This window comes from Endozoicomonas montiporae CL-33, assembly GCF_001583435.1.
Classification (GTDB): domain Bacteria; phylum Pseudomonadota; class Gammaproteobacteria; order Pseudomonadales; family Endozoicomonadaceae; genus Endozoicomonas_A; species Endozoicomonas_A montiporae.
Window position 1 is genome coordinate 590,532 of sequence record NZ_CP013251.1, and the last position, 57,671, is coordinate 648,202.

Annotated in this window: 55 protein-coding genes and 1 pseudogene (2 of these 56 cut by a window edge); 41 read left to right on the plus strand and 15 right to left on the minus strand. The window is 47.2% G+C overall.

All coding sequences use genetic code 11. From position 1 onward, the window contains the following. Positions 1-645: the end of a metallophosphoesterase family protein gene (locus tag EZMO1_RS02605; RefSeq protein WP_034879326.1), read on the plus strand. It extends 708 nt beyond the left edge of the window; 645 of the gene's 1,353 nt are visible here — the last part of the coding sequence; the start codon falls outside the window, past its left edge; the stop codon is at positions 643-645. Between the two features lie 59 nt (positions 646-704). Here EZMO1_RS02605 and EZMO1_RS02610 read toward each other — a convergent pair whose 3' ends face one another. Further along, positions 705-1,439 carry a hypothetical protein gene (locus EZMO1_RS02610; protein ID WP_061509252.1) on the minus strand — a complete coding sequence of 245 codons (735 nt, stop codon included), beginning with the start codon at positions 1,437-1,439 and terminating at the stop codon, positions 705-707. A 373-nt stretch (positions 1,440-1,812) separates the two neighbouring features. Between EZMO1_RS02610 and rpsF the strand changes: the two genes are divergently transcribed. From rpsF to dnaB, 14 genes are all read left to right on the plus strand, one after another. Further along, entirely contained in the window at positions 1,813-2,214 is a 402-nt protein-coding gene (rpsF, locus tag EZMO1_RS02615; protein ID WP_034879324.1) for a 30S ribosomal protein S6, read from the plus strand. A gap of 47 nt (positions 2,215-2,261) precedes the next feature. Beyond that, positions 2,262-2,486: a 30S ribosomal protein S18 gene (rpsR, locus tag EZMO1_RS02620; RefSeq protein WP_034879323.1), complete on the plus strand. Its 225-nt coding sequence runs from the start codon at positions 2,262-2,264 to the stop codon at positions 2,484-2,486. A 30-nt stretch (positions 2,487-2,516) separates the two neighbouring features. Beyond that, positions 2,517-3,401 carry a YybS family protein gene (locus tag EZMO1_RS02625; protein ID WP_034879322.1) on the plus strand — a complete coding sequence of 295 codons (885 nt, stop codon included), beginning with the start codon at positions 2,517-2,519 and terminating at the stop codon, positions 3,399-3,401. A 17-nt stretch (positions 3,402-3,418) separates the two neighbouring features. Further along, positions 3,419-3,865, plus strand: coding sequence for a 50S ribosomal protein L9 (gene rplI, locus EZMO1_RS02630; RefSeq protein WP_034879321.1), 447 nt, complete (start codon positions 3,419-3,421; stop codon positions 3,863-3,865). A gap of 197 nt (positions 3,866-4,062) precedes the next feature. Next, a complete protein-coding gene (locus EZMO1_RS02635; RefSeq protein ID WP_034879320.1) occupies positions 4,063-6,054 on the plus strand; it encodes a PhoX family protein in 1,992 nt (663 codons plus the stop codon). A 459-nt stretch (positions 6,055-6,513) separates the two neighbouring features. Next, positions 6,514-7,875, plus strand: a complete 1,362-nt coding sequence (locus tag EZMO1_RS02640; RefSeq protein WP_034872820.1) for a transposase — start codon at positions 6,514-6,516, stop codon at positions 7,873-7,875. 185 nt (positions 7,876-8,060) lie between these two features. Further along, positions 8,061-8,297 carry a methyltransferase domain-containing protein gene (locus EZMO1_RS26485; protein ID WP_222842181.1) on the plus strand — a complete coding sequence of 79 codons (237 nt, stop codon included), beginning with the start codon at positions 8,061-8,063 and terminating at the stop codon, positions 8,295-8,297. A gap of 39 nt (positions 8,298-8,336) precedes the next feature. Next, a protein-coding gene (locus tag EZMO1_RS27940; protein ID WP_420809906.1) for an IS1 family transposase occupies positions 8,337-9,094 on the plus strand; the annotation gives its coding sequence in 2 pieces (ribosomal slippage) (positions 8,337-8,604 and positions 8,604-9,094; 759 coding nt in all). Between the two features lie 72 nt (positions 9,095-9,166). Further along, the gene (locus tag EZMO1_RS27945) at positions 9,167-9,415 is read left to right on the plus strand and encodes a class I SAM-dependent methyltransferase (protein ID WP_420809937.1); all 249 of its coding nucleotides are present in this window, start codon (positions 9,167-9,169) and stop codon (positions 9,413-9,415) included. A gap of 46 nt (positions 9,416-9,461) precedes the next feature. Continuing rightward, positions 9,462-10,569, plus strand: a protein-coding gene (locus EZMO1_RS02660; protein ID WP_145912435.1) for an IS3 family transposase whose coding sequence is annotated in 2 segments (ribosomal slippage) — positions 9,462-9,730 and positions 9,729-10,569 — 1,110 coding nt in all. Because the reading frame shifts where the segments join, the coding sequence is not laid out codon by codon here. A gap of 50 nt (positions 10,570-10,619) precedes the next feature. Then, positions 10,620-10,925: a hypothetical protein gene (locus tag EZMO1_RS02665; RefSeq protein WP_145912443.1), complete on the plus strand. Its 306-nt coding sequence runs from the start codon at positions 10,620-10,622 to the stop codon at positions 10,923-10,925. A 129-nt stretch (positions 10,926-11,054) separates the two neighbouring features. Then, positions 11,055-11,339, plus strand: coding sequence for a GNAT family N-acetyltransferase (locus EZMO1_RS02670; RefSeq protein ID WP_061509254.1), 285 nt, complete (start codon positions 11,055-11,057; stop codon positions 11,337-11,339). Between the two features lie 291 nt (positions 11,340-11,630). After that, positions 11,631-11,867: a GNAT family N-acetyltransferase gene (locus tag EZMO1_RS02675; protein ID WP_051790423.1), complete on the plus strand. Its 237-nt coding sequence runs from the start codon at positions 11,631-11,633 to the stop codon at positions 11,865-11,867. A gap of 181 nt (positions 11,868-12,048) precedes the next feature. Beyond that, positions 12,049-14,955 carry a replicative DNA helicase gene (gene dnaB, locus EZMO1_RS02680; protein ID WP_051790424.1) on the plus strand — a complete coding sequence of 969 codons (2,907 nt, stop codon included), beginning with the start codon at positions 12,049-12,051 and terminating at the stop codon, positions 14,953-14,955. Between the two features lie 178 nt (positions 14,956-15,133). Here dnaB and EZMO1_RS02685 read toward each other — a convergent pair whose 3' ends face one another. Continuing rightward, positions 15,134-16,720 (minus strand): hypothetical protein, encoded by a 1,587-nt coding sequence (locus EZMO1_RS02685; protein ID WP_222842182.1) that lies wholly within the window; start codon positions 16,718-16,720, stop codon positions 15,134-15,136. Between the two features lie 24 nt (positions 16,721-16,744). Further along, positions 16,745-17,755 (minus strand): hypothetical protein, encoded by a 1,011-nt coding sequence (locus EZMO1_RS02690; RefSeq protein ID WP_034878000.1) that lies wholly within the window; start codon positions 17,753-17,755, stop codon positions 16,745-16,747. 256 nt (positions 17,756-18,011) lie between these two features. Between EZMO1_RS02690 and traF the strand changes: the two genes are divergently transcribed. From traF to EZMO1_RS02710, 5 genes and pseudogenes are all read left to right on the plus strand, one after another. After that, positions 18,012-19,157, plus strand: coding sequence for a conjugal transfer protein TraF (gene traF / locus EZMO1_RS02695; protein WP_034878001.1), 1,146 nt, complete (start codon positions 18,012-18,014; stop codon positions 19,155-19,157). A 389-nt stretch (positions 19,158-19,546) separates the two neighbouring features. After that, positions 19,547-20,998, plus strand: coding sequence for a DNA-3-methyladenine glycosylase 2 family protein (locus tag EZMO1_RS02700; RefSeq protein ID WP_034878002.1), 1,452 nt, complete (start codon positions 19,547-19,549; stop codon positions 20,996-20,998). After that, positions 20,995-21,159, plus strand: a pseudogene (locus EZMO1_RS27950) (hypothetical protein); the annotation flags it as partial. The gene EZMO1_RS02700 and the pseudogene EZMO1_RS27950, both read left to right, overlap by 4 nt. Before the next feature lie 6 nt (positions 21,160-21,165). Continuing rightward, complete coding sequence (locus EZMO1_RS27515) at positions 21,166-21,474, plus strand: methylated-DNA--[protein]-cysteine S-methyltransferase (protein ID WP_236632066.1); 309 nt, start codon at positions 21,166-21,168, stop codon at positions 21,472-21,474. Positions 21,475-21,649: 175 nt separating this feature from the next. After that, on the plus strand, positions 21,650-21,856 hold the full coding sequence (locus tag EZMO1_RS02710) for a hypothetical protein (protein WP_034878004.1): 207 nt from the start codon (positions 21,650-21,652) through the stop codon (positions 21,854-21,856). Positions 21,857-21,897: 41 nt separating this feature from the next. On the opposite strand, the gene EZMO1_RS02715 is transcribed toward EZMO1_RS02710, so the two are convergent. Further along, complete coding sequence (locus tag EZMO1_RS02715) at positions 21,898-22,890, minus strand: serine/threonine protein kinase (RefSeq protein ID WP_034878720.1); 993 nt, start codon at positions 22,888-22,890, stop codon at positions 21,898-21,900. A gap of 984 nt (positions 22,891-23,874) precedes the next feature. Here EZMO1_RS02715 and EZMO1_RS02725 point away from each other — a divergent pair. Then, positions 23,875-25,506 (plus strand): trypsin-like serine protease, encoded by a 1,632-nt coding sequence (locus tag EZMO1_RS02725; protein ID WP_222842183.1) that lies wholly within the window; start codon positions 23,875-23,877, stop codon positions 25,504-25,506. Between the two features lie 144 nt (positions 25,507-25,650). Here EZMO1_RS02725 and EZMO1_RS02730 read toward each other — a convergent pair whose 3' ends face one another. Further along, positions 25,651-26,220 (minus strand): ComF family protein, encoded by a 570-nt coding sequence (locus EZMO1_RS02730; protein WP_160174098.1) that lies wholly within the window; start codon positions 26,218-26,220, stop codon positions 25,651-25,653. 273 nt (positions 26,221-26,493) lie between these two features. On the opposite strand from EZMO1_RS02730, the gene bioB reads away from it, so the two are divergent. From bioB to EZMO1_RS02760, 6 genes are all read left to right on the plus strand, one after another. Then, the gene (bioB, locus tag EZMO1_RS02735) at positions 26,494-27,561 is read left to right on the plus strand and encodes a biotin synthase BioB (protein ID WP_034878008.1); all 1,068 of its coding nucleotides are present in this window, start codon (positions 26,494-26,496) and stop codon (positions 27,559-27,561) included. A gap of 22 nt (positions 27,562-27,583) precedes the next feature. Further along, positions 27,584-28,795 carry an 8-amino-7-oxononanoate synthase gene (gene bioF, locus EZMO1_RS02740; RefSeq protein WP_420809915.1) on the plus strand — a complete coding sequence of 404 codons (1,212 nt, stop codon included), beginning with the start codon at positions 27,584-27,586 and terminating at the stop codon, positions 28,793-28,795. After that, complete coding sequence (locus tag EZMO1_RS02745; protein ID WP_034878009.1) at positions 28,792-29,538, plus strand: alpha/beta fold hydrolase; 747 nt, start codon at positions 28,792-28,794, stop codon at positions 29,536-29,538. The genes bioF and EZMO1_RS02745 overlap by 4 nt, the downstream gene beginning before the upstream one ends. Further along, on the plus strand, positions 29,523-30,344 hold the full coding sequence (gene bioC / locus EZMO1_RS02750) for a malonyl-ACP O-methyltransferase BioC (RefSeq protein ID WP_051790426.1): 822 nt from the start codon (positions 29,523-29,525) through the stop codon (positions 30,342-30,344). Before EZMO1_RS02745 ends, bioC begins: the two co-directional genes overlap by 16 nt. A gap of 42 nt (positions 30,345-30,386) precedes the next feature. Then, positions 30,387-31,070 (plus strand): dethiobiotin synthase, encoded by a 684-nt coding sequence (gene bioD, locus EZMO1_RS02755; protein WP_034878010.1) that lies wholly within the window; start codon positions 30,387-30,389, stop codon positions 31,068-31,070. 230 nt (positions 31,071-31,300) lie between these two features. Then, positions 31,301-33,091: an acyl-CoA dehydrogenase C-terminal domain-containing protein gene (locus EZMO1_RS02760; RefSeq protein ID WP_034878011.1), complete on the plus strand. Its 1,791-nt coding sequence runs from the start codon at positions 31,301-31,303 to the stop codon at positions 33,089-33,091. A gap of 70 nt (positions 33,092-33,161) precedes the next feature. On the opposite strand, the gene EZMO1_RS02765 is transcribed toward EZMO1_RS02760, so the two are convergent. After that, positions 33,162-33,422: a hypothetical protein gene (locus EZMO1_RS02765; RefSeq protein ID WP_034878012.1), complete on the minus strand. Its 261-nt coding sequence runs from the start codon at positions 33,420-33,422 to the stop codon at positions 33,162-33,164. 180 nt (positions 33,423-33,602) lie between these two features. On the opposite strand from EZMO1_RS02765, the gene EZMO1_RS02770 reads away from it, so the two are divergent. Together EZMO1_RS02770 and EZMO1_RS02775 are read left to right on the plus strand one after the other, a co-directional pair. Beyond that, a complete protein-coding gene (locus EZMO1_RS02770; protein ID WP_034878013.1) occupies positions 33,603-34,208 on the plus strand; it encodes a hypothetical protein in 606 nt (201 codons plus the stop codon). Positions 34,209-34,367: 159 nt separating this feature from the next. Beyond that, entirely contained in the window at positions 34,368-36,149 is a 1,782-nt protein-coding gene (locus EZMO1_RS02775) for an acyl-CoA dehydrogenase C-terminal domain-containing protein (RefSeq protein WP_034878014.1), read from the plus strand. 164 nt (positions 36,150-36,313) lie between these two features. On the opposite strand, the gene EZMO1_RS02780 is transcribed toward EZMO1_RS02775, so the two are convergent. From EZMO1_RS02780 to EZMO1_RS02795, 4 genes are all read right to left on the minus strand, one after another. Beyond that, entirely contained in the window at positions 36,314-39,124 is a 2,811-nt protein-coding gene (locus EZMO1_RS02780; RefSeq protein ID WP_051790427.1) for a response regulator, read from the minus strand. Between the two features lie 39 nt (positions 39,125-39,163). After that, positions 39,164-39,706: a YfiR family protein gene (locus EZMO1_RS02785; protein WP_160174099.1), complete on the minus strand. Its 543-nt coding sequence runs from the start codon at positions 39,704-39,706 to the stop codon at positions 39,164-39,166. 23 nt (positions 39,707-39,729) lie between these two features. Further along, positions 39,730-41,844 carry a TonB-dependent receptor plug domain-containing protein gene (locus EZMO1_RS02790; RefSeq protein ID WP_236632067.1) on the minus strand — a complete coding sequence of 705 codons (2,115 nt, stop codon included), beginning with the start codon at positions 41,842-41,844 and terminating at the stop codon, positions 39,730-39,732. 100 nt (positions 41,845-41,944) lie between these two features. Next, complete coding sequence (locus tag EZMO1_RS02795) at positions 41,945-43,330, minus strand: S8 family peptidase (protein ID WP_051790429.1); 1,386 nt, start codon at positions 43,328-43,330, stop codon at positions 41,945-41,947. Positions 43,331-43,520: 190 nt separating this feature from the next. Between EZMO1_RS02795 and EZMO1_RS02800 the strand changes: the two genes are divergently transcribed. The 5 genes from EZMO1_RS02800 to EZMO1_RS02820 all read left to right on the plus strand — a co-directional run bounded on the left by EZMO1_RS02800 (position 43,521) and on the right by EZMO1_RS02820 (position 48,212). Next, complete coding sequence (locus EZMO1_RS02800) at positions 43,521-44,108, plus strand: VTT domain-containing protein (RefSeq protein ID WP_082212282.1); 588 nt, start codon at positions 43,521-43,523, stop codon at positions 44,106-44,108. Further along, the gene (locus tag EZMO1_RS02805) at positions 44,095-45,246 is read left to right on the plus strand and encodes an ATP-grasp domain-containing protein (RefSeq protein WP_034878016.1); all 1,152 of its coding nucleotides are present in this window, start codon (positions 44,095-44,097) and stop codon (positions 45,244-45,246) included. The genes EZMO1_RS02800 and EZMO1_RS02805 overlap by 14 nt, the downstream gene beginning before the upstream one ends. A gap of 53 nt (positions 45,247-45,299) precedes the next feature. Then, positions 45,300-45,743 carry a YHS domain-containing (seleno)protein gene (locus EZMO1_RS02810; RefSeq protein ID WP_034878017.1) on the plus strand — a complete coding sequence of 148 codons (444 nt, stop codon included), beginning with the start codon at positions 45,300-45,302 and terminating at the stop codon, positions 45,741-45,743. Positions 45,744-45,757: 14 nt separating this feature from the next. Next, positions 45,758-46,210 (plus strand): MauE/DoxX family redox-associated membrane protein, encoded by a 453-nt coding sequence (locus EZMO1_RS02815; RefSeq protein WP_034878018.1) that lies wholly within the window; start codon positions 45,758-45,760, stop codon positions 46,208-46,210. A 205-nt stretch (positions 46,211-46,415) separates the two neighbouring features. Further along, entirely contained in the window at positions 46,416-48,212 is a 1,797-nt protein-coding gene (locus EZMO1_RS02820) for a lysophospholipid acyltransferase family protein (protein ID WP_034878019.1), read from the plus strand. 3 nt (positions 48,213-48,215) lie between these two features. On the opposite strand, the gene EZMO1_RS02825 is transcribed toward EZMO1_RS02820, so the two are convergent. Further along, complete coding sequence (locus EZMO1_RS02825; protein ID WP_034878020.1) at positions 48,216-48,731, minus strand: DinB family protein; 516 nt, start codon at positions 48,729-48,731, stop codon at positions 48,216-48,218. Positions 48,732-48,960: 229 nt separating this feature from the next. Between EZMO1_RS02825 and gcvH the strand changes: the two genes are divergently transcribed. Then, complete coding sequence (gene gcvH, locus EZMO1_RS02830; RefSeq protein ID WP_034878021.1) at positions 48,961-49,353, plus strand: glycine cleavage system protein GcvH; 393 nt, start codon at positions 48,961-48,963, stop codon at positions 49,351-49,353. Between the two features lie 102 nt (positions 49,354-49,455). After that, complete coding sequence (locus EZMO1_RS02835; protein WP_034878022.1) at positions 49,456-50,214, plus strand: HesA/MoeB/ThiF family protein; 759 nt, start codon at positions 49,456-49,458, stop codon at positions 50,212-50,214. Here EZMO1_RS02835 and EZMO1_RS02840 read toward each other — a convergent pair. Further along, complete coding sequence (locus EZMO1_RS02840) at positions 50,211-50,474, minus strand: TfoX/Sxy family protein (protein WP_034878730.1); 264 nt, start codon at positions 50,472-50,474, stop codon at positions 50,211-50,213. The two genes, EZMO1_RS02835 and EZMO1_RS02840, sit on opposite strands and share 4 nt — an antisense overlap. A 127-nt stretch (positions 50,475-50,601) precedes the next feature. After that, positions 50,602-51,180 carry a P-loop nucleotide/nucleoside kinase family protein gene (locus EZMO1_RS02845; protein ID WP_051790431.1) on the minus strand — a complete coding sequence of 193 codons (579 nt, stop codon included), beginning with the start codon at positions 51,178-51,180 and terminating at the stop codon, positions 50,602-50,604. Positions 51,181-51,278: 98 nt separating this feature from the next. On the opposite strand from EZMO1_RS02845, the gene mrcB reads away from it, so the two are divergent. Genes mrcB through EZMO1_RS02860 form a run of 3 tightly spaced genes read left to right on the plus strand, consistent with a single transcriptional unit; the run spans position 51,279 to position 54,351 of the window. Then, positions 51,279-53,633 (plus strand): penicillin-binding protein 1B, encoded by a 2,355-nt coding sequence (gene mrcB / locus EZMO1_RS02850; protein ID WP_082212283.1) that lies wholly within the window; start codon positions 51,279-51,281, stop codon positions 53,631-53,633. A gap of 3 nt (positions 53,634-53,636) precedes the next feature. Beyond that, positions 53,637-54,035, plus strand: a complete 399-nt coding sequence (locus EZMO1_RS02855; protein WP_034878023.1) for a tetratricopeptide repeat protein — start codon at positions 53,637-53,639, stop codon at positions 54,033-54,035. Positions 54,036-54,039: 4 nt separating this feature from the next. Then, positions 54,040-54,351 (plus strand): YqcC family protein, encoded by a 312-nt coding sequence (locus tag EZMO1_RS02860; protein WP_034878024.1) that lies wholly within the window; start codon positions 54,040-54,042, stop codon positions 54,349-54,351. Between the two features lie 51 nt (positions 54,352-54,402). Here the strand turns inward: EZMO1_RS02860 and EZMO1_RS02865 are convergent, their stop codons facing one another. Beyond that, positions 54,403-54,828 carry an Mpo1 family 2-hydroxy fatty acid dioxygenase gene (locus tag EZMO1_RS02865; RefSeq protein WP_034878025.1) on the minus strand — a complete coding sequence of 142 codons (426 nt, stop codon included), beginning with the start codon at positions 54,826-54,828 and terminating at the stop codon, positions 54,403-54,405. Positions 54,829-54,910: 82 nt separating this feature from the next. Continuing rightward, on the minus strand, positions 54,911-55,396 hold the full coding sequence (locus tag EZMO1_RS02870) for a DUF4124 domain-containing protein (RefSeq protein WP_034878026.1): 486 nt from the start codon (positions 55,394-55,396) through the stop codon (positions 54,911-54,913). 424 nt (positions 55,397-55,820) lie between these two features. Here EZMO1_RS02870 and EZMO1_RS02875 point away from each other — a divergent pair, with 424 nt between their 5' ends. Both EZMO1_RS02875 and ilvN read left to right on the plus strand, forming a co-directional pair. After that, positions 55,821-57,548: an acetolactate synthase 3 large subunit gene (locus EZMO1_RS02875; RefSeq protein ID WP_082212284.1), complete on the plus strand. Its 1,728-nt coding sequence runs from the start codon at positions 55,821-55,823 to the stop codon at positions 57,546-57,548. Further along, positions 57,548-57,671 carry the beginning of an acetolactate synthase small subunit gene (gene ilvN / locus EZMO1_RS02880; RefSeq protein ID WP_034878028.1) on the plus strand. It continues 368 nt past the right edge of the window, so the window shows 124 of its 492 coding nt (coding positions 1-124); it begins with the start codon at positions 57,548-57,550; its stop codon lies beyond the right edge, outside the window. The genes EZMO1_RS02875 and ilvN overlap by 1 nt, the downstream gene beginning before the upstream one ends.

Below are 57,671 nucleotides of genomic sequence, written 5' to 3' on the forward strand. Positions count from 1 at the left end.
GGCAATCACGACTATGCGAATAATGCTAATGATTGCTGGTGGGGGCGGAATCTGGAATACGTTGTGTTAGGAGCGGATGGCTGTGCTAAAAATGCTGCCCACTACATTAAAAAGATGGTCAGTTGTCAGCAGGTGAGTAACTTTCCTTCATCAAAGGTCGTTGCTTTTGATGAAAACAGTCTGGCTTATACCTGGGCTGAGGGGCAATACTACTTTATCCAGCTGAATAATTATCCTACCTACTCCTACAGTGACATAGATGTGTCTGCATCGGTGACATGGCTTGGTAACGAATTAAACCGTGCGAAAGCGGCTGGTTATCGCAACGTGTTGCTTATGCACGATTACGGAGAACATATGAGGCAGAGTAACTCGGAATTTATTTCTGCCATTGCAGGTAAAAATGTCGTGGCTATTTTTGCAGGACATGTCCACAGCAGTAACGGCTATGTTGGTAGCGTACCCGGCTATCCGCATATTCCTTTGTTTCGCAGTGGAGCCGCTGAATACAATACATTTTTACTGGCGGAATTTGGTAAGGATTTTATGACCATTGGCGTCGTCAGTAGTCTGGAGGGCAAGCCGACATTTCTTGATCCCCGTTCCAGTCGGAAAATGAAGACTATCCAGTTTTCTTCACCCTGACTGAGCAGAGGGCCAGCTGTGCGCTGGCCCATCCTTACTGATTACAAACTCTGACCTGATTAATACTGAGATGATGGAATGAAATGAGGCTTCCAAACGTCAGTGGCTTCCATATAGGGCGGTGATAAGGATGCTTTTTCATCCTTTGGCCTTGGGCTGTTTTTCTCGGCATCCAGATGCTCGAGCTCCACAACCAGTCCCTCCCAGAAGGGAACGTGATTCTCCAGGTACTCCAGTCTTTCCAGATCTTTGCCTTTGAGTTGTTCGAGGCCGCTGCGATGCCTTTTCCTGAGAGTCTCAAGTTCTTTTCTGCTTGATTTTGCCTCGCAACGAAGACGCTTCTCCGGAGATTTCAAGGTCAGGTACAGGGCGGTTTTTATACCATTATAAATGCCCCCCAGAGCAAAGCCGATCGCACCTCCAATCAGACCCCCTTTGGCTGCCCCTATGGCAGTAGAAACCCCCATGGCCAGGAGGCTGGGTGGGAAACCTATGGTCGCGACAATAGCGGTGGTAAGGCCCATGATTGCACCACCAATGGCACCCAGCTGCATGCCGGTCTTGCCCACTTTGCGTGCTCCTATCCAGGCGCTGTGACAGGCTTCTTTCAGAACGCCTTTGCCTGAAAAGGTAAAGCCCTCCAGAATCTGTTCCCTGCTGCGCCTTACGGTGTGATGCCCCAATTTGCCAGTCATACTAATGTCTTCTGGCACCTCATGATAAGCAGGTAAACCCTCATGGAGATCGACACGGGGATTCCCCGTGTTGTTTGTATCCCTGTATTGTGTGTACATATCAGCCTCCTTGTTTTTGTAGTGCTGGAAGGATTGTATGGGGCTAACTGCTTGAATGGCATAACAAAACCGTAAGTATTGATAACACAACCAAAGTACAGACTGTGTCCGGAATGCTCTAAGGATGTACTCCGGTGAAGCGCAGAAAAGCCTGATGTAGCGAATGCACGTATCTCCCGGTGACCGATCCTGCTTGCAACGATGGTCACAGTTCTCTAAAATTCCCGCTCTTTGTATGCTGGGCTTGGTGTAAAGAGTCATGCTGGCTGTCTTTTCAGTCACTCATGTTCAATACGCTTTCCCAACTCCTTGCCTTACCGCACTTTCTTTTTGAGAGGCGAGCGGAAGGCTTTCAACCCGTAAGGAGCAAATAATGCGTCATTACGAAATTGTTTTCCTGGTTCACCCAGACCAGAGCGAGCAAGTACCAGCGATGGTAGAGCGTTACACCCGCGCTATCTCCGAAAATGGCGGTCAGGTACACCGTCTGGAAGATTGGGGCCGTCGTCAGCTGGCTTACCCAATCAACAAAATCCACAAAGCTCACTATGTTCTGATGAACATTGAGTGTGGCAACGAAATCCTGAGCGAGCTGACTGACAACTTCCGTTACAACGATGCCGTTATCCGTAACATGGTTATTCGTCGTGACGAAGCGATCACTGAAGCTTCTATCATGATGCAGGCTGAAGAGAAGCGTGACCGTCGTGACGACCGTCGCGAAGAGCGTCGTGAAGACGCTGCTCCAGCTGCTGAAGAAGCTCCAGCTGCTTAAGAAGCTGCTGAATAATCATTACTCGCTTAATTTAAGGAGACGTTGTCATGGCACGTTTTTTCCGTCGCAGGAAGTTTTGCCGTTTCACCGCTGAAGGCGTGAAAGAGATCGATTACAAAGATCTGAACACCCTGAAAGCCTATATTTCTGAAACTGGTAAGATCGTACCTAGCCGTATTACCGGTACCAAGGCTCGTTACCAGCGTCAGCTGGCCACTGCTATCAAACGCGCTCGTATGGTAGCTCTGCTGCCATTCACCGATCGTCACTGATATCCGGTAATTGGAACTAAGGTATAGCTAATGCGTGGACTGGCAAATTATGCAATGCGTGGCCCGAAACAGGCTCTGTTTATGGCCGTGTTGTTTGCCAGCATCCCAATGTTGTTCTGGCTCAGTTCGGCCATCATTGCCCTGGTCATACTGCGACGCGGTATTGACCATGGTTTGAAGGTGCTGATGTGGGCTCTGCTTCCGGCGATAGGCTGGGCAGCTGCTGGTCAGTTCAACGTATTGACAGGTCTGTTGGCGACAACGCTACTGGCCTGTACATTACGCCAGACGGTTTCCTGGCCGAAGACACTCCTGGCGCTGGTTCCGGTAGGAGGAGCAATAGCTCTTTCGCTGTTCCAGCTGGCACCGCAGCAAATCGCTCTGCTTTCCGAGGCAGTCATGAGTCTTCTTGTGAAGATTCTGCCGGAGCAGGGTGCAAAGAGCACGGTCGACATAGGAACTCAGCTGAAACCGTTAGTTGAGTACGGTGTGATAGGAATGCTTGCCTGGTTTACCTTGGTAAGCGGTGTGTTGTCGCTGGTGCTGGCGCGAGCCTGGCAGTCAGTTTTGTACAACCCCGGCGGATTTGGTAACGAATTCCGCCGTGTCATTCTGCCACCTGTTGCCAGCATCGTATTGCTGGCCCTGACTCTGGGAGGATCGGCACTGTCACCTGTGTTGACAGCACTGATTCCAATAGCTTCGTTGCCACTGTTTATTGCAGGCATCGCCCTGGTACATGGGTTGGTTAACCTGAAACAGCTGGGAAGCTTCTGGCTGGTAGGCATGTATATGTTGCTGATTCTTGTCACGCAACTGGCATACCCGGTTATTGTTTTGACAGCCTGTTTTGACAGCGTATTCGATTTCCGCCGCCGAGCGGCAAACCGGATCGCGCAGAACGGGCCAAAATAAAAGGTAAGAGGTTAGCGATGGACGTTATCCTGCTTGAGAAAATCGCCAATCTGGGCGACCTGGGCGACAAGGTAACCGTTAAATCCGGTTACGGTCGTAACTTCCTGATCCCATTCAGCAAGGCTGTTCCAGCTACTAAAGACAACGTAGCTGCTTTTGAAGCTCGTCGGGCTGAACTGGAAAAGGCTGCTTCCGAGAAGCTGGCTGGTGCTGAGAAGCGCGCAGCTGAAATGTCTGAAATCGAACTGACCCTGACTGCTAAGGCAGGCGACGAAGGCAAGCTGTTCGGTTCTATCGGTCCTCGCGATCTGGCTGAAGCTATCACCTCCGCTGGTGTTACTGTTGCCAAGAGCGAAATCCGTATGGCTGAAGGTCCTATTCGCGCTACTGGCGAATACGACGTTGCCATCCAGCTGCACACTGATGTTGCAGCGACTATCAAGGTATTCATTGAAGCTGAGTAATTTCAGAGTCAATAATATTTGATGAAAAATGCCCGCAGGTTTCTGCGGGCATTTTTTTTAACTGAAAAAAAGTAAACATTTTTTCATCTATTGGTCACCTGTCTGACATATAGCGGGCGTTTAATTAACCCTGTTCTACGAATAATAAAAATTCCAAGCCCAAATTTTTCAAAATAAAAATCAAAAGGTTAAGAACGATGAGCAGGGAAACGTCTGATCCAACGGTTTATAACAAAAGCAATAACCGACCCATGTCGGCAGTGCTGGATACAGAGCTGAGCCGCCGTAGTATTCTGCGTGGAGGGGCCGGACTGGCTGCACTGGGCTTTTTGTCGGGTATGGGACTAACGGGTTGTGAACTCAATGATTTAAAGCTGGGTTTCGACTCGATTCCCGGTGCCAGGCTGGATGCTGTGGCGGTAGCAAATGGTTACAGCGCGCAGGTTCTCGCTCCCTGGGGGACTCCTCTAAATCATCAGGCAAACCCGTGGAAAGACGACGGCACCAATACATCACAGGATCAGCTCAATGCCGTGGGAATGCATCATGATGGCATGCATTTTTTTCCCCTGAATGGCAGCAGCAGAGAAGGCTTGTTGTGTATCAATCACGAATACATTGACCAGAATGCCCTGCACCCTGAAGGTGGCACAGTGGTCAATGGCAAGCGTCCAGCAGAAGAAGTTCGCAAGGAAGTTTATGCTCATGGTGTTTCCGTGGTGCATATCAGATTGATTGATGGTGTTTGGGAGGTGGTGACTGACAGTCCTTATAATCGTCGCATTACTTCAGACACGGAGATGGATGTTACAGGGCCCATAGCAGACAGTGGTTTGCTGGTGACAAAATACACGACCGGTCGCGGTGTTGAGAATATTGCCAGAGGCACAAATAACAACTGTGGCAATGGTTATACACCTTGGGGAACGTATCTTACCTGTGAAGAGAACTGGCCTTTTATCTTTGTGAACACAGGTACTCAGGATGCCGGTCAGGAACGAATGGGGATTCCGACGTCGGGTACCCGTTACGGCTGGGAAACCGCCGAGAATGGTCAGGATGATGAGTTTACCCGCTTCAATCTGACGCCTTCAGGCACTGATGCCACCGAAGATTATCGCAACGAAGCCAATGGGCATGGTTATGTGGTTGAAATCGACCCCTATAACCCGCAATCCCGTGCTGTTAAGCGAACGGCTCTGGGGCGCTTTCGCCATGAAGATGTAACGTTCGGCAAATTGAAAAAGGGTAAGCCTGTCGTGTTTTATACCGGGCATGACGGAAGGTTTGAATACATCTACAAGTTTGTATCTGCTAAACCATGGAATCCTGCCGATGCGCGACGGTTTGACCGGCTGGCTGTGGGTTCGAAGTATATGGACGATGGCATTCTTTATGTCGCCCGGTTCAGTGAAGAAGGTAAAGGTGTCTGGATTCCCTTACTCGAAGATACCCAAACCACCTCTGGACAGACCCTGGGAGAGGTCATTGGCTCGCAGGCTGAGATTATTCTTAACTGCCCATGGGCGGGAGATGCTGTTGGTGCAACGCCAATGGATCGTCCGGAATGGACTGCTGTCGATCCTGATACCGGCCTGGTGTATGTCACTCTGACAAACAACACCCGCCGTACGGAAGTGAATGCAGCCAACCCGAGAAACAACAATAAGTTTGGTCATATTGTTCGCTGGGAAGAAGGTATGACAGCCACAGAATTTAGCTGGGATTTCTTTGTTTTTGGGTCGCCAGCCAATGGTGACGGTGCTACCAACCTGTCTGGACTGACCGAGCTGAACGAATTTGCCAGCCCGGATGGTTTAATCTTTGACAGTCGTGGCATCCTCTGGGTGCAGACTGACAATGGTGCGGATGAAGTGGAAGAAAACACCAACGATCAGATGCTGGCAGTGATTCCATCCCGACTGAAACAAGCGGAATCGGGTGAACCGGATATTGGTGGTGATAATCAGGATCAACTGCGGCGATTTTTTGTGGGTCCAAATGGCTGTGAAGTGACTGGCCTGGCCTTTACGGGGAATAACAAACATTTCTTTGTGAATATTCAGCATCCGTCCAACTGGCCGTACAGTGCGAACGCTGCTGAGGAAACACCTGCGGATGTTAAGGTCAGACCCAGAGCATCTACCGTTGTTATTATGAAGAATGATGGTGGTGAGATTGGTGTGTAACGTTTGCGGCCAAGCCATTGAATAGAAGAGCCCGGCTTTGCAATCAGGTCGGGTTCTTTTCCTCTGCTTTTTTTGAATAATGATTCTTTTGATCATCATTGTTAGCGGTCTACAACAATACTCAAATGATGATGTTAAGTGTTAGTACGAATGGCGGTTTAGGTGCGATTTGTTCTATTTTGGAGGATTGCTAAGAGAAAATTAACATTACCTGCATAAGAATGCTGAAGTTGTTTTATCTTCATGCGTAATAATGGAAAAATTTGTGTTTAACGAATTAAAAAACATTAACTCTCGCCCATTGCCGTTTCAGTACTACACCGCAAAGGAACCAGCAATTCCCGACCTTTATCAAAAGCCCCCAGCTATCAGGCTTTAGAGCGTGATAAAAAAATCTGCAACCGCACAATTGAACGACTATTTTTGACCTTATGCTGCATGATCTGACCGGTTGCAACCATGGCCAAGCCCATTCAAAAAAATTGCACGCACCTGACTGCCAGCCACCTTATTAAAGAGGTTACTGACTGTCTGGTTGACATTCCCGATCACCGACCTAATCACTGCAAGAATGGCATTCCCTTTGGCAACTTTGCCAAGTCCGCTTTTGCCATGATGCAAATGAAAATGCCGTCCATGCTCCGCTTTGATAGCCAAAGGGAAGACCCTGTCCAGGCTCACAATCTGGAAACCCTGTTTGATGTCGTCAATGGCAGAGTTCCCAGTGACACCCGGATGCGAGAAGTACTTGACCAGCTTTCTCCACACTGGTTTCAGAAGCCTTACAAAAAAATCTTCTCACGCTTTCAGCGTTCGGGGCACCTGCAGAAGTTTGAGTTTCACATCGGCCACCTTAAAAACCATTATTTGCTGGCCATTGATGGTACACAAACCTTCTTCTCCGGAAAGCTACACTGCGACGACTGCTGCGTAAAAAATCAGGGCAAAGCCAATGAGGCTTATTATCACCAGCTGATGGGCGGTTGCATTGTCCACCCCGACCAGAAAGTCGTTATACCATTGGCTCCCGAAGCTATTGTACGACAGGATGGTTGTACCAAGAACGACTGTGAAAAGAGTGCCCTTAAGCGCTTTCTTGCCAACGTAAAAAAAGACCACCCCTACCTGAAACTGATTATCGTACTGGATGGCTTGTATGCTGACGGACCAACTATCCGCCTGATCAAGAGTTACGGCTGGCATTACATTATCATTGCGAAAGACGGCAATCACGGCTCGCTGATTGAAGCTGTAGATGAACTGGATAAGCAAGGAAAAGTGGCACGTTGCCTCAAAACTGACCCGGTGACTGGCATCAAGTACTGGTATCGTTTTACTAACGATGTGCCCCTCAACAAGTCTAACCCCGTTGAGCATGTCAACGTGCTGGATTTTGTTGAGACGGACAAAAAAGGTGATCGTCACACCTGGAGTTGGATCACTGACATACCTCTGACAGAAAAGACCATTGAAGCCCTGATGAAAGGAGGACGATGCCGATGGCACATTGAAAACCAAACGTTCAATACCCTGAAGAAACAAGACTACCACCTTGAGCACAACTACGGGCACGGTGAACAGCACCTTGCCACCAATCTGGCTTACCTGACGGTACTGGCCTTTCTGGTTGACCAGCTGCAACAACTGGGCAGCCCGGAGTTTCAAAAAGCCCTGAAAGAACGAACGCGAGGTGTACGAATACATCTGTGGGAGTTGATGAAAGGTTATTTCCAGACCTGGCTGATCAAAACCTGGGAAGGGTTGTTTGATGCCATCATTAGCCGTACCGTCGCGGGAATAGTGCCTTACGACAGTTCATAAAGAATGTGGGGCAGTCTGGTTTCAGGGTTCAAAATTTTTGTTCGTTCAAGATTCGCTGGAAGTGAAGGACACTCCCTGAACGTATTAAATGTTCCTTGCCTACACCAACTTAAACGTCTTAAGACGTATATTCAGCGGGAATAGCTGCAAAGGAACTATGGACTGACGAACATGCATCAAAAAAAATGCTCGAATGTCATTTGAATGAATCAATTGACATTTCATCTAGAAATCATGAGTTTATCAATCGCTCTGTTGACTGGATTGTCTCTCATTTTGGTATTGATTCTAATACAAGCATCATTGATTTTGGCTGCGGCCCAGGATTATATACATCTTTGTTTGCAAAGCATAAAGCCAATGTGACAGGTGTAGATTTTTCGGTAGTGGCACAGTTCTGTGATTCTAGCCCTGTCTGCTAAAATACGACATTCGGCAACTTTGAAAAATGCGGTTTAAAAATGTGCCTTACGCAAGTCCTCTGTACAACATGTGGCAGTAACCAAGTTCGGCCTTTCGGATACAGCACTCATGATGTTCCACGATACTATTGCTGTAATGACAAATGTGAAATCAAAACCTTCATGCTTGAATATCGCTACAAGGCCTGTGAGCCTGGCGTTAAAGAAAAAATCATCGATATGGCAATAAATGGCAGCGGAATCAGGGATACAAGTAAAGTACTCGGAATAAGCAAGACAACAGTAATAAAGACTCTTAAAAAAAAGAAAGCGGTCTGGTAAAGGTCAACCCAAATATTCAAACTATTGATCTCAAGTCAGATGCAATTATTCATGTAGGGCTTGTCTGCCAAGAGGCTGAGCTAGATGAGCAGTGGTCGTATGTTCATGATAAATCGAACCAACGCTGGCTTTGGTATGCTGTTGATCACGCTACAAATACCGTGCTTGCTTATGTTTTCGGAAAACGGAAAGATGAAGTTTTTAAAGAACTCAAAACACTTCTGAAGCCATTTGGTATTAATAAATTTTACACCGATGATTGGGGAGCCTATGAGCGACACCTTGATGAAAACATGCATATTATTGGTAAAGCAAACACTCAGAAGATAGAGCGTAAAAACCTTAATTTTCGGACTTGGATTAAACGGTTGGCCAGAAAGACAATTTGTTTTTCAAAGCTCGAAAAGATGCACGATATTGTTATTGGATTATTGATTAATAAAGTTGAGTTTGGGGTCAATATTCACGCGATATAACAGTTCTGGCCCACTACCGATTTTTCTAACAGATCCATTGAGTATGCAAGAGCAGATGCTGATCAAAAGAGACTGAATATTAATTATCATCAGGATGATTATTTAGAGTTTGAAACTGACAAAAAATTTGACCTTGTTACAATGATTTTTTGTGATTACTGTGCTTTAAGTCCAGAACAAAGAAAATTATTGCTAACCAAAATGAATAAATTCTTGAAGCCAGAGGGTCAAATTCTGATTGATGTTTTTTCATTAAGTCGATTTGATAGCATAAGTGAAGCTACCTCATACTATGATGGACCCCATAAACTGGACAGGTAGCTAAGTTAAGTTTTCTGGCTGTAAGATGACCCTGCAGGAGGGAATCATGACAGCAAAAAGAAAACGACATAAGCCCGAATTTAAGGCACAGGTAGCACTCGAAGCCTACAAGGGCGAAAAGACCATAAACCAGCTGGCAAGCGAACACGAAGTTGCAGCCGTTCAGGTTAGCCAGTGGAAGCGACAGCTACTCCAGGGGGTTCCAGAAGTCTTCGGCAGGGCACGGCCAGAGGTAGATCCAGATGCGCTCACTGCCCCCCTGTATCAGGAGATCGGACGGCTTAAAATGGAGCTGGACTGGTTGAAAAAAAAATCTGGCAATGTCCATTGATGACAAACGGAGATGCATAGACCCGGATCACTCGAAGATCAGCATTCAGCGCCAATGTGAACTGGTTGGGTTAAGCAGGTCAAGCTGGTATTACCAAGCTTCTCCAGCTTTGGAAAGCCCTGAGAATCTGAATCTGATGAGGCTCATTGATGAGCAGTATACACGTACACCGTTTTACGGCAGTCGTAAGATAACTGCATGGCTGAATGAGCAGGGCTTTCCGGTCAACAGGAAGCGTATACAGCGACTTATGAGGCTGATGGGCATACAGGCTGTCGGACCAAAACCGGGCACAAGCCTGAGAAACAAAGAGCATAAGGTTTACCCGTACTTGTTGAACGGCGTTGATATTGTGAGACCCAATCAGGTCTGGAGTACTGATATTACGTACTGCCCGATGCCTCAGGGGTTTATGTATCTGGTTGCCATTATTGACTGGTACAGCCGTTACGTGGTCAGCTGGGAGCTGTCGAACACACTGGATGCAGACTTCTGTATTCATGCGCTGGGTCGAGCTTTGGAACAAGGTGAACCTGATATATTCAACACTGACCAAGGGTGTCAGTTTACCAGTAATGATTTTCTGGCACCTCTTCAGGAACGGGAAATACGTATCAGCATGGACGGGAAAGGGCGAGCACTGGATAACATTTTTGTCGAGAGGCTGTGGCGCTCCGTCAAACATGAATGGCTGTACACGCATGAATTTCAGACTGTTCCAGAGCTTTATACTGGGCTGGATGAATACTTTGAGTTTTACAACACTGAACGATTACACCAGTCGTTGAGTTATAAAACGCCTAAGGCAATTCACTTTGCATGAGGGCTTTGGACCACTGCCAGGACTTAACTTAAATTTGTTGGTTTACTGTCTTGACAGTGGGGTCCACCATATACGACCTGAATTTACTCAACAACTTTTGGTCAGCTGACGAATATTATGCTTTCCTAATCACCTTTAAATATGATCAGGAAAAGGTAACCTTAGATAAATACACGATAATTGAAAAAGAGAGAACACGAGTTGTTTATAACTGGTTGCAGCACTTTTCTAAAGATGTCATCAAAAAAGAGATTGAGGATAGCGGTTTCATAGTCGAAGAATTCTACTCCGATGTTGCAGGTTCAGATTTTTCTACAGAGTCCAGTGAAATAGCTATTGTCGCCAGAAAAAAGTGACGACAGCCAGCAAATGGTTCCAGTTCGATCCGAGGCTTTGCCCCTCCGTCCGATCGCCTTTCGGCGGCGGCTGAACCAGCCTTATACAGATAAACTAAACAGTCAGTCTCTTAAAATTCAGCAGGCAATATGACAGATATCATCGAGACAGAAACCGATCGTCTCTATTTGCGGCAGTGGCAGACTTTAGATTTCAAGCCATTTGCACGATTAAATCCGGATGCCGAGGTGATGGCGTTTTATCCTTCCACTCTCAGTCAAAAAGAAAGTGATGATCTTGCTGTTAATTTCCAGTCTTTGATTGAACAGTGGGGCTGGGGCTTCTGGGCACTTGAACAAAAGGTATCCGGGCATTTTATTGGGTTTACCGGCCTGCATATCCCTACACATCCCAGGGTTTACGCATCAAATTAAAACAATCGTACCTATCTTGTAGAGGCTGAATATTAACGACTACAGATTTTCAAAGTACGACTGTTCGGTTTGGAATTGGTGAAAATCAGGAGATATAAAACCTACTGTCGTTTAAAAATCCTGAGAGTTTGATTATTTCAACTTCTTTTCAACTGTGTGTTAGAGAAAACAACTCCCTAATCGGCATTTGCTAGTTCAGATTGATGCGTAAGCCCTGCTACACATCCGCTCCCGTTTTCTCCCTGTGTAGAGATTGGCTGGCGCTTATCAAGAGCATTCTGGGGTAACGGTTTGGCGACAGAGGCCGCCAATGCCGTACTCGCTGTGGGTTTTAATCAGCTGAACCTTGATGAAATTGTCTCCTTCACCGCCACAATTAACACAAGATCCTCTGCGGTAATGGAGAGGCTACAGATGATTAAAGAGCCCGGTACATTCGAGCATCCGGCGTTGCCAGTCGGTCATAAGTTAAGGGAGCACTGCTTATTTCGGCTGTCAAAGTCACAGTGGTGCAAAAACACGCAATAGCCAGCTGATTTTTTGGCGTTGGTAAAAAAATCAATCTCTTTCTGAGTCAATTCTGCACTTAAGCCTGAGTGGATAGCATTGATTCTTAATATCCTTGAGTGGTCTGACTTGTTCAGTCTGTCTACATAAGCCGAGTTGCGGTATTCTGTAGAGTCAACTGACAACCTGTTTTATTGTGGCCATGCAAAGCACCCTACAAGAAGCTGAATTACCTATTGATGAAGCAACTGTAAGCCTGAAGACCCCACCTCATTCCATCGAGGCGGAACAGTCTGTTCTGGGTGGCCTGCTGCTGGATAACGAAGCCTGGGACAAGGTTGGGGACAAAGTGACGAGTGATGATTTCTACCATCCCCGTCACCGTATTATTTATTCAGCCATGGCCAAGTCTGCCAATGAGAGCCTGCCTTTTGATCCTCTGACACTGGCAGACACTCTGGATCGTCAGGGTGATCTGGATGATGCAGGCGGTATGCTGTACATCACCGAGCTGGTGTCCAGCGTGGCAGGCATTGCCAATATTGAAGCCTATGCCAACATCATTCAGGAGCGCTCGGTACTGCGCAAGCTGATTCAGACCAGCCAGAAAATTGCGGAACGAGCCTATAACCCTGAAGGCCTTAACAGTCAGGATGTACTGGATGAAGCTGAGCGTCTGGTTTTTAACATTGCTGAAGAGCGTCCCAAGACCGGTGGCCCTCAGGGTGTTCGTGAAATTCTCGACAATACCGTCAAGAAAATTGATGAGCTGTTTAATGCCGGTGATGCGATTACAGGTATAACCACTGGCTTTACGGATCTGGATAACATGACGTCGGGTATGCAACCGTCCGATATGGTGATTGTTGCTGCACGTCCGTCTATGGGTAAGTGCATTGTTGCCGGTAGTCGTGTTCTTGATCCTGAAACCGGAGCACTGGTTAAAATCGATGATATTGTTGCCAGAGAGTCCGGTGCATTGCTTTCTTTGGGAAATGATTTTCGTCTGCGCCCTGCTGCGCCCTCGGCTTTTGTTGATGATGGCTTCAAACCGGTATTTAAAGTACAGACTGCTTTGGGGCGTACCATCGAAACAACACTGACCCACCCATTCCTGTCTGCTGATGGCTGGCAGCCACTGGGTAATCTTAATGTGGGTGATGCCGTTGCGATACCAAGGGTTCTGCCTGTTTTTGGTCATGAGAGTCTGCCAGATCACAAACTCCGGTTAATGGCCTATTTCATTGGTGATGGTGGAACAACACAGACATCCCTGCGCTTTACCAATAGTTCTGAGAGTGTACTGGAAGATTTTGTTGCCGCAGTTAATGCCTTTGATGGTGTTAAGTGTGTTCGTATTGAAGATGACAAGCGCACTCCTTCTGTAAGAGTGAGCAGTGATCTGGAGCAGGTTTCAAAAGCGCGTCAGCTGTTTTCGCAAAAACTGTCTTCATTAATGCAGGAAAAAGACATTACCGGGAAAGCTCTGGCGAGTACTCTGGATGTTGCAGAGTCCACCATCAGCTACTGGAAAAACGGTGAAGCGACACCGGCTGAAGAATACGTTCCCGTTCTCTGTCAGACCCTTGACGTCTGTACTAATGAATTATTTCCCTGTGGATATGAGCAGTCCGTCTGGAATGATCAGAATCCATTGACGAAATGGCTGGAAACTCTGGGTCTAAATAACAGGCTGGCACATGAAAAAGCATTGCCTGATGTTGTTTATCAGCTTGAGAAAAGTGATATGGCAATGTTTTTGCGGCATCTGTTTGCCTGTGATGGCAGTGCATTTGTCCAGGGGAACGGTCAGTGTCGTATTTCTTATGCATCATCAAGCTATGAGCTGATTAAGGGCCTGCAGCACCTTTTGTTGCGTTTTGGTATTAATGCCAAAGTAAGGAAAAAAGTAAATGCCTATCAGGGGGAGGGGGCACAGGCAACTTATGAGCTGGAAGTACTGAGTCAGTCTTCTATTCGGGCATTTATTGACAATATTGGTATTTTTGCCAAAGAAGATCGAATTAAAGCGGTTGAAAAAGAGCTTGCAGGAAAAACTGCTCACGACAACAGTGACACTCTGCCGGAGTCTGTTTGTGAGTATATTTTGAAGCTGAAAGGTGATCGCAGCTGGAGAGAAATCTACACCAGTGCCGGTAAAGCCTATCCGGAGAACTACAACCCACATCTGACCGGAGTCAGCCGTCGGAGAATCAGTAGAAAGCGCGCAGCTTTGTTTTCTGAACTGTTCAATGACGATTATCTTCAGCATCTTGCCAGCTCAGATGTTTATTGGGACAAAATTGTTGCCATTGAACCACAGGGTGAGAAGCAGGTGTATGATCTGACCGTGCCGGACACCCATAACTTTGTTGCAGAAGACTTCTGTGTTCATAACACCACGTTCGCGATGAACCTGGTGGAGAATGCTTTGTTGAATACTGACAAAGGCATCATGGTGTTCAGTCTGGAGATGCCCAGTGAGCAGTTGATGATGCGTATGCTGTCGTCGCTTGGTCGAATTAATCAGTCCAAAGTACGTTCCGGTAATCTGGAAGAAGAAGACTGGCCCAAGCTGGTGTCTGCCGTTGAGCGTATCAAGGACAAAAAACTGTTCATTGACGACACTGCCGGCATCAGCCCATCCGAAATGCGTTCCCGTGCCCGCAGGATTGTGAGAGAGCATGGTGAACTGGGCATGATCATGATCGACTATCTGCAGCTGATGCAGATACCCGGTTATGATCAGGGACGAACCAATGAGATTTCTGAAATCTCCCGTTCTCTAAAAGCCATTGCCAAAGAGTTCAATGTACCGGTGATCGCGTTGTCACAGCTAAACCGATCTCTGGAGCAGCGCCCTAACAAACGTCCGGTTAACTCTGACTTGCGTGAATCGGGTGCAATCGAGCAGGATGCTGACGTCATTATGTTTATATATCGGGACGAGGTGTATAACCCCGATACGGAATACAAAGGCGTCGGTGAAATTATTATCGGCAAACAGCGTAATGGTCCTATCGGCTCGGTCAGACTGGCCTTTATCGGGCAGTACACCCGCTTTGAAAACCTGGCGCCTGATGCTTATAACTTTGATGACGATGAATAATACCAATTCCGTCTTCTAAACATGAATTGCGCAGCCAATCCAAACCGCTGGTTCTGCGTCAGAACTCCTCGCAATAGCCAGCTATTACTCGTCGTTCTTCCTTGCCCAGCGATTTGGATTGGCTTGCTCATGGTCATATTTAGAAAACGGAATTGGTATAATCGTCATCAATACTACTTTATCGCTTGGGTCTTCTCTGGATCATAAACAGGGTGCGGCTTAGATTATCCAGTGCTTCAATGATAGGGATTTCTGTTGATGCGCCAAATGCTCCTATTGAAACCAGTATTTTGGTCGGGTCCAAATTATCTATTTCTTCTTCGACCCCTTGTAGTACTGCCACCTGCTGATAACGGGCATTAGGCTGACTGCTGAAGGTTGTAATATGGCAGACTTTTTTCCCTTTGCAAGGAGAGCGTGCCTTCATCCATTCTTTAACTGTTTGTTTGGTGGTGGGGCGTTTTATACTTGATGCACCTATGGGTTTTTCTGGTGTCATGAACGTGTCTGGATGATCCCGATGCTCACTAAGAAAGCGGCAAGATGCCTCCTTGAACTTATCGGTTAGTACAAATGAATAATCTTTTTTGAGTTTGTGATACAGGTAGCTGGTAACGCCTTGTTCTGGTAGGTAGCTGGTAACGACTTGTTTCTGTTTGGGGTGATAGCCACCAATCGAGCGTCTTTTCCGATCAAAATACTGCTCATCATCACACATTTTTCTGACGCCATGAACGATGGCCCGGTAGGCTGTATCTTCTGTTAAGGTGGATAAATGGGTTTTCTGGTGATAGGAAATATCGGTCATGCCGTCTTGATCAATTTCAAACCAGACTGAATCGTAATCCTCGTCTACTTCTCGTACCTGATCGGTCAGCTTGCCGGAATTAACGACTCTATCACAGGTCAGCGTGGTGACTTTGCCCATAACTCTGGATATTGGCTCATAAGGGCGATAGCCATCGTGCTGTTCAGGTATTCCGTAGTTATCATAGAAAGCGATCATTCCAATGAAGCGAATTTGCATTTGTTGAATGCTGCCACCCAGCAAGAGTGAATGATCATTAGAGTGTTGACTAGCACTAGGGATCAGGGTCTGGTACATTTCCAGCTGATGTAGATACTCAACAATCTCTGACTTCATGCCTGTCACTGGATTATGTCGCTCCTTAATTTCTTCACCTTCATCAAGCAGCCATTTTTGTGCTTCCAGTCGCTGCTCCGGGGCTAGGGCAGTGCTGCCTTCCTGATTCTGGGTAAGCAAAACGATTGAAGCTAATCCAAAATAATGACGGGTTATTTTTAGCTTTTCTAACAGATTAATCAGTGAGACATGCTGCGGGATTGAAAATAAATTATGATCAAGGCCCCTGATCAATGCGACTAAACAGGCAGGGCAAGAATTGACAAGATCTATGTCCTTTTTGTGTTGATTGTAATGGTCTTTTTTGTATTGCTCATAAAGCTGTTTTTCATAACCCGAGAACCAGCCTCCTGACTGATTCAATCTGAGCAGGTTTGAGTGACTGGTTAGCGAACGCGAGAGCTTGTTGTAGTAATTGCCACCAAAATTTTCTGCCCATTTCATCACGTAGACATCCGGGTGTAAGACGTCTTCTGAAGCTGTTGCCAGAGCTAGTTGGTACTTTAGAATAAATAAAGAAAAGAACAGGTTTAGACATCTGTGTCTGAAAGATAGGATATAACTGACGTAAAAAGCACCTGCCGTAGAAGCGCAAAAAATAAGTGCATAAAATAACTTCATCTGTTCGGTGCTACCTTTGTTTGTCTAGTGCTGAGTGTTCTGCTGGTATTCGTTTTCCGTGTTGATCCATTCCTTAAAAGCATCCAGGCGATCAGCAATATCATCCGTTTCCAATTGGGCATGAGGCTTCTTATCGTCATAGCATGAATGGTAGAATTTGAAACTTTGGGTCGGTAGTTTATGGCGAACTATCGTTTTTGCCAGTTCACAAAATGGCTGAGGAGTAACCAGTGTCAAATCAGAATAGTTGATAAAGTCGCGTTCATCTGACAGCCCTTTTTCAAACTCAGAGCGAAGGGCTCCAGAATGCAAGCCAATATCAATAGTCTTGATAATGGTCCAGTCTTTGAAGTAATACAAAATGATCTCTTTGGCAAGTTGCCCCTGACTTAGGCGACCATCTCCCTTAAAGGTCTCGTTTAAATATTTTATAAGTCCTGGCTCAAGGCCATTTTCAGCAATATCAAGGCGGGAATAGAACTTAGAATCAGAGGTTATCAATATGATGCTTGTAGGTAATGAGTTCTTGCCAATCTTTCTGTTCATCCATGCTCTAAGGTGAAGAATATGTTTCGACATCGAACCGGGATGAGACGAAACAAAAATCATCAAGTTATGATAGTAAGCTTTTTGCTCAAAGCCAGAATCGTCTATTTGACCACTACTATAAGCACCGAATACAGGTGTATTTCTCAGTGCTTTGTTGGCCGAATCAACCTGTTCCTTAGCTTGTACCGTGTAACTTAATCTTTCTTTATCCCAGCCTGATCTCAGTACGGACAACATATGGCTTACAGAGGAAAAGTCTGTAGATTGCTCGGTGATGGATAGTAAGTCATAAATCGGCTTGCTGTATCTGATAACTTCGGTACTCGCATTAATGGCGCTGAGTTTACTACGAAAGTTTTCGTACAGCTTTGAACTGGTATCCTCGGCATTGTGAGTTGCTAGAGCAACCCTTTGGGCTGCTAACATCAGAAGCAGCACACCAAAAAGATAGCCCAACCATACTATTCGTTGCATCAGCAAACTCATCTATTTTGTTTTATGAATGTTGCTGTAGAAGATAGACCAAAATCTAACGGTTCAAGTGATCGATTAGTTAAAAAGAACCAGTTAATTATTCCTGAAAGAAACTATGAAATTTTCAGTAAATAAGATATTTCAATAAAGTTGAAGGCTTTAATATGAACGAAGTATGAACGCGCAAAATTAATAGTTAACTGGTTGTTATTAATGATTTTTTTGGAAGGTATACTGTAGGCTTTATTGACAGACTCTTTACGTACGAATGTTAAACAAAAAAGGAATTGCACTGGCACTGACAGCAGTAAGTGCTGGTATGGCTTTGTCTGGACAGGCTCAGGCAGACGCCCGTGGATTTGCAATGGGTGGCGCAGGGGTTGCGGCGGGTAGTTATCTGGCGTCTCCGATGTACAATCCCGCTCTGGCCGCAGAGTATGAAGATCGTGATAACTTTGGAATGTTATTACCAACGGCAGGCCTGGGTATTCATGATGGTGATGATCTTTATAACAAGGTCGAAGACTTTGAAGATATCAACAATCAGATCAAGAACGGAGGCAATATTGATGAGTTGGCAGATGAATGGCATCGCTCATTGAAGGCTCTGGATAAAGGTCTTGCGACAATTGATGGTGATCTGGGACTGGTTATTGCGATTCCTAACCGCTATATGAGTATCAATTTCTTTACCAAGGCTAACCTGACACTGCTGGCAACCGCCAATGTAGACGACGATGATCTTATTGGTGATCCGGACCCGGACGATATCAAATCAACGGTTCAGGGACTTGCCGGTGGCACCATGGATATCGGTTTCACCTTTGCCAGAAGTTTTGGTAAATGGTCTGTGGGTCTGGCACCTAAATTTCAACGCCTTTACACACTGAATTACCATGAAAGTGCGGGTGATTTTGATGACGATGAGTTTAAGAAAATCAGCGATGATTACGTTGAAGACTCAACGTTTAACCTGGACTTTGGTATGACCTACAACCCGGGTGAACGAACCCGGATTGGTTTTGCAGCAAAAAACCTGTTCAAGCGAGAGCTTGAAACCAATGTTCAGCGCGGTGGCACTGACACGTATCTGGTGGAGCCCCATTATACGTTAGGTGTTGGATATAGCCGGGGCTGGTTTTCAGCGACGATGGATGCTGATTTGAACAAGCGCCGTCATTTTGCCGGGTCGGACTATAAAACCCAGTTTCTTAGCATTGGTACGGAACTGAATGCTTTTCGCTGGGCGCAGGTTCGGGCAGGTTACCGACACAGTATGACCGACTACAGTGAGGATGTGATAACCGCTGGTTTGGGTTTTAGTCCTTTCGGGCGCTTTGGTCTTGACCTCTCTGCACAGTATGGTTCGGATAGCCGCTATGGTGTGGCAACACAATTGTCATTTACTTTTTAATGTAGGCAGGTGTGTCTGTAACGGTGGCTCTTTGTGAGCCACTGTCACCTGGTTTGTAGTAATTCAAAAGGTAAGTCCTATATTTACGATCAGGTTAATAGCGTGATCGAAAGACTATGCAGAAGCTTTTTTGTGTATAGTCGATGAATAATTAATCATGATATTCATTTTGAGCAAAAGATTTTCCAGCATAAACATTAAAGCTGACGGGTTTAGTGATTTGTTACAGCTAATGATTTTTATTGGAAAGTGAGGAAATCTATTCTTGAATTTTTTTAAGTTAGTGTCCTTTTTGTTGCGTGATCGTATTTTTTTCAACAATAGTCAAACTTATAGAGTGTTTATCGATGATGTCCGAAAATAGCTAGTTATGAGCGACAGGCTGTTTTATGATTGATGTTATGAATGAAGCTGTATATTACAGGGCAATGCAGTCCCGGGATCGTCGGTTTGATGGTAAGTTCTTTGTTGCTGTCAAAACAACGGGAATTTATTGTCGGCCTATATGCCCTGCCAAGCCCAAACAGACTAACGTTGAGTTTTACTCCTCATCTCAAGAGGCAGAGAATGCCGGATATCGGCCCTGTATGCGCTGTAGGCCAGAATGTGCACCATCTTCAGCCGCCTGGCTGGGCAAATCAGCTGTTGTGCAAAGAGCGCTACGGGTTATTTCCAATGGTGAATTCATTTATTCATCGGAAGAAGAATTTGCCAATAAGTTTGGTCTGACAGCAAGGCATTTACGGCGTCTGTTTAAAGAGGAAGTGGGGCGAACTCCCAAGCAATGTGCAGACAGGGCTCGCCTTGATTTTTCACGTAAATTGCTGACTGAAACAAATTTGCCTATTACCGAAGTGGCAACGACATCTGGCTTTTTATCTATACGCCGATTCAATGATGCCTTTAAAAAAAGGTTTCAGCAAACGCCAGGTTTATTCAGAAAAAATGCAAGCGATAAAAATGGAATTATTGATTTTTCTCTGGCGTATCGACCACCATTTGATTGGGATGAACAACTCAACTTTTTCAGGAATCATGCAATAAGTCATCTTGAAATGGTAAATGATCATACTTACGAACGAGTGTTCAGAGTTGGAGAGAGTGTTGGTCATGTCAAAGTAACGCATCAGCCAGAAAATTTATGTTTAAATGCAACCATCACTATGGATGACAATGGTCAGCTATTGTGGGTATCAAAAAAAATTCGCAAGATGTTTGATTTAGACTCTGACCCACTCATGCTTACTGAACGTTTAGCAAAAGACCCAATATTGGATAGTCTCAACAGACAGAGTCCCGGCCTTCGTTTGACAGGTATGTGGGACCCTTTTGAGGCGGCAATTACTACCATTCTTGGGCAGTTAGTATCATTAAAACATGCAAGATTACTGGTTAATCAACTGGTTAGTTCTTATGGTGAGAAAGTTGTCCATCCTGTCGATAAGTCCGATATCAGACTATTTCCTACACCGGAGATTCTGGCTAATTGTGATCTTGCAAGACTGAAAACAACGGGTAAGCGTAAAGAAAGTATAAGGACACTATCGAAGCTGGTCGTATCCGGTGCAATTAATCTGAGCCCTTATCAGTGCACGGAAGTATTGAAGCAGCAGCTGCTCAAGATCCCCGGCATTGGTCCGTGGACGGCAGAATATATTTTACTGAGAGGGTTTAATGATACCGATGCATTTCCTTCTTCCGATCTGGTCATTCGTAGAGCACTTGAAAAGCATAAAGATATAGATCCGGAACAGGTCAGGCCCTGGAGAGGCTACATGGCAGTCCATTTATGGAATCGGTATGCATCGGACTTATCGCGGACAAAAGGCAGTGACGTATGACTCTTTTTCACAAATATCTAAACACCCCCGTCGGTCGCTTTAAGCTGGTAGCGGATCAAGAGCATCTATTGGCTGGTTACTGGGTGCAAAGTGCGGATGACAGATCATCTTTTGATTTGAGCCAGTTAAGTGATGAGCATCCCATACTTAATCGGGCTGGAATTGAGATGCAAGAATATATGCAGGGAAAGCGTAGATCATTCGATGTACCTGTTAAGCCTGAAGGAACGCTGTTTCAGAAGCAGGTTTGGCAAAAGCTGTTAGAGATTCCCTATGGAGCAACAGTCAGTTATAGCGAACTGGCTTCAAGCATTAATAATCCCAAGGCATCAAGAGCAGTAGGTGCTGCAGTGGGCAAAAACCCCTTACTGGTTTTCATTCCCTGCCATCGGGTCATTGGGTCTTCAGGCGCATTAACAGGTTATGCAGGTGGGCTTGAGGCAAAAAAGTGGCTTTTGACACTGGAAAACCCTTAGCCCGAATATTTCATAAATTTGCTGCCAACTGTCAACAGCCCATGGAAATAGTGCTTTTTTACCAAAAATGCTTCGGACACATCAGTCCGAAGCCATTGCAGGTACAAGCGAGAGTTTTCAAGGGATGTAGCAATAGCGCATGCATTTTATGAAATATTCGGGTTAGGAGGTTCACATGGACCATTACAGTGTTCTGGACCTTACGGTAAAAGCCGCAAAGCTTTGGCTGGAAAATCTGGATAACCGTTCAGTTGCCAATACCAAGTCGCTCGAAGAGCTTCGCAAGGCTTTATTTTTAAAACTGGAAGAAGAAGGGCAGCGGCCTGAAGATGTATTACAATATCTTATTCAGTCAATGGATGGTGGCTTGCTGGGTATTTGATGGGTAGTTGCTTTCGGGCAAGTACCCATCGTTTATGCTTTTTAAGGCATAATCGTTAATGGCGGTTCATCCAGTGCCGCCATTTGCTCGCGCAGTTCCAGAATATGCTCCGACCAGTAACGCTCGGTATTAAACCATGGAAAGGCCATGGGGAACGCCGGGTCTTGCCATCGCTTGGCTAACCAGCCGCTGTAGTTCATCAGGCGCAGGGTTCGGAAGTATTCAATCAGGTTCAGCTCAATCGGGCTGAAGTCATAAAACTCATTGTATCCCTCTAATAGCTCTGACAATTGTGCCGTCTGGTTGGCACGATCGCCTGACAGAAACATCCACAAGTCCTGAATGGCCGGTGCCATACAGGTGTCGTCAAAATCCACAAAGTGGGCATTATCGTCGCGCCAGAGAATATTGCCGCAATGGGCATCTCCATGAACCCGGATGGCTTTGGGTTGGTACTGTTTTTCGATGTTTTCCAGTTTGTTCAGAATATCTCTGCTCAGGGTTTCGTAGGCAGGTAAAAGCGGTGTTGGAATAAAGTCATTTTCCAGCAGCCACTCCACATTGTCTTTGCCATAACGTTGTAAATTAATGGCTGGTCGATGTTCAAAAGGTTTTGCCGAACCCAACTGATGCAACCTTCCCATGCAGCGCCCCAGGGTGAGCAGGTGGTCAAAGTTGTCCAGTTCTGGTGGATAGCCACCTTTGCGTTCAAACAGTGCAAACTGAAAACCTTCGAATTCGTGCAGGGTTTCGCCCTGTTCGTTCTTTAAAGGAGGAACAATAGGAAACTCCATATCATGAAGTTCGAGGCTGAACTCATGTTCTTCCAGAATTTGCTCTTTGGTCCAGCGTTGTGGGCGGTAAAACTTGGCAATAATGCGCAGGCTTTCTTCAATGCCTACCTGGTAGACGCGGTTCTCGTAACTGTTTAATGCCATAATTCGGGCATCAGAAAGATAGCCCTGACTTTCAATGGCATCCAGCACCCGATCCGGAGTGAGCTGATCGTAAGGGTGTTGAGCACTTGAGTTCATACTGATGTCCGCGTACATAACCGATAAACAGCTATTTTATTGGGTGGTCGCGGGGCTGTCGAATACAGATAGATACTGACAGGGCTTCCAGTATCTGTATTCGGATGGATTTTAAAGTACCCTGAATTCGTATCATAAGTGCATAACCTCTGTAACCAGAGAGTTGCTTCAGAACCTTTGAAGTGAATCAGAACTCAGGTGTCAACCCCGTTTTGAAATGACCTTTTTCCACCGGTTTGAGATGACCCGTTTTCAGCAACACTTTTGATCAGCCAACCTGTAAAAGCCCCAGTTTTAACCTGTGCATAATCTGAGCATTTGTCTCTACAGAGCTGTAGCTCTTGATATTCAAGTCCTGATGGATGTGTACGTTTGTTTTAAATTGATGCATAAGCCTTGGGTCACCTTGCCGACTGAGTTGCATCACACCCAATGCAAATGGCATCAATGCCATTACCGTGCTATAAAACTACTATGCGAAGGCCGACTTTTTCTGATTTACAACAAAGTCGGCCACCCGTTGATTTCCAAGGTCTAGAGGAAAATATATTGTACATAAGTACATTAAAAATACAGCAAAATTGATGCACATGGACGACACATGTCTTTCGAAATGCGGCAAATTAATGTTGTAAAATGGTGCTATTTTCTTATCTAAGCCTTGGGAATTCTGAAAAGTCCGAATTTTGGCATTTACAGTAAAAGTCGGTCTTCGCGTACCTACTGCAAATCGTTAAATCTCTGAAGGTCATATTCCCCACTTGCGGCGAACTACTCACAGAGCTTACTTCATACCCAGCCCCTTGGGGCGGAGTAGTTGTCTCAAATGTTTAGCAGTCGTCAATGGAACTCAAAAGGATATGCCAAAGTCAAGATTTATTGAACAGTCTTCAAGCAAAGCAGTATTGCACTGAAAAGGTCTTTATCTCAGTACACTGAAATTTCGGCGGGTTTGACTCTATGAAGATCAATTGTTCCATACACATGCTTATCATTCTTTGCCAGATTGCTCTTCTTTCCTCTGGTGTCCGGGCACAACACTTTTTTCCGGCAGCTCTGGCTCCCGGATATTTGAAAATGCATGAATCACTATTGGAAAAAACGTTTGATGAGCATGCATCGTTGCGTGAAAAACGATCTATTAACGGAATGCCTGACTCTGGCAGATGGTATTGGATGATTAAAATAGTTAGATCATCAACAGCTCAGCCATGCACAGGTATTCCCCTGAATGCACGCTGGGTGATAACAGCGGCACACTGCACGATCAATGAGACAGAGGGAGTGCTGGCTATTGACTATACGGCCAATCTTGGAGACCAGACAGAGGACAAAACAGTTACTGCAATCAAAAATTACAGTCAGATCCATGGTGCAAGAATCCCTGTTAAACGAATTGTTAAACACCCGAACTCAGAAGCCGCCAAGGACGATAGGGCTTCAGGCATTGCTTCTACACAAAATCCTGCCACAACACCCCAAACAGAAGCTTTTGCTGGGGGACATGTGGGTGTTAATGATATAGCCCTGCTGGAGTTAAGCTTTCCCCTGCCTGTGGAAGTAGTTAACAAAACGCCACCCGTTAACTTTAATGAAGTTAATATCAAGCCAAATCTAAAAGCCACGATGGCGGGCTATGGGGACGGCTACGGAACAAATCCGCAAAATGTTCCACATTACTACTCAAGTACATTAAGAAGCTTTAAGAAGGGTGATTTGAAAATTCTGACTCTGCCTGTGAAAAAAAAGCCTAAACGGGGAAAAGTGAATTCTGGACCCAAGCGATGCAAAAGGCTTCTTTCAGGCAATGCTGAAGCCGACAACCCGATGATATGTGATACAGGTGCTCCAATCCCTTCCAATGGTGATAGCGGTGGTCCTCTGGTCAGCAATAACATGATTATTGGAACACTATACGGAGGAGATACTTACTCTGACATGAGCTTTCGGACAAAAGACGGTGCTGCTGTATTTGAAATGGAGCGTATCAAGTTTGAGCCGATTTTGTATCATAAACATCTTATTACGTCTAATGCAGGATTCCAATGGACTGATCATAAAATCATACCCGAGGGACAGGGCTTTTCACCAGTTACTACGAATTATAAAAAAGATGATTCAGGGATGGCTGTCGTGCCTGTCTGCAGAGTTAAAAACGCAGACAATAGCTGGTCTTATGGAACCATGACTAAGTATATTGGTCTTAAACACTGTCGTTATAGTTTTTACGGGTTTTACAGACATAAAGTAGCGCAACTTGAAGACATTAACTTTCAGGTAGCGTCCGGCTGGGAAAACCAGAACAGCGAATCAGATGCAAAAATTGTGTGGAAAAAATTGCATAAGAAACACCTGACACCAACGTCTTCTTCCACCACACCCATCGCTATAGACTTTGACTCTAAAGGTAACTCTCTTTATCTATGTGCACTGATAAGCGATGAAGATGGTGGTACAACTCATTTGGAAAATGGCGAATTTGGGATAATCAGTAAACAATCAAAACGATGTAAGATCGGAAACAAAGCATTTCGTTTTAGCCCTAACAGAAATCGATTTTTCTGGGTGCTTTCCATTCAAAGCCCGATGCATCAAACACAGTTTAGTAACCAGTAAAACTCATAGCCACATGGACTGTGGCAGCTTGAATTATGCACTTTCACATCAATGCGTTTGAACACAGCCTACTCTTTAGCTTTACGTTTATCATTAGAGAATTCCTTCGTTGTCAATCGTATTTTACTGTCCGGGCTTAGATCATCAAATTGCTGGCGTTCTGACCAGACACCAGACATCTATGGTTTTTACGCCCTGCTTTTTTAGAACTCTCGATAGCTCTGAAACGGTCTCCCCTGTGGTGACTACATCATCAACAATGGCAACATGCCGATAGCCTGTTTCCCTGCAGACAAAGGCTCCTCGAATATTCTTAAGACGTTCACTGGCTTTGAGTTGTTGTTGCGCTTCTGTCGCACGAATCCGTTTTACCATTTTTTTGTCTAAAACCATCTTTTTATCTTTTAGCTGACGATTGAGGGCTTTCGCCAGGAGCAGAGCTTGGTTGTAACCGCGCTGCTGTAAGCGCTTTCTGTGTAGCGGTACCGGAATAATGGCTTCTGGCCAGATTTCCTGATGGTAATGCTGTCGAAGCACCTCAGCCAGTGAGGCTGTCATTGGCTTTATCAAAGCGGTCTGCTGGCTGTACTTGATGCGGTGAATAATGTGGTTGACTGGAAAGCGGTACTGAAAAGCCGAGTAGCAGCGATTAAAGACGGGTGTTTTTTTAAGGCACTGACCGCAGAGTTTTGTTGATGCAACGAGGACAGGCAAGCCACAACTCTGGCAGGCTTGCTGATTATCGGGGCAGGCATTCAAACACAATTCACAGAGGGGTTGCCTGAACGACGTGGCTCCTCGACACAACAGGCAGCTTATTTGTAGCGTATTGTTTAATATTTGTTCGATTGTAAACATTCTTATGGATTAACGATTGACGTTAGATTTCAATTCATTATTATCAGCCATGTTTTAATCTCAATAATCAATATTAATGGCTGTGCTCAGCGTTACTGCCACGGGCGCTCCGGGGAAAAATTGAACAACATGACTGCACCTGTAGGCACCACTCACTCTGGTACAACCCTTCGCCATGACTGGACGGTCGAAGAAGTTGAGGCGTTGTTTCAGCAGCCTTTTAATGATCTGATTTTTCAGGCTCAGCAGACTCATCGTGAACACTTCAACCCGAATCAGGTGCAGGTCAGTACGTTGTTGTCGATCAAAACCGGTGCCTGCCCTGAGGATTGCAAGTATTGTCCCCAGAGTGGTCACTACAACACCGGACTCAGTAAAGAAAAGTTGATGGAAGTGCGCAAGGTGCTGGAAGAGGCGCGTGCCGCAAAAGTATCGGGTGCGACTCGTTTCTGTATGGGTGCAGCGTGGAAAAACCCGCCGGAAAAAGACCTGCCTTACATCATGGAAATGGTGAAAGGCGTGAAGGAAATGGGTCTGGAAACCTGCATGACGCTGGGTATGCTCAATGCCGATCAGGCGAGCCGTCTGGCAGAAGCCGGGTTGGATTATTACAACCATAACCTGGACACATCGCCCGAATTTTACGGCAGCATCATCACCACTCGCACCTTCTCTGATCGCCTGGATACTCTGCAGCATGTGCGAGATGCCGGTATGAACATTTGCAGTGGCGGCATTGTGGGGCTGGGTGAAACCGAGCGTGACCGTGCTGGCATGCTGGTGGCTCTGGCCAATCTTCCTAAACACCCTGAAAGTGTGCCTGTGAATATGCTGGTGCGGGTAGAAGGAACACCGTTGGAAGACGTTGAAACCGTGGATGGTATCGAATTTGTGCGCATGATTGCGGTGGCCAAAATTATGATGCCAGCATCCAGTGTTCGACTTTCTGCCGGTCGTGAAAACATGAGTGACGAGTTGCAGGCGCTGGCATTTCTGGCCGGAGCCAACTCTATTTTCCTCGGCGATAAGCTGCTGACCACACCCAACCCGAAAGAAAGCCGTGACCGACAGCTGTTTGATAAACTCGGCATCAACATGGACGATCGAACCGAGCAGGATGCTGAAGCCTTTGCCCGAAGCTGCCCTCTGCGTGAGCAGGATAACGACCATTATTACGATGCGATGAAAGCTTCCTGAGTGAATGGATACGGATTAGTCGATGGATCGCTCTATGGATAGCTCTATGAATAGCTGGATGGATAAAGAGCTGCAGCAGGATTTGCAGTCGCGCAGGGAAGCTAACCTGTATCGGTCTCGTAAAACGCTGGAGACGGCTCAAGGACCCGAGGTGGTCATTGATGGAAAACCGTATCTGGCGTTTTGTAATAATGATTACCTCGGGTTAGCCAACCATCCTGAAGTGGTTGCCCGCCTGAAAAAGGCGACAGCTGACTATGGTGTCGGCGGCGGGGCTTCCCACCTTGTGGTGGGTCATAGTAGAGCTCATCATCAACTGGAAGAAGAGCTGGCTGAATTCACCGGAAGAGACCGGGTACTGCTGTTCTCTAACGGCTATATGGCCAACCTCGGTGTGATCTCTGCTCTGCTAAATAAGCAGGACGCTGTGTTTCAGGATCGCCTGAATCATGCCTCGCTTCTGGATGCCGGTCTTTTGTCGGGCGCCCGTTTTCAGCGTTATTTGCACAATGATGTGGACAATCTGACCACCCGACTGGAGCGTTCTGATGCCCGTCGCAAGTTGATTGTGACCGATGGAGTGTTCAGCATGGACGGTGATGTGGCGCCCTTGCCGGAGCTGGCAGAGCTGGCAAAACAGCAAAACGCCTGGTTAATGGTTGACGATGCCCACGGTTTTGGCTGTTTGGGCAAGATGGGCGGGGGAGTTGCAGAATACTTTGATCTATCTCAGGATGACTTGCCGGTGCTGGTTGGTACACTGGGCAAGGCCTTTGGTACGGCTGGTGCGTTTGTAGCGGGTAGTGAAGCGTTAATTGAAACACTTATTCAGTTTTCCCGTACCTATATTTACACCACCTCCATGCCGCCGGCGGTAGCGGCTGCCACCCGAACCAGTCTGAAACTGCTGCGTGAAGAAACCTGGCGACGTGACCATTTACAGGTGCTGGTTCAGTATTTTCGCCAGGGTTGTGAACAACTGGGGTTGCAGCTGATGGAATCGGCTTCACCGATTCAGCCGGTAATGGTCGGCAGTGCCAGCAGTGCGTTGGCGATGAGTAATGCACTGGCTGAACAGGGTATTCTGGTGACTGCCATCCGACCGCCTACCGTTCCTGAAGGAACGTCGAGGCTCCGTATTACTTTCAGTGCTGCCCACAGCCGCGAGCATGTGGATCAGTTACTGAGTGCACTTGAGCGCACGGTAAGTCCGTTGCAGGAGGAAGTGGCATGAGTCTGCCCATCGTATTAATCAGTGGCTGGGGCATGCCGGCAACCGTGCTGGAACCACTGGCACAGGAGCTGGATGGCGATGGCCGTGCCTGCGTGGTTCAGTTACCGGGGCTGGTGGAAGAACCCGGTGCCCGCTATGGCTGGCAGGAGTTAATGGGTTATCTTGATCTGCACCTGCTGGAAACGCCGGTGGTACTGGTTGGCTGGTCGCTGGGTGGAACGCTGGCGGCACTCTATGCCAGTCAGAACCCTGACAAGGTAGCTGGTGTGGTGACCCTGGGCACAAATCCATGTTTTGTTCGAAATGACGACTGGCCTCAGGCGATGCTGCCCGCCACCTTCTCAAGCTTTTATGCGGGTATGGAAGAAGACCCGAAAGCGACCATTCAGCAGTTTTCAATGCTGTGTTCCATGGGCAACAGTAATCAGAAAGCATTGATGCGTGAACTGGCAACGTTGACTGAGGATGTTGATCTGGAACCTGCTATTTTGTTGGGCATGTTGAAATTGCTTGGCGAGAGTAATGTGCGTTCCCAGTTTGCTGATTTGCGTTGTCCGGTCATTCACTGCTTTGGTCGTCAGGATGCACTGGTGCCTGCTGACGTTGCCCAGCGCATTGAACAGGAATTTCCTGCCCATGCGGTGAATGTGTTCAATGGCGGGCACACGTTCTTTCTTGATAATGAAACCGGCATTACCCGTCAGGTAGCAGAACTGGTGACCCGTTTATGCACCAGAGGGTAACGTCATCCGTTGCCGGGGTGTGTCGGCCAGCTCGTGCAGATAAACGACGCATTGCCGTCAACTTCAGCCGCGCTGCCAAAACCTATGATTATGCGGCAGTCCTTCAGGATCGTGTGGCTGCCAGAGCCATGCTTGGGTTGCCTGCAGACTGGTTACCTGATTGTGTGTTGGATCTAGGGTCTGGCACCGGTAGCCAGACAACACTGCTGGCAGAGCATTACCCGCAGGCAACGGTTCTGGGAATGGATCTTGCGATAGGTATGGCTTCTCATGCCCGATCCAGTTATCCGGAGCTGAACTGGTGTTCTGGTGATATCGAACACTTGCCGTTTAAAAGCAATGCGCTGGATGTGGTGTTTTCCAGTCTTGCCATTCAGTGGTGCGACCTGAGCAGGGTGCTCGAAGAAGTTTATGACGTATTAAAACCCGGTGGTGTATTTGTCTTCTCAACACTGGCTGCCGGGACTATGCATGAGCTGAAACAGGCATGGAGCAGCGTTGACCGTCATGTGCATGTGAATACTTTTGATGCCTTCAGCACGCAAAAGCACTGCGTTCAACAATCTGGTTTTCAGTTGCACTCTTTTAAGCTGCAGACCGAGACCGTTTTCTACCTTACTGCCATGCAGCTACTCAGGGATATGAAAGCGCTTGGGGTAAACACGGTGCCGTCGCGTCAGAATGGACTGATGTCCCGCCAGCGAATCTTCAAGTTTCAGCAGGCTTATGAAATGTTCCGCACCGATAAAGGATTGCCTCTATCCTATGAAGTCATTTACGGCATACTCCGTAAACCTCAACGTTAACTGAAACTATAATCAGGCAGATAAGCCGGAGTATACACACTGATGGCTAACACCTATTTTGTTACCGGAACCGATACCGATGCAGGTAAAACGGTGGTTTCCTGTGGCCTGCTGGAAGCAGCCCGTCAGAAACAGTTGCAAACCATTGCCCTGAAGCCCATCTCGGCGGGTTGTGAATCCACACCGGAAGGGTTGCGTAATGGTGATGCCGTAAAACTGATGGAAGCCATGACCATTAAGTTGCCTTATGCCCAGGTTAACCCTGTTGCATTTGAGCCGCCTATTGCGCCTCATATTGCCGCAGAAGAAGAAGGCCGTCGTATTACCGTTGACCGGCTCTCGGGTATTTGTCGTGGAGCCCTGATGCGACAGCATGACCTGTCATTGATTGAAGGTGCGGGTGGTTGGCGAGTACCACTGAATAACCGTGAAATGCTGTCTGAACTGGCCGTTGAAATGAATACGCCGGTGATACTGGTCGTAGGCATGAAACTGGGCTGCCTGAGCCACGCTTTACTCAGTGTTGAATCCATTCTGCGAGATGGTTTAACGCTGGCAGGCTGGGTGGCAAACCGTATTGATCCGGATATGAATCATTTTGAAGAAAACGTTCAGACCTTGAAAGACAGCATTCCTGCGCCTTGCCTCGGGGTTATTCCATGGCTTGATTCTCTGGATAACGGTTCTGTTGCCGGGCATCTGGATATTCAGCCTCTGCTGAAATAATTGATAGCTATCCTGCCTTCCTCCAAAGAAAGGTCTTTTAGAAGATCTTTCTTTCTTCAGTAAAAGCCCATCTGATTTCCATCTTTCAGCCGCTCTTTTGAAGATGTTGCATCTTCACAGCTGTTCACAGCAGTTGACATTGAATTCGTTCATACGTAAGTTTAAAACAACTGTTTGAATTGCTGCTAAACTAAACCTATATAAATAAAAGAACAAGTGAGGTAGTCGCAATGCCGGAATATAAGGCACCTCTGAGAGATATTCGTTTCGTAAGGAACGAGTTGCTGTCATACCCTGAACACTACGCCAGTCTGCCGGGTGCAGAAGAAGCTACGCCTGATATGGTGGATGCCATTTTGCAGGAAGGGGCTAAATTCTGTGAGCAGGTATTATCTCCCCTCAATCAATCAGGTGATCAGGAGGGGTGTACCTGGAGTGAACACGGAGTAAAAACCCCGGCAGGATTCAAAGAGGCTTATCAGCAATATGTTGAAGGTGGCTGGCCTTCCCTTGCCAGTGATGAAGCCTATGGCGGACAAGGCTTGCCTCACTCACTGGGACTCTCCATCAGCGAGATGGTCGGGCAGTCAAACTGGTCCTGGGGCATGTATCCGGGGCTGAGCCACGGGGCGATGAGCACCATTGAAGCCCATGGCACGGAAGAACAGAAAGAAACCTACCTTACCAAGCTGGTGACCGGTGAGTGGACGGGAACCATGTGCCTGACCGAATCCCACTGTGGTACTGACCTTGGCATGCTTCGCACCAAGGCTGAGCCTAATGACGACGGTTCTTACCGCATTACCGGTACCAAAATATTCATCTCTGCCGGTGAGCACGATATGGCGGAAAATATCGTTCATATTGTTCTTGCCCGCCTGCCAGATGCTCCGGAAGGTACCAAGGGTATCTCGTTGTTTATTGTGCCCAAGTACCTGCCTCAGAGCATTGGGGAAAGCAACGGTGTCAGCTGTGGCTCCATCGAACACAAAATGGGTATCCACGCGAATGCAACCTGTGTCATGAATTTTGACGAGGCAACCGGCTTTTTGATCGGTCCAGAGAATAAAGGCCTGAACTGCATGTTCACCTTCATGAACTTTGCACGTCTGGGCACGGGTTTGCAGGGGCTGGCGCATTCGGAAGTGGCTATGCAGGGCGCATTGAGTTATGCCCGCGAGCGTTTGCAGATGCGTTCATTGAGTGGTGTTAAAAATCCGGATGGCCCGGCTGATCCGATTATTGTCCACCCTGATGTCAGAAGGATGCTGCTTACTATTAAAGCCTTTACTGAAGGCAACCGGGCTCTGGCTTACTACACAGCCAAGCTGGCAGACCTGATGCACCATCCGGATGAAAGTGTTCGCAGTCAGGCTGATCTGACCATGGGTTTTCTGACGCCTATCCTGAAGGCTTTTGTGACAGAGACCGGTTTCGAAGCGGCTAACCTTGGTCTGCAGTGTTACGGCGGACACGGTTACATTGCTGAATGGGGCATGGAACAGAATGTTCGTGACGCCCGTATCTCCATGCTTTATGAAGGAACGACCGGTATTCAGGCTCTGGATCTGCTGGGTCGCAAAATTCTGCTGACTCAGGGCGAGTCCATGCGAACTTTCACCAAAGTCGTTCATCGTTTCTGCAAAGATCAGGCTGATAATGAATCGCTGAAAGAGTTTATCGAGCCTCTGGCTGCCCTCAATAAAGAGTGGGGCGAAATGACCATGCAGATTGGTATGAAGGCCATGCAGAACAAGGATGAGGTGGGTGCTGCGTCGGTCGATTTTCTGATGTATTCCGGTTATGTCTGTCTGGCTTACTTCTGGGCAGAAATGGCAAAAACGGCTCAGGAAGCACTGGCTGCTGGCTCGACTGAAGAAGGCTTTTACAAGGCCAAGATTCAGACCGCACAGTTCTACTATCAGAGATTGTTACCCAGAACCCTGATGCACAAGGCGGCCATTGAGTCGGGTGTCGATAATCTTCTGAGTATTGCGGAAGAGGACTTCGGAGAAGCCTGATCTTGGGCGTTGTTTGAATGAAAGGCCACTGTAGAGTGGCCTTTTTTATGAAGCATTTCTGATCGTGTGCTTATGATGTCTCGTCAAGAATCATAAAGCTCAGCAATGTTGTCGGCAGGGCAATAATGAGCGCTACTGGAAGCACTGGATTAATCAGCATCAAAGAGCAGGCTGCAATCCATACATTACGAACCAGCGCTTTTTTGGCCTTGTATTGCCGTGTCAGACGGCGGCGGGAGAAATGCCCGGGATCGGGAAGTTCGTTAGCCTTCAGTGTTTGCCCAAGGTTGATGTGTAACATTGCTTTTATAAGCGAAAAAAAATAACGCATAGCCAGTCCTTTAACCTGCGTACTTACTAACTCTAGCTCAAGTTGACCTGATTTTTTATCTTATCTGTATTGGTGCTTTTTTGCACAACTCTAAGCGTTGGTCTATACAATATCATTCCAAAAACGATTTTCTAAATTTCCCGGAGTCATATCAGCTGCTTTGGCTGTATCAGGCAGACTATGAGCTATTTAACCCAGTTAAAAAAAATAATAGTGGTTTTTGTTCTGGCCACTCCTTTCGTTATGCCAGAAAGTGTTTTATCGGATGAGCTGCAGGAGACTGAAGGCGTTACCAGCGAGCTTCCTGATCTGTCAGAAAAACCGGTGGACTCCAAAACGACACTCGATCTGTCGTTACCCTATAACAGTTTTGATCAAGAAAAAGGCTGGATGAAACAGCTTTGGGGGCGTCCTTTCAGAGATAAGCTGTATCTCGGTATGTGGACCCTGCATCTGGAATCCGGTGATGATCAGGAAAGCAATAATCAGCTGATCGGTGCCACTTACAAAGGTTATTACGGCGGAACGTTTATCAATACCCACCGTGATCGTGTCTGGTCTGGTGGCTGGCAGCGGACTCTGTTTCAGCAAAAATACGGTGAAATCGAGGTGGAAGCGGGTTATCGCGCAGGCATGATGTATGGCTATAAACGTTACCTGAAACTGGGTAACTCCCGCTGGTTTCCTCTTTTCCAGGCTCTGCTTGATGTCGAATATAAAAACTTTGGTGTCCAGTTTTCATGGGCAGGTGTCGTCTTAACCGCAGGGTTTTATTATCGATTCTGATTTTCGCAGAAATTTGCATGAATTTTCGTGGTTTTCATAGAAAAACCTCAGGTAGAATAGCGGTCGGTAAACGTATAAACAGAGTCTGAAAACGGGTCAGGCTCTTATACACAACTCAATAACAATAAACCCTATAACAAAAATCAGAGTACCGTCGCTATGATTGATTATCAGGCTCCCCTGCGTGATATGCGTTTTGTCTTGTATGAAGTGTTTAATGTCGCTGATGACTGGGCTCGTTGGGAATCACTCAGTGAACTGGTGGATCAGGAAACGGCAGATGCCATTCTGGAAGAAGGCGCCAAGCTGGTGTCGAAAACGCTTTCTCCTCTCTATCGAACCGGTGACGAACAAGGCTGCCACTGGCAGGATGGCAAGGTCTCTACACCTTCCGGTTTTAAAGAAGCCTATCAGTTGTATTCCGAAGGTGGCTGGACCGGTCTGAGTGGTAATCCTGAATACGGCGGCATGGGCATGCCCAAGTCGCTGGGCGCTCAGTTCGATGAAATGAGCTGTGGTGCCAATCTGGCTCTGATGCTTTACCCGAGCCTCACGTCCGGTGCCGCTCTGGCTATTGATGCCCATGCTTCTGAAGCCATTAAATCGTTATACCTTCCCAAAATGTATTCCGGAGAGTGGGCGGGAACGATGTGTCTGACCGAGCCCCATTCCGGAACAGATCTGGGTATTATTCGTACCAAGGCAATTCCTGAAGACGATGGCAGTTACAGCCTGACCGGAACAAAAATATTCATTACCGGCGGTGAGCATGACTTATCTGACAATATTGTTCATCTGGTGCTTGCGAAGCTACCGGGTGCCCCCGCTGGTCCAAAAGGTATTTCCCTGTTTCTGGTTCCTAAGGTTCTTGTGAACGACGATGGTTCGCTTACGGAACCCAACAGTGTCAGCTGTGGCTCTATTGAGCACAAGATGGGAATCAAAGGTGCATCAACCTGTGTGATGAACTTTGACGGTGCTAAAGGTTACCTTGTGGGCGACCTGAATAAAGGTTTGAACTGTATGTTCACCATGATGAATTACGAGCGGCTGTTTGTCGGTATTCAGGGGTTGGGCAGTGCCGAGCGTTCCTATCAGAATGCGCTGGCGTATGCCAAAGATCGTTTGCAGGGACGTGCCGCTACTGGTGTAGCGTATCCGGACAAGGAAGCAGACCCGTTGATGGTTCATGGTGATATTCGCCGAACGCTGATGAACATAAAAGCGTTGAACGAAGGCGGCAGGGCATTCTCAACGTTTGTGGGACAGCAGCTGGATAAGGCTAAATTCGGTGAAGCGTATGAGAAGCAGAAAGCGGCAGGTCTGGTCGCACTACTCACACCGGTGGCCAAAGCCTTCTTTACGGATATGGGGCTGGAGTGTTGTGTTGCAGGTCAGCAGGTACTGGGTGGTCATGGTTATATTGCTGAATGGGGGCAGGAACAGCTGGTTCGCGACGTACGAATTACGCAGATTTATGAAGGCACTAATGGCATCCAGTCGTTGGATTTACTGGGCAGAAAAATAGCGGCGAATGAAGGTGCTTATTTCAGGTTGTTTGCCGATGAAGTCCGGGTATTTATTGGTAATGCTGAAAATAGTGAGTTTGCTCCTGCATTATCCAAGGCTCTGGATGAACTGGAGCAGGCGACAGAAGCACTGCTTAAGCAGACAGCGGATGACCCAAATACCATTAACGCTGCTTGCGTTGAATACCTTCAGGGGTTTGCTTATGTCGCTTACGGGTGGGTGTGGGCGCAAATGGCGGAAGTGGCTAAAGCGCAGTTAGACAGTGGTACTGATGATCAGGACTTCTATCAGGCAAAAGTAACAACAGCCCGTTATTTTTATAAACGACAGCTACCTAAAGGTTCAGCGTTGCTGAAGGCTGCTGTATCCGGGGCTGAAGAGTTGTATGGCCTGAGCAATGAGCAATTTTGATTTGATCCGGATTGGCTGATCGATCAGCTTTGAGTCTATAGTTAAATAACTGGATGAGTAATATCTACAAGGATTGTAGAGGCAAGGACGCACAAGAAAAAGGCAGGATGCCGAAAGGAGTACATCCAGTGCACTTCAACCCCGTTTAATGCGGGGTTTTCTTTTTAGGCTAATTGACGGCAGGTAACCAGAGTCTTTTCCAATGACTGTTCAAGGTTTGGGATCAGCCTGCAGGCTTCCTGCAGTTTTCCTTCTTTCCCAAGCACTTCGATCTGGCTGGCGATACCTGCAAGCTGTGTGGCTCCAAGATTGCCGCTGCTGGATTTTAGTGTATGGGCAGCGCGGATCACCACTTCCAGGTCTGCGGCTTTGGCTGCCTGTTTCAGTTCTTCCAACAGGTTGGGAGCATCTTCAAAGTAACTGTCCAGCAGGCTACTGAAGGCTTCTTCCATAATCTCTTTGAGAGTGTTGAATGTATCAATGTCTACCAGAGGTTCATCCGTATCAATATCAGCGCCTTCCTCGTTTGGAACGCTGTTGGCCACTACCGGAAGTTCAGGTTCAGACTCTGGCTGGTTTTCGTCGTGCATCAACCAGTGCGAGAGCATGTCTCGCATGGTGTCTGATTTTATGGGTTTAGACAGGTAGTCATCCATACCGGCTGCCAGACATTTTTCCCTGTCGCCCTGCATGGCGTTGGCTGTCATGGCAATGATGGGAATTCTGGGCTGACGATGAGACTGCTCTCTTTTACGAATCAGCCCCGTTGCCTCGTAGCCCGACATGACGGGCATCTGGCAATCCATAAGAATCAGATCGTACTCTTTGTTTTGTGACATGCTGACGGCTTCTTTGCCGTCTGCAGCAATATCCGGTTCAGTCAGACCTATCTTCTTCAACATGCTGACAGCCACTTTCTGATTCACAATATTATCTTCAACCAGCAGTAGCCTGATTGTAGAGGAAAAAGATGGGTGATTACTTTGTACTGGGTGCTTGTCGCTCTGGCGTGCATGGTGTTCATGCATAACCTGCATGACGGTATCCAGCAGACGTGATTGTCGGAACGGTTTACTGAGACAGGCCGAAATACCGACTTCCTGTTGTTTGGCCCAGGTAATAAAACCGGCAGAACTCAACATAATACGGCGCGATTTTGCCAGCTCCGCATTACTTTCTATTTCTCTGGACAGCATTAAGCCGTCCATTTGAGGCATGTCCATATCAAGCAAAACCAGCTCGTACGGCTGCCCTTTACTGAGTGCCTGCTGCATCATATCCAGAGCTTTTGCACCACTGTCGCATTCTGAATGATCAACACCCCAGGCGGTCAGATAATGGCGCAGAATTTCCCGGTTGGTGGTGTTGTCATCCACAATCAGTGTTTTAATGCCTTCAAGAGCGTGACTGACCTTTCCGGATGATCTGGACTCTGACTCCGAAATACCCATGTCGAGTATGAATAAGAAGGTGGAACCCAGCCCTTCTGCACTGGTGACCTGAATATTCCCACCCATCAGCTCTACCAGCTGTTTGGAAATGGTCAGGCCAAGACCAGTACCGCCAAACCGACGGGTTGTGCTTCCGTCAGCTTGAGTGAAGGCACTGAACAGGTTGGCAAGCACATCCTCGGCAATACCAATGCCGGTGTCTTCCACTAAAAACTCTACCCTGACAAAATCAGAGGTTCTCTGAATCATATTCAGGCGAACAACGACCTCACCCGCTTCAGTGAATTTAACGGCATTACCAACCAGATTGGTCAAAACCTGCCGTAAACGAACGGAGTCGCCTTTTAGCACTTCGGGTAAGTCAACGTCAGTGTAACAACTGATTTCCAGATGTTTTTCCCTTGCCTTTCCAGCCAGCAAGGCGCAGACGTCTTCTGCTATTTCAGCAATATTGGTATCAATATTCTCTATCTCCATTTTTCCTGCTTCAATCTTGGAGAAGTCGAGAATGTCGTTGATGATTTGTAACAAGGCATCTGCAGAGCTGTAGGCGGTTTCGAGAAAGTCGCTCTGGGTTCGGTCAAGCCGTGTATCTTTTAACAACTCAAGCATACCCAGCACACCGTTCATGGGTGTTCTGATTTCATGACTCATATTGGCAAGGAAAGAGCTTTTGGCCTTGGCAGCATCAAAGGCCGCTTCTTTGGCTTCACGCAGTTCCGAGATGTTGTCTTTCAAGTCGCGGTTGGCGTCATGCAGTTCCCGGGTTCTTTCCGCAACAGAAGCTTCCAGGGTTTCCCGCTGCTGTTGCAGGCGCTGGTCGCGTTCTTTAATGCGCATAATCATTTCGTTGAAATAATCATACAGTTGACCTATTTCGTCGTCATCGAAACGGTGAACTTTCTGGTCGTATTGCTGCTTGGCGGTCATGGAACTGATGGTTTCCGCCAACTCGATAATGGGACGTCCCAGAAGTTTCTGCAGTCTTGAAGCCAGCATTGAAGCAAGGATGACAGAAACCAGTGCTGCAATCAGAGCCAGCAGAAGATTCTGGGTTAGCTGAAGGTAAAGCAGGTTCAGGTTGGACTGAATGTAAATAGCGCCAATCAGTTGCCCGTCCAGATAGATAGGGCGATAGAGGTGCAGTCGAGTGTTGCTGAAAACGGTCAGAGGGCGCTCAAGATCATCAAAGGTAATAGACCAGGGCTGTCCGCCATGACGGTTGTAGGTGGCCATAACATTGCCTTCCGGCGTGAGCAGGAAGGCTGACTGGATATTGGTGGCGGAGGCAAAACCTTTCAAAAGAGTTGTTGCAGAGTCCCTGTCTTCAAATACCAGCGCGGCTTCTGCGTTGGACCCAATGACTTCAGCAAGGACTTCCAGATTGCTGACAAGGGCTGACCTGGATTTGATCAGGTCGCTGACGGTCTGGATGGACAGCGTTACCAGCAGCACGGCATAAGCCGTGATCAGCATGGCGTAACGAAGCTTCTTTTTTATGGGCAGGTTTCTGAAAGTAATCATCGTTACTTAACGGGTTGCGACTTAAGGTTTGCCACGGTTTTATTTCACCGTTTTAGCCAGCTTTAATAATTTGGAGCTGATGTTCAAATCGGCACCGGAGGCGGAAGTATTGTTAATTGAAAAGTTAATTTTTTTGCCACTGCGATTCAGTCCGATCATTCCGCCGTAATCGGTGAAAGATCTAAGATCGCTGATTGTCAGCACCGGCTTTCCTTCAAGACGTTTCAGAACGGATTTGACCGTTGCATTGTCGATACTATGCATAAACAACGCATCACACAGTTTGTCGAAAGGTGCATTTGCATCTCTGTGAGTGACCGACAAACGCCTGCCCATGGTGTTTTTGTGATTGATTTTATGAAGCTCGTTATTAATCGAGCCCTCACCCAGCACACAAATTGTCAGGTTCTGGGTTCTTTTAGGCCAACTGATGAATTTGGTGATTTTATAAATGATCGCTGTTTTTATTTTATCTTCCGGAGAGGTGGCGGCTCTGACCGTCATAGCATGGAGGCTGAGCAAGGTAGCGATGATAAAACCCAGTATTGCTGCTTTGGATGAAGTGCTTTTGGTAACTGACATGAAGTAGCCCCCCTTCATCCTATTTAAAATGACCAGCGAACTTGTGCGTACCAGGATTCTTCAATCTCGGTGGCATCTAATCCGCTGAAAATTTCGGAGAATTCGGCTCTTTGTTTGTCAAAGAGGTTTTGGGCAACGATTGAAAACTCCAGATTGTCGTTTATTTTTTTGGCAAGTCGTAAGTCCAGAGCCGTATAGCCTGAGACATCGGCATCCTTTAAATTGCTGATACCTCTGACCCAGACATCAAAGTACCATTGGTTGGGCAGGTTCATGCTCGAGCGTAGGTTCATTGTATTTTTTGCACTGAGGTTTTCTACGAGTTGTTCATTGGCCTGAAGAGCAGATGCAAGTGCTGGACTATTTGCATTATGTGATGCATCAACTTGCAACCAGCCGTAGGTGAATTGGAGTTTCCACCAGTCCTTTGCTTGCCAGTCAGCAACCACTTCCAAGCCGTAGGTTGTTGCGTCTAGCCCGTTAACAAGGGTAGTGGGAAAGCGTAAAAGGGAGTTGTTACCGCTTAGGCAAATTGGGAAGGCTTGCGGGTTTAGGGGCATTGATCCATCAGGACACTTTGTGTCAGAAACATACGCCACTATGTTTTCGTATTGATTATAAAATCCGGTGATGTCTAACCGAAAGGATGAGCCGAACTGCTCTCGATACCCTAACTCAAAAGCATTCAACTCTTCGGAGTTAAGGTCTCTGTTTCCGGCAATAGACACTATGAATGGTGACCCGATGGAGGCAAAAGTGATGTTATCAGAAAAAACTGCCGTTTCACTGACTGAAGGAGTTTTTACTGCTTTGGATACAGAAGCCCAGAATGTTCTATCTTCAGTTGCTTTCCACGTTAACTTGGCATTAGGCTGAAATTCTTCACCTGTGAAGGCGTTGTGCTCGTAGCGTGCGCTAAAGGATACATTCCAGCTCTTGTTTAAAGTAATGTCGTCCTGTGCAAACAGGCTGTATAGATTATCCTGACGTGAGTCTTTTTTATTACCGTCTTTATCTCTGTGCTCAATGTATCGCATATCGCTCAATTGATACCAGGTTCTGCGAAAGCTAGCTCCCCATACCAGATCGTGGTTTTCTAAAGGCTGAAAATAGTGCTGGAACTCTAAGTCAAAGGACTGCCTTTTTTCTGTAATTCGATAATCGAAGTTCTGGTAGTCATCAAGTACAGCTCTTAAAGAGTAATCTTCTGCATCACTGATGGTTTTTTTCCAATGAGCGATTAAATTACCGCCCCTTTGGTCACGATCTGTGTTTTCTAACCTTTGGATGCCATTATTGCCAGCAAATGGATCGTTCTTGTCGAAAATCTTTAATATAGGGCGAGTGGTTCCCTCGTAGATATCACCCAGGAATGTAAGGTCAGTGTCGGCAGTAGGCTTCCACTCTGTCCTGAATCCAGCCCTTTTCATTTTCCAGTCATCATTGGCGTCGGAGCCATCTGCCTTGGCCAGTCCGTCCCGCTCAAAAGCTTTGAAATACACTTTGTAGTAACCGGTTTCTCCGAACTCTCCGCCATGGCGATAAGCACCAAAGGCTTTTTCTTCATTGCCTGCACCCAAAGAGACTAAGTTGCCCTGAGTGTCAGCCGCTTTTTTAGTGATCACATTGATGACACCGTTGACAGCGTTGGCTCCCCAGAGTGCAGCGCCAGGTCCCCTGATAACCTCGATGCGGTCAATGTCTTCCATCAGGGTGTCCTGAACATCCCAGTTCACGCCGGAGAACAGTGGTGAATAAACCGTTCTGCCATCAATCAGAACCAGCAGCTTATTGGCAAAGATGTAATTGAACCCGCGGGTACTGATCGACCAGGTGTTGCCGTTAAAGCGTGCCACCTGCATTCCGGGTACCATGCGTAGAGCTTCTGGGATGGATGTCACGCCACTGCGCAGAATGTCTTCGGAGGTAATGACGAAAATGGCCGCAGCAGAATCCATCAGCCGTTGTTTTTTGCGGGAGACAGAGGTGACGTCAGGAATATCCAGCGAGATGAGTTCTTCCAGGCTGAAATCCAGAAAATCATCATTGTCAGGTTCTTTAACCGGATGGTCAGCCTGCGCATTGATGGCAAGCAGCAGTGACGAAGCCAGAATTGTGGGCAGCAGTTGTGTCTTCAAAATTCCACTCCATGGAATCATTTGAGCCTGAACATACTGCTGAAACGTTCAGATTAATTTTTTAATCTCTAATAAAACTTAGTTGAAGAATTTTCATTCGTCATTTGCTCTGAGCTGCACGCACAGCCGCAGCAGCATCCAAAACGCCTGAACCACACAGACTGTGATTGCAACTACCGGAAGGGAATGCTCTAGCGGACTCCATAATAATTTTCGCCGCCTGAACTGCCGTTAGTAGTTTGTTGACCGAATACATAAGTGCCAGAACACCTGTAACATGGGGAGTGGCCATACTGGTACCCTGATAGTATTCGTAATCATCAAGGTTGGCAGTGTATTGGCCGCTGTTGGATGTCGATAAAATGCCATTGGAAAGAACGAGAGTTTCTCCTCCCGGAGCTGCAATATTGACGTGACTGCCAAAATTGGAATACCAGCTTCGGTTACCCTGCCTGTCAATGGATCCAACAGTGATAACATTCTTGCAGTTGGCAGGTGTCGCCATTGAGGCATCTCTGTTTTCATTGCCAGCTGCTACAACAATGGAAATGTTAGCTTTAGTCAGTTTGTCTATTGCATTTTGATAGATTTTGGGACAGGTTTTGGCGCTTCCTCCAAGGCTTAAATTGAGAATTTTTACCGGCTTTTTGTTTAAAGGCAGCCCGAAAACTTTAAATCCTGCTGCCCAAAGCATGGCATCTACAATATCCGACATATATCCACCGCAACGGCCCAATGCCCGCAGTGGCATAATTTTGGAATTCCAGGCGACGCCACTCACTCCTATATTGTTGTTGGAAACAGCTGCTATCGTGCCTGCTACATGGGTACCATGCCAGCTGCTCTCTATGGGTTTGCTTGGAACCGGAACACCCTTTACCGTCCCGCAGGCACCGATTTGAGTAATGCCATCACCAGGGTCTTTTGGCTCGTTATCTCTCCCGTCGCCATCTTTGGCAATCCATGGGTGACTGATAAAGTCATAGCCATCCACAATATTGGTAACCAGATCGTTATGCCTGACAACGCCAGTATCAACAACACCAACAATAATATCTGGACTGCCGGTTGTAATATTCCAGGCGGCAGGTGCGTTGATACCAGACTCCGAGTTTGTGAAATTCCACTGCTCATTAAAGCGCGCATCGTTCGGAATCTGCATAGCCTGCATAATATAGTCAGGCTCGGCAAAATCGACTTGAGGATCAATATCCAGACTTTTTGCCAACAGTTCAGCATCTTCCACCTTGACGCTGGATTCTAAATCAAGAATATCCCTCTCTTTGCCCCCTGCAACACCAAAAGCACCATTAGTTGCTCCTTGTTTAATAAAGGCCATTGCATTGCCATAGGTGGGAACTGGGTGGTATTGAACAATAATTCTGTCAGTGACCAGCCTTGGTGGAATGGTTCCATCAATTTTCTGGGCCAGAGATGAACTGCTGAACCCGATGAATGATAAAAACAGAGCAATCCTTGCTGTCATGGTGCTTATCCCTGAGAAAGAGTTTCTGAGAAGAAATATGCTGTAAAAAACAGTATGGTTGATCTGTAGACATCTGACATTTTGCCAATTCGAATTGAATCTGTGGTTGGCCTCGTTATAACCTGATTATCTGTGGCGAAAAATTGACAGCTGGGAAATGACTTGATTCCGGCTCTCTCGGGGCACTGTAATGTCGTTTCTCTACGAACAACTATCGAATGTGGCACAAAACCCAATGCTCCTGGCACTGTTCATTCTTGTTGGGACTTATATTCTGGAGGATGCCGCTATTCTCACTGCAGCGCTTCTGAGTGCAGATGGGTTGATCGGTACTCAATTGGCATTCATTGTCCTGTTTCTTGGGATTTTTTCCGGTGATCTCGGGCTGTATGTGTCGGGGCGATATTTAAACAGAATACCTGCACTTAAAAGGTTTCTGGATATTCATGCCGTTCATTGCGCTCATCATTGGTTGCAGCAAAAGATGACAACCACGGTTTTACTCGTGCGTATTATTCCCGGTTTAAGACTGCCTGTTTATGTGGCCTGTGGTTTTTTCAGGCTCTCCTGCAAGCGCTTTGCAGTACTGGTTTTTCTGGCTTCACTGCTTTGGACGGCTGTCGTGTTTTTCGGCTTGTTCAGTGTTGGAGTCATTTTCTGGTCGGATCTGGGGCTTTGGAAATGGCTTTTAATGCCCGTTCTCGCCGGGCTGATCGTTTTCGGGCATAAAAAAATAAAAGTAGATGAAGGTTTTCTGAACAAATATGGACATCACTGAAAGCGATCGCCTGATTGAGGCATTTATTCAACCAACTGCCCGGGGCAAAGAAATCCATCCTGGAATGCCTGAGTTAGAGAAACGGAAGCGGGCTATTTCCTTTTTCGAGTTCTGGCCGGGGTTTGTCATTTATACGCCGGTGGTTTTGCAGGCGTTGTGGCTGGCTATTCGTTACCGGGGCTTTACTTTGCCTCTGAACAGTAACCCGGGCATTTATCTCAGCGGCATGGTGGGTGAATCCAAAAATGACATTTTTTCCATGGCGAAAGGGAAAGCCAGAGAAAAGATACCACCCTGGTGTGTTTTGTCTGGCTGGACATCACCTGAAGAGGCTGAATTCCTGGCGCGACAGCGTATGAAAAAAGTCGGACTTAATTATCCTCTGGTGGCAAAACCGGATATTGGTTGCCGGGGCGCCGGTGTCAGAATTGTTCGTTCTGCCCGGGAATTGAAAGATTATATCGCTCCGTTTCCGGCTAATGGCAAAGTGGTACTCCAGAAGCTGGTTCCGTATGAAGCGGAAGCGGGCGTTTTTTATATCCGTCAGCCAGGTGAACAAAAAGGCAGAATTTTTTCGATCACTCTTAAGTACCCACCTTATGTGATTGGGAATGGTAAAGATACGCTCAGACAACTCATCCAGAATGATGACAGGGCGGGGCAATTAACCTCTTTATATTTCAAGCGTCATTATCAGCTGTTGGAGCAGGTGCTTCCAGAAGGCCAGCCTTTTCGATTAACGTTTGCAGGTAGTCACTCGCGGGGGTGCATTTTCAGAGATGGCAGAGAATTTATAACGCCAGAGCTGGAAGCAGCCTTTGATGACGTCGTTGATGGGTTACCTGAGTATTACTACGGCCGGATAGATATTCGATTTAGAGATATAAATTCTCTTATGAATGGCGAAAACTACTATATACTTGAAATTAATGGCGCCAGTAGTGAAGCTGCCCATATCTGGGACAGTCGCAGTACGTTGAAAGAAGTGTATCGGGTTCTGTTTTATCAATACCGAACACTGTTTCGACTGGGATGGTTGAACAGGCGTCGGGGATTTCGTCCTCCTTCCCTGAAAGAGCTGTTGCATGCATGGAAGCAAGAGCGAAAGTTGGTGAAACGGTATCCGGATACCGAATAACCTGATTTCGTATGGTTGAGTACTTATAAGACAATTACAGGGAGCGTAACACTATGGCACGATTCATTGGTGTGTTGATGCTGCTGGTTATCAGCTCGACGGCGCTGGCTGGCAATGGAATTTACACAGGCTGGTTTAGCAATAAAGCTGTCAGCGGTTACGATACAGTGGCTTATTTCACACAGAGCAAAGCCGTGAAAGGCGATGCCAAATTCAAATTCAAATACCTTGATTCCGAGTGGTATTTCAGTTCAGCTGAAAATCTGGAACTGTTCAAAAAGAATCCAGACAAATATCGCCCTCAATACGGCGGTTTCTGTGCCTGGGCAGTAGCAGCCAAAAAGCAGAGAGCGCCCGGCGATCCTAATTACTGGAAAATTGTCGATGACAAGCTCTATCTGAATTACGACAACAGTGTTCAAAAGACTTGGCTTGAAGACATTCCGGGGTATATCCGTAAAGGCGATGCCAACTGGCCTAAAATGCTTGATCAATAAGGGAGGATTGATCTATGAAAAATGCAGTCAAATGGATTTTATGCATTTATGTGGCATTTGTATTTATTCAGTCACTGTTTTTTAAATTTACGGATGCCTATGAAACCATTCATATTTTCAGCACTCTGGGTGCCTGGTCCGGCTTTGAGTGGTTTTCAGATTATGGAGCTTATGGTGTCGGTACAGTAGAGCTGATTGCTGCGATTATGCTGTTTTTTTCATCTTCCCGTCTCTATGGTGCCGCTATAGCCAGTGGTGTGATGATGGGCGCCGTTTTTTTCCATCTGTTTACTCCGCTGGGCATTGCCATGCCAGAATTTGATGAAATGGGTAATGTGGTTGGCGATGATGGCGGACTGCTGTTTTATAATGCTTGTGGAGTGCTTGCTGTGTCTTTGATTGTTACGGCTATGGAGTTTTTTGGTACTGACAATGCTATCAAGCGAGTGCTGTTCCGATCATCATAATTTTATTGGAAGTGCAGTTTAAAATTGGCTGGTTTAACGATCAGCCATTTTATTGTTAGCTGTTTCTTGTTTAACAAGAGCTTCATCCTGCCTTAACCACTTTGTAATTTTCCCTGCCTACGCTTGTCCATATGATCCGGCTTGTTCATTATAGAGACAGAACCTTTTCTGGCCGGACTACAACTACATTAATAAGGGAATCCGGATGCCTCTTAAACAATCCCCTTTTCGTCTTCCGCGTAAAACCCGATCGGGCATTCCGGAGTTGGCAGCCGAATGGCTGCTGGGTTTAAAAAAACTCGATGTTCTCTACAGAACCCGATGTGTCAACGAATATGATGGTCACTCTTTTCTGAAGTGGGTTCTGGATATTTTTCAGGTTCGGCATCAGGTTATTTCCGGTCATCTGGAAGAGGTGCCAGCAGAAGGGCCTGCCGTTGTGGTAGCCAATCATCCTTATGGAGGCATCGAAGGTGTTGCTCTGGCTGAGTTATTGCTTCAAAGGCGTAAAGACGTAAAACTTCTGACAAACGAAATTCTCTGTCAGATTCCCGAGTTGAGAGAACTGTTTATTGGTGTGGATGTTCTCAGCAAAAATGCCCGGCAGAAAAACCAAGCAGCCATTGCCGAGGCTCAGCAATGGGTATTGGATGGTCACCTGTTACTGATGTTTCCATCCGGTGAAGTATCCAGTTTTAACAAGCACCTGAAACAGGTGACCGATCCGGTCTGGCGCAGCACTGCCGCAAAAATTGCCAGAAAAGCCAGGGCCAGTGTCACACCGGTGTTTGTTGAAGGGCGTAATGGCTGGTTGTTTCAGGCACTGGGTATGATTCATGCCCGATTAAGAACAGCCAGTCTGATTCGTGAGTTAATTAACAAAAAAGGTCAGATCATTGGTTTCCGAATTGGCAAAACCCTTGAGCCAGCCAGTTATGGTTCTCTGGATTCCGACAGTGCAGTAACGAACTATTTACGGTTGCACACGTATGCCATGTCCACACACAGCACTGACAGGTTTGCACTTAGAAAGGCTGAAAAAAAGGAAGAGCGACAGGTTGAGGATATTGCCAGCCCTGTTGATAAAAGCCTGCTGCAGAACAATATTGAACAATTGCCGCAAGCCTGTCTGCTGCTGGAAAAGAATGACATGGCGGTTTATTGTGCTGCTAAATCGCAGTTGCCAGATATCCTGCCTGAAATTGGCAGGCTTCGGGAGATGACCTTCAGAAAGGCAGGAGAAGGAACGGGGTTCGAGGCAGATATTGATCACTATGATGATCACTATTTACACCTGTTTCTCTGGAACCGAAAGCGACAGGAAGTGGTTGGAGCTTATCGCATTGGTCAGGTGGATCTGATTTTAAGGGAGCAGGGGCTGCATGGTATTTATTCCCGTAGTCTGTTTCGCTATCACGCTGACTTTCTGCACAAGATGGGGTGCAGTCTTGAGATGGGGCGCTCGTTTGTCCGGCCTGAGTACCAGAAAAGCCTGTCGGCTCTGATGCTGCTCTGGAAGGGAATCGGTGCTTATGTCGCTGCCAACCCCCGTTACAAAGTTCTGTTTGGGCCGGTCAGCATCAGTAGTCATTACAGTGAAGTGTCCCGACAACTAATGGCAGGCTGTCTGTCATTAAATAACTCGGATGAAGCATTGCAATCACTGGTGCAGCCAACGACCCCGCTGAAATCGGGCAAGGGGCAGTTCTGGAGCGTCGATCAACTTCAGGGGTTGGGAGATATCGAGAAGCTTTCAACACTGGTTCAGCAGATTGAAAAAGACAATAAAGGCATTCCTGTTTTATTGAAGCAATACCTGAAGCTCAGTGGAGAGCTGGCAGCCTTTAATGTGGATCCTGATTTTAATAACGCCCTGGATGGCCTCATTATTGTTGACCTGACGAGAGTGGATGACAGAACGTTGAGTAAGTACATGGGAGCTGCCGGAGCCAGCAGTTTTCTGAATTTCAATCGCCCGGCCGCCCAGGTGCTTAGTGCTTAGCGCTTAGTCCGACAGAGCCTTCTGCTTCTGAGCATAAACCCGGGTTGCCAGTGCCAGTCCAAAGGATTCAGGTAGTTCGAAACCGGTTGGCTCAAGCAGTAAGGTGATAATGGCTTTGTGGTGAGCGGTATGGTTTTGCAGGAACAGCAGTTCCCGGTGCAGGTTGCTGGTGGTCGATAATGTTTTGTCATGACCACCACATGCCTGAAAATCAAGCGCTTCATAGCGGTCGTCCAACAGTTCCAGATGGCGACAAATCATGCCAATCTGATCCAGAGCAGCCTTGCTGGATGTTTCGATCAGAGGGCTTCTTGGACGATCATCATAGTTTATGCTGCCCAGTTCCAGCCCCTGAAGAAAGCCCTTATAAAACTCAATCACATGTCTGATCTGGGTGCCCACCGGCCCGCAGTACTTTGACAAGGGCTGCGTGTAATAGTTGTCAGGCAGCTTCTGAAGCAGTCCTGACAATTCAGTCAGTGCTTCTATATTCAGTTGGCAGGCATGATGAATGATCATTTTCAGTGAGCTGATTTGTTGTCATCTAACCAGTTTGCATAGATTAGTCGCTAATGTATAGATCGGAAAGTAAAGCTTTCATTGATCTGTTGGCATTGGCTGTAAACCAGAATTACCGTTAGAATGCTTCCACTCTACCCTTCAAGAACAAAATAAAATCAGAATTGCTCGCAGCTGTCAGTTTGAAGTTGGCAGCAAGCAACAGCCCTGACGACCAGAGGAACGATTGATGAGTAATATTCCTTCCGAATTGCGTTTTGCCAAGTCCCACGAGTGGGTTCGGATTGAAGATGACGGTACCGCTACCGTTGGTATTACCGACCATGCTCAGGAAGCACTCGGCGATGTAGTGTTTGTAGAATTGCCGGAAGTTGATTCTACTCTGGCTGCCCGGGATGAAGCCGGTGTTGTCGAGTCAGTCAAAGCAGCATCAGAAATTTATGCCCCGGTTTCCGGAGAAGTGGTCGCTATCAATGAAGCACTCGAAGAGGCTCCGGAAACGGTCAACAGCAACCCGTACGATGATGGTTGGTTCTTCAAAATCAAGCTGTCTGATAATGGAGAGCTGTCTGAGCTGATGGACGCTGAAGCCTATGCCGAGTACATAGAATCAGAAGCCTGATTTACTGACCTCAGGCCTGAATCTCCGGGCTTGAGGTGTCTTTTACCCTTGATTGACCTTCCCTTTTTTTAAGATTTACTGCCAAGGTTCTACTGTTTTTTTATGATGAATGACGATCAGCTGTTGCGTTACAGCCGACAGATTATGTTGCACCAGGTCGATATTGACGGGCAGGAAAAATTGCTGGACTCCCATGTATTGATTGTTGGTATGGGAGGGCTAGGGTGCCCTGCTGCTATTTATTTGGCAGCCGCTGGTATCGGGCAACTCACGATTGTTGATCCGGATGTGGTTGATCAGACCAACCTGCAACGCCAGATTGCCTTTTCAACGGACGATATTGGTCAATTTAAAGTGCATGCTGCGGCTGCAAGAATCAGTGCCATTAACCCCGGAATTCAGATGAATACTGTCACGGCAAAGCTTAGTGAAGCTGAGTTGATGGAAATCATGACAGCCTGTGATGTCGTATTGGACTGCACTGATAACTTTGACAGCCGCTTCAGTATTAACCGTTGCAGTGTCAAGACCGGTGTGCCTCTGGTGTCGGGTGCTGCTATTCGCCTGAATGGGCAGTTGACGGTTTTTGACCGTTGGCAGGAAAAAGCGCCTTGTTATCGTTGTCTTTACTCTGAGCAGGCTGCTGAAGAACTGACATGCAGCGAGTCTGGTATTCTGGGGCCGGTTGTAGGCACCATTGGCACAATGCAGGCTCTGGAGACAATAAAGCTGATTACCGGTTTTGGTGAAAGTCTGAGTGGGCGTTTGTTGATGTTTGATGCCCAAACTCTGCAATGGCAGAGCCTGAAGCTGGAAGCTGATCCGGAGTGTCCGGTATGTTCCGGGGAAGAAGCGGTTTAACTGGAGGGGAAGTTCTCAACTTGCTGAAGCAGGCGCCGCTTATGACCTTCATCAAGGTCATTCCAGTGCTTGCCTATCAAGGCGCCTTCCATAGCATAGAGCAGGACTTTGGATACTTTGAACCCTCTGTCTCTGACTTTACAATAAGCCGCAACCGAGCCTACTGCATGAAGCTGCTCAAGTGTTCGGATGCCTACAGCGTTTAGCCACTGAACCGAAGTTTTACCTAAATTTTTTAATTCAATCAGGTCGGTAGCCATATTGGTTCCCTGGGTCACAATCTTGAGCTCCGGTGTGAAGTATTTTTGATATTACCGAATGTCAGATATGATTCTTCTCTAATACCCTGTAACTATAGACGAGTCTGCTTAGCTGCCCAGAAATTGATTATTTTTCTGACAAAAGCCCTCCGTTCAGGAAGTGGGTTGTACGTTGAAACAGTGTTTCCTGCCAGCTTTTATCTTCTGTACAGACTTTGATGCACATTCGTATCTCATCCGTGGTTAAAGCTTCTATCCATTGTTCCTGACCGAGCACCAGCTCTCCTGTTGCTTCGGATGGATCGTCGCCCTGCAGTCTTCTGGCATTAATGCGATCAATCATTACCTGTCGGTCAGCCTGACATTGAACGATAAGAAAGCGTGCTTTGGCCTTCTCTGCCAGCTTTCTCATTGTTTGCCTTTCGTGATGTTTCAGAAAAGCGGCATCAACGATGACGGAATTTCCTGCTGAAAGTTCCTCAAACGCCCGGCTATACAAGACTTGAAAGGTTTGTCGAGTGGCTTCTTCTGTATAGATATTCATTCCGGCCTGACGACTGTTGTGTGAAGGTGATAGGCCAAAGAGCGCTTTACGCTCAACATCGGAGTGATAGACAGGCATCTTCAGCGTGGAAGCCAGAAAGTTGGCAACGGTGGTTTTTCCCGAGCCTGACAGCCCTTGCAGGCAAATAAGAGATGTATTCATAGTAATAAATGCTGGTTTTCCCCGAAGAGTATAAACAAATCGGTCACTTCGGTTTTATCGGCTTTGTCTGTTCCTGTGTTCACGTATAATGCAGAACCATGGTAGCAAGTAATAAAGAGTCGCCTCAGAAAAAGACGAAACGTTCTGGGCGAAAGAAAAGCACCCCATCCAGCCAACAGGAACCGTCTGATCGCTTTCAGCGATGGGGACTGTTTCTGTTCAAATTGTGTATTTGCGGCTTTGCTGTATTTATGGCATTTGTCGTTTATCTGGATGCGGTGGTTATTCAGAAATTTGAAGGAAAGAAGTGGGCGATTCCTGCCAAGGTTTATGCACGTCCGGTTGAATTATACGAAGGTCGTCTTTTAAAGCCCGATGAGCTTCAGGCTCAGCTGCGGCGTCAGGGCTACCAGCCTGTCACTACTGTGCGTCGTCCGGGTACATTCGCCCGAACGGGGAATGAGTTCATTATTTACAGCCGGGGCTTCCACTTTCCCGATGGCACAGAATCTTCCCGTTATGCCCATGTGAGCTTCAACAGCTATCGGGTAATCAGCCTGACCAATCGGAAGCAGCAGCCACTACCACTGTTGCGACTGGACCCTCAACCGGTTGGGGGCATTTACCCAGCCAGCTATGAAGACCGTCTTCTGATTCGACTTGAACAGGCACCTAAATACCTTGTACCTGCATTGATGGCGATTGAAGACAGAGACTTTTATGAACACCGGGGCATATCGCTAACATCCATTGCCCGTGCGCTTCTGGTCAACGTTCGGGCGGGTGGTGTTGTGCAGGGAGGCAGCACCCTCACACAGCAACTGGTCAAAAACTTTTATTTGAGTAATGAGCGCACCCTGACCCGAAAGGCGCAGGAAGCGATCATGTCCCTGTTGCTGGAACTGCATTACTCAAAAGATGAAATTCTCGAAACCTACCTTAATGAAGTGTATCTGGGACAGCAGGGGCGACGTGCAATACACGGCTTTGGCCTTGCTAGTCAGTTCTATTTTGCGCAGCCTATCCAGGAGCTAAGCCTTGCCAGAACGGCTTTGCTGGTGGGTATTGTCAGAGGGCCATCATTTTACGACCCGAGACGTTTTCCTGAACGTGCCAAACAGCGTCGAAATCTGGTGCTGGATGTCATGGCCAATGAAGGGCTGGTTTCAAGGGCAGAAGCCGAGCGCTCCAAGAAGTTGCCTCTGGGCATTGTCAGCCGTGAGCAAATGCGCACCAATGCCTTCCCTGCTTACCTTGATGTGGTGAAAGATCAACTGCGGCAGGATTACGCTGAACGCGATCTGACCTCGGAAGGGTTGCGCATCTTTACCAATATGGATCCGATTATCCAGCGTGAGGCTCAGATCAGCCTGACCCGAACGGTCAGTGCGATCAACAAGGACAAGTTGCAGGGTGCCATGGTGGTCACTTCAGCCCAGACCGGAGACTTGTTGGCCGTGGTGGGCGATAAAACCCCGGGCTATGTTGGCTTCAACCGGGCAGTAGACGCTCGTCGTCCAGTAGGTTCGTTGCTAAAGCCAGCTATTTACCTGACAGCACTCGAACAACCCGGTCGTTACACGCTGACAACACCGGTAAAAGATCTTCCAATCAAAGTCAGAGATGGCCGGGGAGGTTACTGGGAACCGGGCAATTACGATGGTAAATCCCGTGGCGAAGTACCTTTGTATGAAGCCCTGGCAAGGTCTTTTAATCAGGCGGCCACTCATACAGGTATGGATGTCGGTGTGCCTAATGTTTTGAAAACCATTAAGCGCCTTGGTGTTGAGCGACCATTGCCCAATTATCCTTCGGTGTTGCTAGGTGCGGCTTCGCTGACTCCGATGGATGTTGCAGCCATGTATCAGACCATTGCCAGCGGTGGTTTTCGAATGCCTCTCAGAGCCATTGATGCCGTTGTGGACGCCAGTGGCAAACCATTGCGACGTTATAGTCTTTCGGTTGAGCGTGTGGTCGATCCTGCCCCGATGGAACTGTTGAGACGTTCCATGGTCAGTGTCATGAGAGAAGGCACAGGCCGAAGGGCTTACTGGAGTATGAGTCAGGATATGGATCTGGCTGGCAAAAGTGGCACCACGAATGATTCACGCGATAGCTGGTTTGCAGGCTTTTCAGGTAACCTGATGGCGGTGACCTGGCTAGGCAATGACGACAACAGTTCAACGGGGCTGTCGGGCAGCAACGGTGCCCTTCGGGTTTGGGTGGATTTGATGCAGCGAACCCCCATCAGCGGTGTGCAACCGCTTTCCAGCGACAGGCTGGAGTATGTCTGGGTGCAACCTCAATCTCACCTGCGCAGTAGTCAGTCTTGTGAAGGAGCAAGGTTGCTGCCGTATATCAAAGGCTCTGCTCCGGTATTGTCGGATAGCTGTGGCGAATCTGTTCAGGACAATTCGGGTTTCTTCGATACGCTTAAATCCTGGTTTGAATAACCCATGAATGTTTATAAAAAACGCCCGTTTCGCAGTCCTGTTATTCTGGTTCTGCTTTCTGTGATTCTGACAGGTTGTGGTGGCCGATTGTCTTACCTGCCGTCTGAGCCCGTTGAGGCAGGCTCTCCTTATGAAAGTCGGGACGATGCCGTAGGCGTTTTGCTGAATCAGGCTTATCAGGCCATAGAGGGCGGGCTGCTGGATGAAGCCGTTGGCTGGTTGTCGCGAGCCATGCGTATCAACCCGGTTGAACCCGCTATTTATTACCACATGGCAGAAATTCGTATTGAGCAGGGGGATTCGGATCAGGCGCGGCAACTGCTTGGCAGAGCGCTAAGTCTTGGACCGGATCAGCGTATGACCCAAAAGCTGGAAACCCTGCTAAGTTCCCTTGAGAGTTAATATTATGAGCGTGCAAATCATCCAGTTACTGGAAGACATGGAAACGGAACTGAAAGTTCTGGAATGCTGGCAGACAATGCCTCCGTCTGTGGAAGCCATGTCCAGCGAAGTGCCTTTTTGTATGGATTCCATGCCATTCAGTCAGTGGCTGCAATGGTTGTTTATTCCCAGAGTCAGAGCCATTGTTGAACAGGGTGGTGCTTTACCTAAAGGTGCCAATATCAAGCCTTATGCGGAAGAAGCGTTGATGGTTGAGCAAGTATCGTCAGAAAAACTTCTGAAGCTGGTTGAGCAGTTTGATGTGTTGATGAAGTAATAGTGCGGGTTGGGAGCCATTCCGTTCGTCCCAACCCATCAAAAAAGCTGTCTAATAACTCAGATTATATTTCTTGAAGAGAAAGCTCACACACCAGATGGGACCTACCAGTAAAAATTTCACATCTTCAAAAAAAGACGGTTTCTTGCCTTCAATATTGTGACCGACAAACTGGAAAATCCATGCCACTACAAAAATAACGATACTGGAAACCAGTAAATACTCCCCCAGAGAGGTTGCCAGAGAAGTCATCAGGGCATAGATCACCATCATCACCAGTGACAATTTCATAGAGAGCTGAAAATAGAACAACAATGAAATGGCCATAGCGCCCCAGGTCAGAAACGGGCTTACCACCCATAACAACCCGACAATGCTGAACAGAATAGCGGGAACGCAGATCCAGTGGATCAGCTTATTAGTTGGGTTTTGGTGACTTTCACTGTAAGCATCAAACCACTCGTCAGCCGTTTTCATGATTGGACTCCCGCATTGTAATTGTTATGTTTGGGTGCGTTCACTCTACCAACGGGCTTTTCTGTTTGGCAAGTACTGCACCTTATTTGCAGAACTGGTTCATAAGTTCCTTCAGCCTCTGTTTCTCTTTGCTCTTACCTGCATCGTCGAGAATGTCTTCCCGACCATCGTCATGAGTCAGACGAATCCGGCCTCTGGCTTCAAGAGCCAGAAGGTTGGCATTAAGCTTGTTGCAGAAAGCGAGGGTTTCTGCAGCTCCCGGATCAGGGGCTGAAACAGGCTGGTCATTGCTGTCTTTAAGAGGTTCTGTTGTTGAATCAACGGATGAGCCATCTTCTGTCACGGCGGATGATTCATCAGTTAATGAAATCTGGTCGTTTTCCGGATCTTCATCAGACAGGATGTATTCAGTTTCCATACCATCGGGACCGGGACGGTCGGAGTAATGTGTTACTCCTCTGTCGTCTTTCCAGATAAACACCTTCTCGGCAGTCACTGTTTCAGTAAGAACAATGGCAAGAAAGGCCAGAGGCAGTAGGGTTAAGTAGCTTTTTATCAGTCTTTTCATCCTGAAGTTCCATTATTTTTGGTCTCTTTATTAATAAATGTAAGCAATTTCCGAGATTCTGCTTCGTCAGGCTATTGACTCAAATGGGTAGACGGTAAAGAATGTCAGCCACTGAAGCCATGCAACCAATGGCTTCGGTTGATTATGCGACCATCAGGAACATCAACAGTGGAACTGGTGATAGCATTCCTTGGAGGCTGACAGCGGTACCTTGCCGGGTCAAACTGTCAGCGCTCTACTGCCCCTATCCGCACAGGAATGTTGAGGTCTTGTTAAGCAGAGACCTGAAGTCCCAGCTGTCGTTAGTGACTGTTGTAGCTGTTACAACAACTAATAAAAATCTTCGGTACAAAAGGTCTACACCTGTCCGGTGACAAAGGCCAACCGAACTCTTTTCTAATCTTTAAGCCGAGGAGAAGCACACGTGGAGCTTTTATCCGGTGCGGACATGGTGGTTCGCTCGCTGGCTGACGAAGGGGTCAAGCACATTTACGGGTATCCCGGGGGCGCACTTCTACACGTCTACGATGCCATTTTCCGACAGAAAGAAGTCACACATATCCTGGTTCGTCATGAACAGGCTGCTGCCCATATGGCAGACGGTTATGCCCGGGCAACCGGAAAGCCCGGCGTGGCACTGGTAACGTCCGGTCCCGGTGCTACCAACACCATAACCGGCATTGCCACTGCCTATATGGATTCCATTCCCATGGTGATCATTTCCGGACAGGTGCCTTCTGCTGGCATTGGTTCGGACATGTTTCAGGAAGTCGATATGGTGGGCATTTCCCGCCCGATCGTAAAACACAGCTTTCTGGTGAAGCGGGCAGAAGATATTCCTGAAATCATTAAAAAAGCGTTCTACCTTGCCCAGACTGGTCGGCCTGGTCCTGTGGTGGTGGACATTCCGAAAGACATTACCGATCCGAACCTGAAGTTTGAATACCACTATCCTGAATCGGTAAAACTGCGTTCCTATACGCCACCGAGCAAAGGACATAACGGTCAGATTCGTAAAGCGGTTGACCTGCTGATGCAGGCCCGACGCCCCGTCATTTATGCGGGCGGCGGTGTGATTATGGGGAATGCATCTACCCAACTCACCCAGCTGGCAAAAGACCTGAAAGTGCCGGTCACCAATACACTTAACGGTTTGGGTGGATTCCCCGGTTCAGACCGTCAGTTTGTTGGCATGCTGGGCATGCATGGTAGCTACTGTGCCAACATGGCCATGCATCATGCTGACGCTATTCTGGCAGTGGGTGTTCGCTTTGATGATCGTGTCACCAACAATACGGCAAAATTCTGCCCGGACGCAAAGATCATTCATATCGATATTGATCCGGCCAGTATCTCCAAAAACATTACCGCCGATGTGCCTATCGTTGGCCCTGTAAATGCCGTGCTGGATGGTTTCCTTCGCCATGTAACGGATTATTCCGGATCACGGGATCAGGAGGCCATTGATAGCTGGTGGCGTCAGCTGGATGAATGGCGTGACAGCCGTGGTGGACTGTTCCCTTACGACAAAGGCGACGGAAGCATTTTAAAACCCCAGCAGGTGATTGAAGCGTTATACGAAGTGACCGGAGGCGACGCCTTTGTAACGTCCGATGTGGGACAACACCAGATGTTTGCTGCCCAGTACTACCGCTTTGACAAGCCTAATCGCTGGATCAATTCCGGTGGCCTTGGCACCATGGGCTTTGGTTTGCCTGCTGCCATGGGGGTGAAATTGACTCACCCGGACGCAACGGTTGCCTGTGTGTCCGGTGAAGGCAGTATCCAGATGAACATTCAGGAACTGTCTACCTGTATGCAGTACGATCTGGGTGTAAAGATCATCAATGTGAACAATCAGGCTCTGGGTATGGTACGACAGTGGCAGGATATGCAGTACGACAGCCGCTACTCCCATTCCTACATGGAGTCACTGCCGAGCTTTGTGAAACTGGCAGAGTCCTACGGTCATGTCGGTATTCAGGTAACGACACCGTCTGATCTGCGTCCGGCCATGGAAGAAGCGTTCTCGCTGAAAGATCGTCTGGTGTTTATGGATATTCAGGTAGACGCCAATGAACATGTTTACCCCATGCAGATCAAGGATGGTTCCATGCGTGATCTGTGGCTCAGCAAAACGGAGAGAACCTGATGCGGCGAATTATCTCTGTACTGGTTGAAAACGAGCCGGGCGCTTTATCACGCATTGTCGGATTGTTTTCCCAGCGAAACTACAATATCGAAACGTTAACCGTTGCCCCCACTGAAGACAGCA

Excerpts from the sequence above, each read along its gene's own strand:
- EZMO1_RS02625 (WP_034879322.1), top strand. The coding sequence starts at position 2,517 with ATGCGTGGACTGGCAAATTATGCAATGCGTGGCCCGAAACAGGCTCTG.
- EZMO1_RS02780 (WP_051790427.1), bottom strand. The coding sequence starts at position 39,124 with ATGATTACTTTCAGAAACCTGCCCATAAAAAAGAAGCTTCGTTACGCC.
- EZMO1_RS26485 (WP_222842181.1), top strand. The coding sequence starts at position 8,061 with ATGCTCGAATGTCATTTGAATGAATCAATTGACATTTCATCTAGAAAT.
- traF (WP_034878001.1), top strand. The coding sequence starts at position 18,012 with ATGTTAAACAAAAAAGGAATTGCACTGGCACTGACAGCAGTAAGTGCT.
- EZMO1_RS02840 (WP_034878730.1), bottom strand. The coding sequence starts at position 50,474 with ATGGCTACCGACCTGATTGAATTAAAAAATTTAGGTAAAACTTCGGTT.
- EZMO1_RS02855 (WP_034878023.1), top strand. The coding sequence starts at position 53,637 with ATGAATGTTTATAAAAAACGCCCGTTTCGCAGTCCTGTTATTCTGGTT.
- rpsF (WP_034879324.1), top strand. The coding sequence starts at position 1,813 with ATGCGTCATTACGAAATTGTTTTCCTGGTTCACCCAGACCAGAGCGAG.
- EZMO1_RS02610 (WP_061509252.1), bottom strand. The coding sequence starts at position 1,439 with ATGTACACACAATACAGGGATACAAACAACACGGGGAATCCCCGTGTC.
- rplI (WP_034879321.1), top strand. The coding sequence starts at position 3,419 with ATGGACGTTATCCTGCTTGAGAAAATCGCCAATCTGGGCGACCTGGGC.
- EZMO1_RS02690 (WP_034878000.1), bottom strand. The coding sequence starts at position 17,755 with ATGAGTTTGCTGATGCAACGAATAGTATGGTTGGGCTATCTTTTTGGT.
- EZMO1_RS02685 (WP_222842182.1), bottom strand. The coding sequence starts at position 16,720 with ATGAAGTTATTTTATGCACTTATTTTTTGCGCTTCTACGGCAGGTGCT.
- EZMO1_RS02860 (WP_034878024.1), top strand. The coding sequence starts at position 54,040 with ATGAGCGTGCAAATCATCCAGTTACTGGAAGACATGGAAACGGAACTG.
- EZMO1_RS02805 (WP_034878016.1), top strand. The coding sequence starts at position 44,095 with ATGGACATCACTGAAAGCGATCGCCTGATTGAGGCATTTATTCAACCA.
- EZMO1_RS02765 (WP_034878012.1), bottom strand. The coding sequence starts at position 33,422 with ATGCGTTATTTTTTTTCGCTTATAAAAGCAATGTTACACATCAACCTT.
- EZMO1_RS02725 (WP_222842183.1), top strand. The coding sequence starts at position 23,875 with ATGCTTATCATTCTTTGCCAGATTGCTCTTCTTTCCTCTGGTGTCCGG.
- bioF (WP_420809915.1), top strand. The coding sequence starts at position 27,584 with ATGGATCGCTCTATGGATAGCTCTATGAATAGCTGGATGGATAAAGAG.
- EZMO1_RS02795 (WP_051790429.1), bottom strand. The coding sequence starts at position 43,330 with ATGACAGCAAGGATTGCTCTGTTTTTATCATTCATCGGGTTCAGCAGT.
- EZMO1_RS27515 (WP_236632066.1), top strand. The coding sequence starts at position 21,166 with ATGCAAGAATATATGCAGGGAAAGCGTAGATCATTCGATGTACCTGTT.
- EZMO1_RS02760 (WP_034878011.1), top strand. The coding sequence starts at position 31,301 with ATGCCGGAATATAAGGCACCTCTGAGAGATATTCGTTTCGTAAGGAAC.
- EZMO1_RS02800 (WP_082212282.1), top strand. The coding sequence starts at position 43,521 with ATGTCGTTTCTCTACGAACAACTATCGAATGTGGCACAAAACCCAATG.
- EZMO1_RS02715 (WP_034878720.1), bottom strand. The coding sequence starts at position 22,890 with ATGAACTCAAGTGCTCAACACCCTTACGATCAGCTCACTCCGGATCGG.
- EZMO1_RS02640 (WP_034872820.1), top strand. The coding sequence starts at position 6,514 with ATGGCCAAGCCCATTCAAAAAAATTGCACGCACCTGACTGCCAGCCAC.
- rpsR (WP_034879323.1), top strand. The coding sequence starts at position 2,262 with ATGGCACGTTTTTTCCGTCGCAGGAAGTTTTGCCGTTTCACCGCTGAA.
- EZMO1_RS02810 (WP_034878017.1), top strand. The coding sequence starts at position 45,300 with ATGGCACGATTCATTGGTGTGTTGATGCTGCTGGTTATCAGCTCGACG.
- EZMO1_RS02635 (WP_034879320.1), top strand. The coding sequence starts at position 4,063 with ATGAGCAGGGAAACGTCTGATCCAACGGTTTATAACAAAAGCAATAAC.
- EZMO1_RS02745 (WP_034878009.1), top strand. The coding sequence starts at position 28,792 with ATGAGTCTGCCCATCGTATTAATCAGTGGCTGGGGCATGCCGGCAACC.
- EZMO1_RS02785 (WP_160174099.1), bottom strand. The coding sequence starts at position 39,706 with ATGTCAGTTACCAAAAGCACTTCATCCAAAGCAGCAATACTGGGTTTT.
- EZMO1_RS02845 (WP_051790431.1), bottom strand. The coding sequence starts at position 51,180 with ATGAATACATCTCTTATTTGCCTGCAAGGGCTGTCAGGCTCGGGAAAA.
- EZMO1_RS02815 (WP_034878018.1), top strand. The coding sequence starts at position 45,758 with ATGAAAAATGCAGTCAAATGGATTTTATGCATTTATGTGGCATTTGTA.
- EZMO1_RS02825 (WP_034878020.1), bottom strand. The coding sequence starts at position 48,731 with ATGATCATTCATCATGCCTGCCAACTGAATATAGAAGCACTGACTGAA.
- gcvH (WP_034878021.1), top strand. The coding sequence starts at position 48,961 with ATGAGTAATATTCCTTCCGAATTGCGTTTTGCCAAGTCCCACGAGTGG.
- EZMO1_RS02670 (WP_061509254.1), top strand. The coding sequence starts at position 11,055 with ATGACAGATATCATCGAGACAGAAACCGATCGTCTCTATTTGCGGCAG.
- dnaB (WP_051790424.1), top strand. The coding sequence starts at position 12,049 with ATGCAAAGCACCCTACAAGAAGCTGAATTACCTATTGATGAAGCAACT.
- EZMO1_RS02775 (WP_034878014.1), top strand. The coding sequence starts at position 34,368 with ATGATTGATTATCAGGCTCCCCTGCGTGATATGCGTTTTGTCTTGTAT.
- bioC (WP_051790426.1), top strand. The coding sequence starts at position 29,523 with ATGCACCAGAGGGTAACGTCATCCGTTGCCGGGGTGTGTCGGCCAGCT.
- EZMO1_RS02700 (WP_034878002.1), top strand. The coding sequence starts at position 19,547 with ATGATTGATGTTATGAATGAAGCTGTATATTACAGGGCAATGCAGTCC.
- bioB (WP_034878008.1), top strand. The coding sequence starts at position 26,494 with ATGACTGCACCTGTAGGCACCACTCACTCTGGTACAACCCTTCGCCAT.
- EZMO1_RS02710 (WP_034878004.1), top strand. The coding sequence starts at position 21,650 with ATGGACCATTACAGTGTTCTGGACCTTACGGTAAAAGCCGCAAAGCTT.
- EZMO1_RS02835 (WP_034878022.1), top strand. The coding sequence starts at position 49,456 with ATGATGAATGACGATCAGCTGTTGCGTTACAGCCGACAGATTATGTTG.
- mrcB (WP_082212283.1), top strand. The coding sequence starts at position 51,279 with ATGGTAGCAAGTAATAAAGAGTCGCCTCAGAAAAAGACGAAACGTTCT.
- EZMO1_RS02865 (WP_034878025.1), bottom strand. The coding sequence starts at position 54,828 with ATGAAAACGGCTGACGAGTGGTTTGATGCTTACAGTGAAAGTCACCAA.
- EZMO1_RS02770 (WP_034878013.1), top strand. The coding sequence starts at position 33,603 with ATGAGCTATTTAACCCAGTTAAAAAAAATAATAGTGGTTTTTGTTCTG.
- bioD (WP_034878010.1), top strand. The coding sequence starts at position 30,387 with ATGGCTAACACCTATTTTGTTACCGGAACCGATACCGATGCAGGTAAA.
- EZMO1_RS02870 (WP_034878026.1), bottom strand. The coding sequence starts at position 55,396 with ATGAAAAGACTGATAAAAAGCTACTTAACCCTACTGCCTCTGGCCTTT.
- EZMO1_RS02820 (WP_034878019.1), top strand. The coding sequence starts at position 46,416 with ATGCCTCTTAAACAATCCCCTTTTCGTCTTCCGCGTAAAACCCGATCG.